Source organism: Methylobacterium sp. WL7 (genome assembly GCF_008040085.1).
Taxonomy (GTDB): Bacteria; Pseudomonadota; Alphaproteobacteria; order Rhizobiales; family Beijerinckiaceae; genus Methylobacterium; species Methylobacterium mesophilicum.
Genome location: NZ_VRVG01000020.1, coordinates 1 through 55,614, shown reverse-complemented (window position 1 = coordinate 55,614; position 55,614 = coordinate 1). Strand labels below are relative to the sequence as shown.

The 55,614-nt window shown below is 71.3% G+C and carries 51 protein-coding genes; 23 read left to right on the top strand and 28 right to left on the bottom strand.

Annotated features, from left to right (window positions below):
- Positions 1-3 precede the first annotated feature (3 nt).
- A complete protein-coding gene (locus tag FV233_RS08205) occupies positions 4-879 on the bottom strand; it encodes a branched-chain amino acid ABC transporter permease (protein WP_147897197.1) in 876 nt (291 codons plus the stop codon).
- Between the two features lie 24 nt (positions 880-903).
- Positions 904-2,163 (bottom strand): ABC transporter substrate-binding protein, encoded by a 1,260-nt coding sequence (locus FV233_RS08200; RefSeq protein WP_147897196.1) that lies wholly within the window; start codon positions 2,161-2,163, stop codon positions 904-906.
- Between the two features lie 325 nt (positions 2,164-2,488).
- On the opposite strand from FV233_RS08200, the gene FV233_RS08195 reads away from it, so the two are divergent.
- The 5 genes from FV233_RS08195 (at position 2,489) to FV233_RS08170 (ending at position 7,811) form a co-directional block, all read left to right on the top strand.
- Entirely contained in the window at positions 2,489-3,514 is a 1,026-nt protein-coding gene (locus FV233_RS08195; RefSeq protein ID WP_147897195.1) for a cyclase family protein, read from the top strand.
- 9 nt (positions 3,515-3,523) lie between these two features.
- Positions 3,524-4,474 carry a 3-hydroxyacyl-CoA dehydrogenase family protein gene (locus tag FV233_RS08190; protein WP_147897194.1) on the top strand — a complete coding sequence of 317 codons (951 nt, stop codon included), beginning with the start codon at positions 3,524-3,526 and terminating at the stop codon, positions 4,472-4,474.
- A complete protein-coding gene (locus FV233_RS08185; RefSeq protein ID WP_147897193.1) occupies positions 4,471-5,229 on the top strand; it encodes an SDR family oxidoreductase in 759 nt (252 codons plus the stop codon). Before FV233_RS08190 ends, FV233_RS08185 begins: the two co-directional genes overlap by 4 nt.
- Positions 5,230-5,562: 333 nt before the next feature.
- The gene (locus FV233_RS08175; RefSeq protein ID WP_147897191.1) at positions 5,563-6,447 is read left to right on the top strand and encodes a 3-keto-5-aminohexanoate cleavage protein; all 885 of its coding nucleotides are present in this window, start codon (positions 5,563-5,565) and stop codon (positions 6,445-6,447) included.
- Positions 6,448-6,581: 134 nt separating this feature from the next.
- Positions 6,582-7,811 carry an ABC transporter substrate-binding protein gene (locus tag FV233_RS08170; RefSeq protein WP_147897190.1) on the top strand — a complete coding sequence of 410 codons (1,230 nt, stop codon included), beginning with the start codon at positions 6,582-6,584 and terminating at the stop codon, positions 7,809-7,811.
- Positions 7,812-7,823: 12 nt separating this feature from the next.
- On the opposite strand, the gene FV233_RS08165 is transcribed toward FV233_RS08170, so the two are convergent.
- Complete coding sequence (locus FV233_RS08165) at positions 7,824-8,693, bottom strand: aldo/keto reductase family oxidoreductase (protein ID WP_147897189.1); 870 nt, start codon at positions 8,691-8,693, stop codon at positions 7,824-7,826.
- A gap of 92 nt (positions 8,694-8,785) precedes the next feature.
- Here FV233_RS08165 and FV233_RS08160 point away from each other — a divergent pair, with 92 nt between their 5' ends.
- Positions 8,786-9,715 (top strand): LysR family transcriptional regulator, encoded by a 930-nt coding sequence (locus FV233_RS08160; protein ID WP_147897188.1) that lies wholly within the window; start codon positions 8,786-8,788, stop codon positions 9,713-9,715.
- Here the strand turns inward: FV233_RS08160 and FV233_RS08155 are convergent.
- Together FV233_RS08155 and FV233_RS08150 are read right to left on the bottom strand one after the other, a co-directional pair.
- Positions 9,690-11,456, bottom strand: coding sequence for a methanol/ethanol family PQQ-dependent dehydrogenase (locus tag FV233_RS08155; protein ID WP_147857013.1), 1,767 nt, complete (start codon positions 11,454-11,456; stop codon positions 9,690-9,692). The genes FV233_RS08160 and FV233_RS08155 overlap by 26 nt on opposite strands.
- A gap of 132 nt (positions 11,457-11,588) precedes the next feature.
- Positions 11,589-12,185 carry a TIGR00730 family Rossman fold protein gene (locus FV233_RS08150; RefSeq protein WP_147897187.1) on the bottom strand — a complete coding sequence of 199 codons (597 nt, stop codon included), beginning with the start codon at positions 12,183-12,185 and terminating at the stop codon, positions 11,589-11,591.
- Positions 12,186-12,412: 227 nt separating this feature from the next.
- Between FV233_RS08150 and FV233_RS08145 the strand changes: the two genes are divergently transcribed.
- Positions 12,413-13,825 carry a LysM peptidoglycan-binding domain-containing protein gene (locus tag FV233_RS08145; protein WP_147897200.1) on the top strand — a complete coding sequence of 471 codons (1,413 nt, stop codon included), beginning with the start codon at positions 12,413-12,415 and terminating at the stop codon, positions 13,823-13,825.
- Positions 13,826-13,833: 8 nt separating this feature from the next.
- Here the strand turns inward: FV233_RS08145 and FV233_RS08140 are convergent, their stop codons facing one another.
- The gene (locus tag FV233_RS08140; protein WP_147897186.1) at positions 13,834-15,168 is read right to left on the bottom strand and encodes a PLP-dependent aminotransferase family protein; all 1,335 of its coding nucleotides are present in this window, start codon (positions 15,166-15,168) and stop codon (positions 13,834-13,836) included.
- Positions 15,169-15,271: 103 nt separating this feature from the next.
- Here FV233_RS08140 and FV233_RS08135 point away from each other — a divergent pair, with 103 nt between their 5' ends.
- The 5 genes from FV233_RS08135 (at position 15,272) to FV233_RS08115 (ending at position 20,200) form a co-directional block, all read left to right on the top strand.
- Positions 15,272-15,475, top strand: a complete 204-nt coding sequence (locus FV233_RS08135; RefSeq protein WP_147854995.1) for a DUF1127 domain-containing protein — start codon at positions 15,272-15,274, stop codon at positions 15,473-15,475.
- A gap of 98 nt (positions 15,476-15,573) precedes the next feature.
- Entirely contained in the window at positions 15,574-17,496 is a 1,923-nt protein-coding gene (locus tag FV233_RS08130) for an ABC transporter ATP-binding protein/permease (protein ID WP_147854996.1), read from the top strand.
- A gap of 112 nt (positions 17,497-17,608) precedes the next feature.
- Complete coding sequence (locus tag FV233_RS08125; protein ID WP_147897185.1) at positions 17,609-18,583, top strand: ABC transporter substrate-binding protein; 975 nt, start codon at positions 17,609-17,611, stop codon at positions 18,581-18,583.
- A gap of 4 nt (positions 18,584-18,587) precedes the next feature.
- Entirely contained in the window at positions 18,588-19,397 is an 810-nt protein-coding gene (locus FV233_RS08120) for an ABC transporter permease (RefSeq protein ID WP_147897184.1), read from the top strand.
- Positions 19,398-19,405: 8 nt separating this feature from the next.
- Complete coding sequence (locus FV233_RS08115) at positions 19,406-20,200, top strand: ABC transporter ATP-binding protein (protein ID WP_147897183.1); 795 nt, start codon at positions 19,406-19,408, stop codon at positions 20,198-20,200.
- Positions 20,201-20,227: 27 nt separating this feature from the next.
- Here the strand turns inward: FV233_RS08115 and FV233_RS08110 are convergent, their stop codons facing one another.
- Entirely contained in the window at positions 20,228-21,130 is a 903-nt protein-coding gene (locus FV233_RS08110; RefSeq protein WP_147897182.1) for an NAD(P)-dependent oxidoreductase, read from the bottom strand.
- A gap of 359 nt (positions 21,131-21,489) precedes the next feature.
- Between FV233_RS08110 and FV233_RS08105 the strand changes: the two genes are divergently transcribed.
- The 3 genes from FV233_RS08105 to mscL all read left to right on the top strand — a co-directional run bounded on the left by FV233_RS08105 (position 21,490) and on the right by mscL (position 23,544).
- The gene (locus tag FV233_RS08105) at positions 21,490-22,200 is read left to right on the top strand and encodes a phosphatidylserine decarboxylase (protein ID WP_147857019.1); all 711 of its coding nucleotides are present in this window, start codon (positions 21,490-21,492) and stop codon (positions 22,198-22,200) included.
- A 6-nt stretch (positions 22,201-22,206) separates the two neighbouring features.
- Complete coding sequence (locus tag FV233_RS08100; RefSeq protein WP_147897181.1) at positions 22,207-23,046, top strand: phosphatidylcholine/phosphatidylserine synthase; 840 nt, start codon at positions 22,207-22,209, stop codon at positions 23,044-23,046.
- A 69-nt stretch (positions 23,047-23,115) separates the two neighbouring features.
- Positions 23,116-23,544 (top strand): large conductance mechanosensitive channel protein MscL, encoded by a 429-nt coding sequence (gene mscL / locus FV233_RS08095; protein WP_147857017.1) that lies wholly within the window; start codon positions 23,116-23,118, stop codon positions 23,542-23,544.
- Between the two features lie 34 nt (positions 23,545-23,578).
- Here the strand turns inward: mscL and FV233_RS08090 are convergent, their stop codons facing one another.
- The 16 genes from FV233_RS08090 to FV233_RS08015 all read right to left on the bottom strand — a co-directional run bounded on the left by FV233_RS08090 (position 23,579) and on the right by FV233_RS08015 (position 38,445).
- Complete coding sequence (locus tag FV233_RS08090; protein WP_147897180.1) at positions 23,579-23,854, bottom strand: hypothetical protein; 276 nt, start codon at positions 23,852-23,854, stop codon at positions 23,579-23,581.
- 139 nt (positions 23,855-23,993) lie between these two features.
- Positions 23,994-24,407 (bottom strand): DUF1236 domain-containing protein, encoded by a 414-nt coding sequence (locus FV233_RS08085; RefSeq protein WP_147897179.1) that lies wholly within the window; start codon positions 24,405-24,407, stop codon positions 23,994-23,996.
- 125 nt (positions 24,408-24,532) lie between these two features.
- Positions 24,533-25,285, bottom strand: a complete 753-nt coding sequence (locus FV233_RS08080) for a NepR family anti-sigma factor (protein WP_147855899.1) — start codon at positions 25,283-25,285, stop codon at positions 24,533-24,535.
- A gap of 160 nt (positions 25,286-25,445) precedes the next feature.
- Positions 25,446-26,231: a class II glutamine amidotransferase gene (locus FV233_RS08075; RefSeq protein ID WP_147897178.1), complete on the bottom strand. Its 786-nt coding sequence runs from the start codon at positions 26,229-26,231 to the stop codon at positions 25,446-25,448.
- Positions 26,232-26,309: 78 nt separating this feature from the next.
- A complete protein-coding gene (locus tag FV233_RS08070; protein WP_147897177.1) occupies positions 26,310-26,618 on the bottom strand; it encodes a helix-turn-helix domain-containing protein in 309 nt (102 codons plus the stop codon).
- Between the two features lie 40 nt (positions 26,619-26,658).
- Positions 26,659-27,012, bottom strand: coding sequence for a type II toxin-antitoxin system RelE/ParE family toxin (locus FV233_RS08065; RefSeq protein WP_147897176.1), 354 nt, complete (start codon positions 27,010-27,012; stop codon positions 26,659-26,661).
- 53 nt (positions 27,013-27,065) lie between these two features.
- Positions 27,066-27,377 carry an oxidase gene (locus FV233_RS08060; protein WP_147897175.1) on the bottom strand — a complete coding sequence of 104 codons (312 nt, stop codon included), beginning with the start codon at positions 27,375-27,377 and terminating at the stop codon, positions 27,066-27,068.
- Position 27,378: 1 nt separating this feature from the next.
- The gene (locus tag FV233_RS08055) at positions 27,379-28,038 is read right to left on the bottom strand and encodes a cytochrome c oxidase subunit 3 (RefSeq protein WP_147897174.1); all 660 of its coding nucleotides are present in this window, start codon (positions 28,036-28,038) and stop codon (positions 27,379-27,381) included.
- Complete coding sequence (locus FV233_RS08050) at positions 28,035-29,711, bottom strand: cbb3-type cytochrome c oxidase subunit I (protein ID WP_147855895.1); 1,677 nt, start codon at positions 29,709-29,711, stop codon at positions 28,035-28,037. The genes FV233_RS08055 and FV233_RS08050 overlap by 4 nt, the downstream gene beginning before the upstream one ends.
- A gap of 19 nt (positions 29,712-29,730) precedes the next feature.
- Positions 29,731-30,705, bottom strand: a complete 975-nt coding sequence (gene coxB / locus FV233_RS08045) for a cytochrome c oxidase subunit II (RefSeq protein WP_147897173.1) — start codon at positions 30,703-30,705, stop codon at positions 29,731-29,733.
- Positions 30,706-30,710: 5 nt separating this feature from the next.
- A complete protein-coding gene (locus tag FV233_RS08040) occupies positions 30,711-31,205 on the bottom strand; it encodes a hypothetical protein (protein WP_147897172.1) in 495 nt (164 codons plus the stop codon).
- A complete protein-coding gene (locus FV233_RS08035; RefSeq protein WP_147897171.1) occupies positions 31,202-32,254 on the bottom strand; it encodes a hypothetical protein in 1,053 nt (350 codons plus the stop codon). Before FV233_RS08035 ends, FV233_RS08040 begins: the two co-directional genes overlap by 4 nt.
- Complete coding sequence (locus FV233_RS08030) at positions 32,251-32,787, bottom strand: cytochrome c (RefSeq protein WP_147897170.1); 537 nt, start codon at positions 32,785-32,787, stop codon at positions 32,251-32,253. The genes FV233_RS08035 and FV233_RS08030 overlap by 4 nt, the downstream gene beginning before the upstream one ends.
- Positions 32,784-34,799 (bottom strand): DUF3341 domain-containing protein, encoded by a 2,016-nt coding sequence (locus tag FV233_RS08025; RefSeq protein WP_147897169.1) that lies wholly within the window; start codon positions 34,797-34,799, stop codon positions 32,784-32,786. The genes FV233_RS08030 and FV233_RS08025 overlap by 4 nt, the downstream gene beginning before the upstream one ends.
- A gap of 2 nt (positions 34,800-34,801) precedes the next feature.
- Positions 34,802-37,789: a TAT-variant-translocated molybdopterin oxidoreductase gene (locus FV233_RS08020; RefSeq protein WP_147897168.1), complete on the bottom strand. Its 2,988-nt coding sequence runs from the start codon at positions 37,787-37,789 to the stop codon at positions 34,802-34,804.
- The gene (locus FV233_RS08015; protein WP_147897167.1) at positions 37,786-38,445 is read right to left on the bottom strand and encodes a cytochrome c3 family protein; all 660 of its coding nucleotides are present in this window, start codon (positions 38,443-38,445) and stop codon (positions 37,786-37,788) included. Before FV233_RS08015 ends, FV233_RS08020 begins: the two co-directional genes overlap by 4 nt.
- Before the next feature lie 372 nt (positions 38,446-38,817).
- On the opposite strand from FV233_RS08015, the gene FV233_RS30210 reads away from it, so the two are divergent.
- From FV233_RS30210 to FV233_RS07990, 3 genes are all read left to right on the top strand, one after another.
- Positions 38,818-41,415 carry an ABC transporter ATP-binding protein gene (locus tag FV233_RS30210; protein ID WP_187278074.1) on the top strand — a complete coding sequence of 866 codons (2,598 nt, stop codon included), beginning with the start codon at positions 38,818-38,820 and terminating at the stop codon, positions 41,413-41,415.
- Between the two features lie 110 nt (positions 41,416-41,525).
- On the top strand, positions 41,526-42,728 hold the full coding sequence (locus FV233_RS07995; protein WP_147897164.1) for a murein L,D-transpeptidase family protein: 1,203 nt from the start codon (positions 41,526-41,528) through the stop codon (positions 42,726-42,728).
- A gap of 205 nt (positions 42,729-42,933) precedes the next feature.
- Positions 42,934-43,875 carry an MBL fold metallo-hydrolase gene (locus tag FV233_RS07990; protein ID WP_147897163.1) on the top strand — a complete coding sequence of 314 codons (942 nt, stop codon included), beginning with the start codon at positions 42,934-42,936 and terminating at the stop codon, positions 43,873-43,875.
- 9 nt (positions 43,876-43,884) lie between these two features.
- On the opposite strand, the gene FV233_RS07985 is transcribed toward FV233_RS07990, so the two are convergent.
- Positions 43,885-44,082 carry a hypothetical protein gene (locus tag FV233_RS07985; protein ID WP_246689939.1) on the bottom strand — a complete coding sequence of 66 codons (198 nt, stop codon included), beginning with the start codon at positions 44,080-44,082 and terminating at the stop codon, positions 43,885-43,887.
- A 241-nt stretch (positions 44,083-44,323) separates the two neighbouring features.
- On the opposite strand from FV233_RS07985, the gene FV233_RS07980 reads away from it, so the two are divergent.
- Together FV233_RS07980 and FV233_RS07975 are read left to right on the top strand one after the other, a co-directional pair.
- Positions 44,324-45,511: a complex I NDUFA9 subunit family protein gene (locus tag FV233_RS07980; RefSeq protein WP_147897162.1), complete on the top strand. Its 1,188-nt coding sequence runs from the start codon at positions 44,324-44,326 to the stop codon at positions 45,509-45,511.
- Positions 45,512-45,759: 248 nt separating this feature from the next.
- A complete protein-coding gene (locus tag FV233_RS07975; protein WP_147897161.1) occupies positions 45,760-46,719 on the top strand; it encodes a GDP-mannose 4,6-dehydratase in 960 nt (319 codons plus the stop codon).
- Between the two features lie 7 nt (positions 46,720-46,726).
- Here the strand turns inward: FV233_RS07975 and FV233_RS07970 are convergent, their stop codons facing one another.
- From FV233_RS07970 to FV233_RS07955, 4 genes are read right to left on the bottom strand one after another with little or no spacing between them, the layout of a single operon-like run.
- A complete protein-coding gene (locus FV233_RS07970) occupies positions 46,727-47,929 on the bottom strand; it encodes a CaiB/BaiF CoA-transferase family protein (protein ID WP_147856769.1) in 1,203 nt (400 codons plus the stop codon).
- Positions 47,930-47,940: 11 nt separating this feature from the next.
- A complete protein-coding gene (locus FV233_RS07965; RefSeq protein WP_147897160.1) occupies positions 47,941-48,765 on the bottom strand; it encodes an IclR family transcriptional regulator in 825 nt (274 codons plus the stop codon).
- A complete protein-coding gene (locus tag FV233_RS07960; RefSeq protein ID WP_147897159.1) occupies positions 48,762-49,487 on the bottom strand; it encodes an enoyl-CoA hydratase-related protein in 726 nt (241 codons plus the stop codon). The genes FV233_RS07965 and FV233_RS07960 overlap by 4 nt, the downstream gene beginning before the upstream one ends.
- A complete protein-coding gene (locus FV233_RS07955) occupies positions 49,484-50,500 on the bottom strand; it encodes a nitronate monooxygenase family protein (RefSeq protein ID WP_147897158.1) in 1,017 nt (338 codons plus the stop codon). The genes FV233_RS07960 and FV233_RS07955 overlap by 4 nt, the downstream gene beginning before the upstream one ends.
- Positions 50,501-50,800: 300 nt before the next feature.
- Here FV233_RS07955 and FV233_RS07950 point away from each other — a divergent pair, with 300 nt between their 5' ends.
- From FV233_RS07950 to FV233_RS07940, 3 genes are all read left to right on the top strand, one after another.
- Positions 50,801-52,876: a 3-hydroxyacyl-CoA dehydrogenase NAD-binding domain-containing protein gene (locus tag FV233_RS07950; protein ID WP_147897157.1), complete on the top strand. Its 2,076-nt coding sequence runs from the start codon at positions 50,801-50,803 to the stop codon at positions 52,874-52,876.
- A gap of 322 nt (positions 52,877-53,198) precedes the next feature.
- A complete protein-coding gene (locus FV233_RS07945; protein WP_147897156.1) occupies positions 53,199-54,383 on the top strand; it encodes an acetyl-CoA C-acyltransferase in 1,185 nt (394 codons plus the stop codon).
- A 2-nt stretch (positions 54,384-54,385) separates the two neighbouring features.
- On the top strand, positions 54,386-55,582 hold the full coding sequence (locus tag FV233_RS07940; RefSeq protein WP_147897155.1) for an acyl-CoA dehydrogenase family protein: 1,197 nt from the start codon (positions 54,386-54,388) through the stop codon (positions 55,580-55,582).
- Positions 55,583-55,614 lie beyond the last annotated feature (32 nt).

The window sequence follows — 55,614 nt, the reverse complement described above, 5'->3', positions numbered from 1 at the left end:
CCATCACCGCCGCCCCAGCAGGCCCTGCGGGCGCAGGTACATGACGGCCACGAGCAGCAGCAGGGCCGGGATCACCCGGTAGGCCGGGGAGATCAGGTAGGCGGTGGCGGTCTCGAGATAGCCGACCACATAAGCCGCGATCAGCGAGCCGGTGACGCTGCCCAAGCCCCCCAGCACCACGATCGAGAAGGCGCTCGCGGTGAGCGGTCCCACCGAGTAGGACGACACCCCAAGGAACATCCCGAGCAGCACCCCGGCGATCCCGGCGAGGAGCCCGTAGATCGCCCAGACCGCGACGTAGATCCTGCCCATGTCGTGGCCGAGCAGCGTGACCCCGCGGGGGTTCATGGAGGCGGCGAGCAGGACCTTGCCGGCCCGCGCCTTGTTCACGAACAGCCACAGCAGGCCGATCACGATCCAGCAGATCACCGCGGTGAAGATCTCGTTCCTCGGGGTGCGCACCCCGGCGATCTCGATCACGCCCTCGACGATCGGCAGCACGGTCTTCGGGTTGTCGGTGAAGAAGTAGGCGACCAGCTCCTGGATCATGATGCCCCAGAGCAGGGTGCCGGTGAGGACGAAGATTTCTTTTTCTTCCCGGGGGATCGCCCTGCTGCGCTCGATCGGCGCGACGATGGCGAAGTAGGTCACCAGGGAAGCGGCCAGCCCGCACAGGATGCCGAGCCCGGCGCCCGCGTAGGAGCCGAGGCCGAACTGCGACGAGGCCGCCCAGGCCGCGACTGCGGCCATCACCATCAGCGCGCCGTGCGAGAGGTTGAGCACGCCGGAGACGCCGAAGATCAGGGTGAAGCCCATCGCGCCGAGCGCGTAGAGCGCCGAGATCGCGAAGCCGTCGACGAGGATCTGGAGCCCGATCATTGTTTTGGGATTCTCGCGTCGCGATTACTGGACCGCCGGCTTCACAGCGGGTGGCAGGATCAATGTCCCGTTGGCCACCTCCGTCGGCCAGATCGCGACCTGCTTGCCGCTCTGCCACTGGGCCAGCAGCCCGGTGACGAAGCCCCGCCCGTACTTGATCGAGTGGGTGAAGGTCTCGTCCTTGCCGTAGAACTGGATGCGCCCGACCGTGCCGAGCCAGTCGGTCTTCTCCAGGGCATCGACCAGCTTGTCGGCCTCGGTGGAGCCGGCGCGCTTCACCGCGTCCGCCGCGTAATGCATGGCGTCGTAGGCCATGTAGCCGGCATAGGACGGGGCGCCGCCGAAGCGCTTGATGTAAGCGTCCGTGAAGGCGTTCGTCTTCTCTGTCATCGCCACGCCGGGGACCGCGATGGCGTCGAACAGCACGCCCTGCGTGCCGCCGTTGGTGTTGGCCCAGAAGGTCGAGGAGGTCGCCTGGCCGCTGATGCCGGTCATGGCGATCGGCACCTGCTGGTTCTGCCACTGCACGGTGGGCTGCACGCCGACATGGGCGATGCCGGTGACGATCAGGTCAGGCTTGGCCGCCTCGATCTTGTTATAGATCGGGGTGAAGTCGCCCGTATCCGGCGAGAACCGGACGTGCTCCACCACCTTGAGCCCGGACTTGGGCAGGCATTCCTCGTAGGCCGCGTCCAGCGGACGGGTCCAGGCCGCGTCCTCGCTCATGATCGCGGCGGATTTCGCCTTGAGCAGCCCGACCAGCGCCTCCTTGGCCGAGTCGCAGACCGACTGCGCCAGGGCGTGCGAGGTCAGGTAGCCGTGGAAGGTGTAGCGGTTGCGCGCGTAGTCCTTGTGGACGGCGACGCTGATCTCGTTGGAGGCGGCCCCCGGCGTGATCATCGGGGTCTTGAGCCGGGCCGACCACGGCATCAGGGCCAGCACGACCTCGGAGATGTAGCTGGCGATGACGAGGTTGACCTTGTCCTCGCTGACCGCCCGCTGGAACGCGCGGACCGCGTCGGAGGCGGAACTCTTGTCGTCGTAGGTCACGACCTGGATCTGGCGCCCGTCGACCCCGCCCTGGGCGTTGATCACGTCGGCGGCGAGCTGGACCGCCTTCGGGATCGCGGCGCCGGCCACCGACTGCGCCTCGGCGATCACGCCGACCTTGAACGGGTCGGCCGCGCGGGCCTGTCCCGACAGGATCAGCCCCGCAGCGAGCAGCGCGGGCAGCGCGCGCCGAATCGGGGCACGCCGAGCGACGACGCGCACGGTCTCGGACATCGGCGATTCCTCATCCCAAGCGCCCGAATTTTTTATTCGCGGGGCTTGGGATGAACTGTATCCGCGCAAAACCAGAGCACAAGGCCCGCATCGGGACCGGGCGGTGACGTTTCGGCCCAGTCGTTTTCCGCCCGGGGTATCGACTCGCGCCGCACCGGCCTAGGCTCGTGGCGGCTCCGCGAAAAGCGGGCTCGACGGCCTCGAAGAAGGGCGACGGACAGGTGAGGAACGCACGCTCGGCCGCGGCCGGGGTTCGCCCCGGACCGCGGCCCCGGATTCCCGCGACGCGACACGTCCTGCGCCATCGGGCGAGGGGGCGGCGCTCATGAGCCTGCGCTGGACCCGGCGCCCGGAAGGCTCGACCTGGGGCGATTTCGGCCCCGACGACGAGCTCGGGCGCCTGAACCTCCTGACCCCCGAGAAGGTCCGCCAGGGCGTCGCCGAGGTCCGCGAGGGCCTGACCTTCTGCCTCAGCCTGCCGCTGGACCTGCCCGGCGGCAACGTCCTCAACCCGCGCCGCCACCCGCCGCAGATCACCCCGACCCGGCGGGCCAACGGCCGGCCGAACATGAACTTCCCGGTCTGCGAGGAGGTCGCGGGCGCCACCGACGTGATCTGCGACGACCGCGCGCTGATCCACCTGCAATACTCGACGCAGTGGGATTCTCTCGCCCATGTCGGCTCGCTGTTCGATGCGGACGGCACCGGCGCGGGCCCGACGTTCTACAACGGCTTCCGCGGCGGCCGGGACATTGTCGGCCCGAGCACGAACGAGGCGGCCGACCAGCCGTCCCGGGCGAAAAGGCTCGGGATCGAACGCCTGGCCGAAGTCGGCATGCAGGGCCGGGCCGTGATGATCGACCTGCGCGCCCATCTCGGCGACGCCAAGGCCAAGGTCGGCTACGACCGGCTCGCCGGGATCCTCGAGGCCGACGGCGTCGTGATCGAGCCCGGCGACATGGTCTGCCTGCACACCGGCTTCGCCGAGCGGCTGATCGCCATGGGCGGCACGCCCGATCCGAAGCAGGTCCACGACCTCTGCGCCGGCCTCGACGGCCGGGACCCGCGGCTCCTCGACTGGATCACGCGCTCGGGGCTCTGCGCGCTGATCGCCGACAACTACGCCGTGGAGGCCTACCCGGCCGGGGTGGGGCCGGCCTGCTGTGCGACGCTGCCGCTCCACGAGCACTGCCTGTTCAAGCTCGGGGTCAACCTCGGCGAGCTGTGGCACCTGACGCCGCTCGCGGACTGGCTGCGTGCGCACGGCCGCAACCGGTTCCTGCTGACGGCGCCGCCGCTGCGCCTGCCGGGGGCGGTCGGCTCGCCGACGACGCCGATCGCGACGGTCTGAGGGGACGGCATGATGGAGATTGCAATCGTCGGCGGCGGCCTGATGGGCCACGGCATCGCCCTGGTGCTGGCGCTACACGGCCACGGCGTCCGGATCACCGAAACCGATCCGGAGACCCGCGCCCGGGTGCCGGGTCTCATGGCCTCGGCGCTGGCGACCCTGCAGGAGGCCGGCGCCGCCCCGGACGGGTGGGATTCCGCGCGCCTCGCCCGGTCCGTCCGGGTCGAGGCGGACCTCGAACCGGCGGTCGCGGGCGCCGGCCTGGTCATCGAGGCGATCACCGAGAACCTGGAGGCCAAGCGGGCGCTGTTCGGGGAACTCGACCGGCTCTGCCCGGCGGACGCGATCCTGGCGAGCAACACCAGCTACCTCGACGTCTTCCCGCTGATCCCGCAGGCCCGGCAGGCGCGGGCGCTCGTGATGCACTGGTACACGCCGCCCTACATCGTCGACCTCGTCGACGTGGTCCCGGGTCCCGGCACGGATCCGGCTGTGATCGCGGCGATGCGCGACCTCGTAGTCGGCCTCGGCCAGGTGCCGATCGTGCTCAAGCGCTTCATCCCCGGCTACGTCGCCAACCGCATCCAGTCGGCGATCAGCGCCGAGGTGTTCCGGCTGCTGGACGAAGGCATCGCCGAGCCGCGCGACATCGACGACGCGATCATCCAAGGGCTCAGCTTACGCATCCCGATCCTCGGCCACCTCGCCAAGGCCGATTTCACCGGGCTGGACCTGACCCGGCGCGCCCTGGCGAACGGCAGCTACGCGCCGCCCCCGGCCCGGACCCGGTCGGAGACCTTGGATGCCCTCTGCGCCGAGGGCCGGACCGGGGTGATGGCGGGGCGCGGCTATTTCGACTGGGGCGGGCGCGCGCCCGCGGATCTGTTCCGCGCGCGCGACCGCAAGCTGCTGGCCTTGAAGAAGGCGATGGCCGGGATCGGCCGGATGGAGGGCACATGATCGGCGCGGACCTGTCCGGACGGCGCATCCTCGTCACCGGCGCCTCCTCTGGCATCGGGCTGGCGACGGTGACGCTGTTCGCCCGCAACGGCGCCAGCGTGGCCTTGAACCACCTGCCCGACGATCCCCGCGGCCCCGCGGAGGCCGAGCGTCTCGCCGCCGAAGGCCTGGCCGTGATGGCGCTGCCCGGGGACGTGTCCCAGCCCGGCGAGACCGAGGCGATGGTGGCGGCCGGGATCGCGGCGCTCGGCGGCCTCGACGTACTGGTCAACAATGCCGGGACCTCCGGCACCACCGCGCCGATCGCCTTCGAGGACCTCGACGCGATGACGGAAGAGTTTTGGGCCACGATCCTAGCGACCAACCTGATCGGCCCGTACCGCTGTTCGCGGGCCGCGGCGGCAAGTCTGAAAGAAAACCGGGGGGCGATCGTCAACACCGCCTCGGTGGCGGGACTCGGGCGGCGGGGCTCCTCGATCGCCTATTCGGCCAGCAAGGCCGGGCTGATCAACCTCACCCGCAGCCTCGCCCGGGCGCTGGCCCCGGACGTGCGCGTCAACGCCGTCGCCCCCGGCCTCGTCGCCACCCCGTGGACCGAGCCGTGGCCGGAGGCGCGCAAGGCCGCCACCGTGCAGCACACGATGCTGCGCCGCATGGCCCGGCCCGAGGACATCGCCGAGACGATTTTCTTCCTGGCCGCGGGCGCCGCCTACATCACCGGCGAGACGATCACGGTCGATGGCGGAGCGCTATAGCGGGGCTCAGAGCCCTATGCGGAGCGACGTCTACAGGTTCGGGGCGCAATCGCTCCTGGAGGCCTCGAGGCGCCCCCTCTCCCGTGCGGGAGAGGGTTGGGGTGAGGGATCAGGTCTTTCCGGAGAGGTCATATCCCTCACCCTGTCCCTCTCCCGCACGGGAGAGGGGACCCGCGCCCTTCACGGGCGACGGCATGAGTTCATTCGACGACGGAGGCCTGTGTATCCGGCAGCCCTTGCGGGGAGGGCGAAAGCGCCGCGTTTTCAAAAGCTTGCCGAAGAACCTGATGGGTCGGTCCACCTCCCGTCAGCATCAGGGCCAGGGAGAAAAAAATGTCGCGGACGACCGTCATCACCTGCGCCCTCACGGGCTCGTTCGACACGACGAAGAAGAACCCGGCGGTGCCGGTGAGCCCGAAGGCCATCGCGCGATCCGCCTTGGAGGCCGCCTCCGCCGGGGCCGCGGTGGTCCACATCCATGTCCGCGATCCCGAGACCGCCGCGCCCAGCATGGAGCTGGCCCATTACCGCGAAGTGGTCGAGCGGATCCGCGAGAAGAACGAGGCCGTGATCCTCAACCTCACCACCGGGGCCGGGGGCCGGTTCGTGCCCGGCGATCCCGACCCGTCTTTGGCCGGCCCCGGCACCACCTTCGCGTCGCCCGAGACCCGGACCCGGCACGTCGCGGCGCTACGCCCCGAGATCTGCACCCTCGACGTCGCCACGATGAACTTCGGCGAGCACCTGTTCCTCAACACCCCCGCGCATCTGCGGGCCATGGCGGCGCAGATCCGCCAGGCCGGGGTGAGGCCCGAGATCGAGGTGTTCGATCTCGGCCAGATCGAGCTGGCCCGGCACCTGATCGCCGAGAGGCACCTGGCGCGGCCGCCCCTGTTCCAGATCTGCCTCGGCATCCCCTGGGGCGCGCCCGCCACCGCCGAGGCGCTGGTGGCGATGCGAGCCCGGCTGCCCGAGGACGCGGTCTGGTCGGCCTTCGGCATCGGCCGGGAGGAGTTTCCGATCCTGGCGGTGGCCGCCGGGATGGGCGGCAACGTCCGGGTCGGGTTGGAGGACAACCTCTATCTGTCCCGGGGCGTGCTCGCGCCCAGCAACGCCGCCCTGGTGGAGAAGGCCGTCAGCCTGCTGGCCCATCTCGACCGCGAACCGGCCACGCCCGACGAGGCGCGGGCGATCTTCGGGCTGGCGCCGCGCGGGTGAGGGGAGGCCCTGACGGATCGCCCGCATCCTCTCACCGGCCGGTATCGGCTCCGATCCGGTCCGCCTAGACTGCATTCGGACGACATCCGAGCGGCGAACAACGCCGCCGCGATCAAAGAAACAGGGAGTGAGACATGACGGTCCGCCACCGCGTCGCGGCACTGACGGGGCTTCTGTGCGCGCTCGGGGCCGGGGCGGCACTCGCGGCCGACCTCGTGCCGGTGAAGATCGGCGTGCTGAACGACCGCTCGGGGGTCTACTTCGATTCCACCGGCGAGGGCGCGGTGGTGGCGGCCCGCATGGCGGTGGAGGATTTCAAGCCGGAGGCTCAGGGGCTGAAGGTCGAGGTCGTAGCCGCCGACCACCAGAACAAGCCCGATGTCGGCGCCTCGATCACCCGGCAATGGTACGACCGCGACGGGGTCGACGCGGTGTTCGACGTGCCGACCTCCTCGGTGGCGCTCGCGGTGGCGCAGATCACCAAGGAGAAGAACAAGGCCTTCATCAACTCGGGCGGCGGCACCGCCGACCTGACCGGCCCGGCCTGCACCCCCAACACCGTCCACTGGACCTACGACACCGCCGCGCTGGCCAACGGCACCGGCAAGGCGATGCTCAAGCGCGGCGGCAAGTCCTGGTACTTCATCACCGCCGACTACGCCTTCGGCCTCGCCCTGGAGCGCGACACCAAGGCGGTGGTGGTGGGTAACGGCGGCACGGTCGTGGGCGGCGTGCGCACCCCCTTCCCGAACCCCGATTTCTCCTCGTTCCTGCTCCAGGCGCAGGCCTCCGGCGCGCAGGTGATCGGCCTCGCTGATGCCGGCCTCGACGCGGCCAACGCGATCAAGCAGGCGCACGAATTCGGCATCCGCCAGGGCGGCCAGACGCTCGCCGCTCTGCTGATCGCCATCACCGACATCCATTCCCTCGGCCTCGAAGTCGCCCAGGGCCTCGAATTCACCGCCTCGTTCTACTGGGACCTCAACGACGGCACCCGGGCCTTCGCGGAACGGTTCGGCGCGCGCATGTCCGGCCGGAAGCCGACCTCGTACCAGGCCGGCGTCTACGCCAGCATGCTGCACTACCTGAAGGCCGTGGCGGCGCTGCGGTCGGCCAAGGACGGCGCCGCCGTGGTCGCCAAGATGAAGGAACTGCCCACCGACGATCCCCTGTTCGGCAAGGGCACGATCCGGCCGGACGGGCGCAAGATCCACCCGATGTACCTGTTCGAGGCCAAGGCGCCCTCCGAGTCGAAGGGCGAATGGGACCTCTACAAGGTGCTGGAGACGATCCCGGCCGAGCAGGCGTTCCGGCCGATGAGCGAGGGCGGCTGCCCGATGGTGGCCGGCCTCCAGGCCAAGTAGGCGTTCAGGCGGTCAGGCGGCCCCGATCCCGTTCAGCGTGGCCATCGCGTCCTCGGGCAGGCTCAGTGCGGCCGCCGCGAGGTTCTCGCGCAGGTGGCCGAGCGAGCCGGTGCCCGGGATCAACAGGATGTTGGGCGCCCGGCGCAACAGCCAGGCCAGCGCCACCTGCATGGGCGTCGCCCCGAGTTCGGCTGCGACCTCCGACAGGGCGGTGGATTGCAGCGGGCTGAAGCCGCCGAGCGGGAAGAACGGCACGTAGGCGGTGCCGGCCTCGGCCAGCGCGTCGATCAGGGCGTCGTCGGCCCGATGCGCGAGGTTGTACTGGTTCTGCACGCAGACGATCTCGGCGATCCGCCGGCCCTCGGCGACCTGCGCGTGCGTCGCGTTGCTCAGCCCGATCCGCCGGATCAGCCCCTGGCGCTGCAGCTCCGCCAGCACGGTGAGCGGCGCCTCGATCGATCCCTCCGCGGGGCCGTGGGCGTCGAACATCAGGCGCAGGTTGACCACGTCGAGGGCGTCGACGCCGAGATTGCGCAGGTTGTCGTGGATGGCCTGCGTGAGTTCCTCCGTCGAGAAGGCCGGGTTCCACGAAGCGTCCGGCCCGCGCTTGGCGCCGACCTTGGTCACGATCACCAGATCGTCGGGATAGGGATGGAGCGCCTCGCGGATGATCTGGTTGGTGACGTGCGGCCCGTAGAAGTCGCTGGTGTCGATGTGATCGACCCCCTCGGCCACAGCCTCGCGCAGCACCGCGACGGCCGCCCCGCGGTCTTTCGGCGGCCCGTAGACGCCCGGCCCGGCGAGTTGCATGGCCCCGTAGCCGAGGCGTTTCACGGTGCGGTCCCCGAGCGCGAACGTGCCGGCCTGCGCGATGTCGGTCATGGCGAATCTCCTGTGTGCGCCCCGGATGTAGACGGCACGGCCTGACCGGATAAGCGGTGATGTTCGGCACGGGCTGTGCGGGATCTCGAACGATGACGATGGATCTATCAGACCTGGCCGCCTTCGTGACCGTGGCGCGGGCCGGCGGCTTTCGCGAGGGCGCCCGCACCGGAAACGGCAGCGCGTCGAGCCTCAGCGAGGCGGTGCGCCGGCTCGAGGCGCGCCTCGGCGTGCGCCTCCTGAACCGGACCACCCGCAGCGTCGCGCCCACCGAGGCCGGCGCCCGCCTGCTGGAGCGGCTCGGCCCGGCGCTCGGAGAGGTCGAGGCCGCCCTCGACGTGGTGAACGGGTTCCGCGACCGGCCGGCCGGACCGCTCCGGCTCAACGTGCCGCTGAGCGCGGCACGCCTCGTCCTGCCCGCGATCGTGCCGCCCTTCCTGGCCGCCTATCCCGAGATCCGGCTCGAACTGGTCGTCGAGGACGGCTTCGTGGACGTGCTGGCGGCCGGCTGCGACGCCGGCATCCGCTACGACGAGCGGCTTGAGCAGGACATGATCGCGGTGCCGATCGGCCCGCGGCGGCAGCGTTTCGCCACGGCGGCGGCCCCGGCCTATCTCGACCGGCGCGGGCGCCCGCAGCATCCGCGCGACCTCCTGGCCCACGATTGCCTGCTGGGCCGGTTCCCGAGCGGCAGCCTGACGGCGCCGTGGGAGTTCGAGCGCGACGGGGAGATCGTCCGCGTGGATCCGTCCGGCCCGCTGATCGTGCGCGTCGGCGCCAGCGACCTCGCGGTCGCGGCGGCGGTGGCCGGAACCGGGATCATCCACCTGTTCGAGGATTGGCTGCGCCCCCAGCTCGACGGCGGCGCCCTGGAGCCGGTGCTGGAACCGTGGTGGCAGGTCTTCTCCGGCCCGTTCCTCTACTATCCCGGCCGCCGGCACCTGCCGGCGCCGCTGCGGGCGTTCGTGGACTTCGTCGGCACGGGTCCGCGCGGGCTCACTCCGGCAGGGCGAACACCGTGAGCTGGCCGCCGGGCGCGGTGTACCGCGACAGGGCCGCGTAGCCGCCGACTGCGCCCGAACCGTCCGCCGGGTCGGTCAGTCCGGCGGCCAGCCCGATGCCCGCCCAGCCGCCGATCCCGGACAGCACCGCCACGTATTGCCGGCCGTTGTGCTGGTAGGTGGTGACGTTGCCGACGATGCCGGACGGCGTCTTGAACCGGTACAGCTCGTGCCCGTCCCGGGCGTCGACCGCCTTCAGGTAACCTTCGAGCGTGCCGTAGAAGACGACGTTGCCGGCGGTGGCGAGCGCCCCGGACCAGACCGAGAACGGCTCCGGGATCGTCCAGGCGATTTTTCCCTTGGCCCCGTCCCAGGCGATGAACGCGCCGGTCCGGTCGGAGCCCTCGGGCGGGTGCAGGGTCAGCGTCGCGCCGACATAGGGCTGGCCCGGCGTGTAGCTCACCCGGAACGCCTCGTAATCCATGCACATGTGGTTGGTCGGCACGTAGAACAGCCGGGTGACCGGCGAGTAGGCCGCCGGCTGCTGGTTCTTGGCGCCGAGCGCCCCCGGGCAGATGTTCTTGGTGACCTCCTCCTCGTCGGCCTCGCCGGGCGCGTAGCGCTTGTCCACCACCGGCCGCCCGTAGCCCGGGGAGGCGCGGTCCAGGTCGATCCGGCTCGCCCAGTTGACGCTCGGGTCGAACTTGTCCGCCACCAGCACCGCGCCGGTCGCGCGGTCGAGGGTGTAGCCGAAGCCGTTACGGTCGAAATGGGTGAGCACCCGGCGCGGGCGTCCGTCGATCACCTGCTCGGTGAGGATCATCTCGTTGACGCCGTCGTAGTCCCACTGGTCGTGGGGCGTCATCTGGTAGACCCAGCGGGCGAGCCCGGTGTCGGGGTCGCGGGCGAAGATCGCCATGGTCCACCGGTTGTCGCCCGGGCGCTGGGCCGGGTTCCAGGTCGCCGGGTTGCCGGTGCCGTAATAGACGAGGTTCAGCGCCGGATCGTACGAGAACCACCCCCAGCTGCAGCCGCCGCCGATCTTCCACTGGTCGCCCTCCCAGCTCGTGAGCGAGGAATCCCGGCCGATCGGGCGGCCGAGTTCGGTGGTCTTGTCCGGATCGACCAGCATGTCGGCATCCGGCCCGGTGGCGTAGGCGCGCCAGAGGCGCCGGCCCGTGGCCTGATCGTACGCGGTGACGTGGCAGCGGGCGCCGTACTCGCCCCCGGCGATGCCGACGATGAGCTTGCCGTGCACCGGCAGGACCGTGGCGGTGTTGGTCTCGCCCCGGGCCGGGTCGCCGTTCTTCACCGACCACAGGACCCCGCCGCTCTCCGGGTCCAGGGCCACGACCGTGGTGTCGGCCAGCTGCAGGAACAGCCGCCCGTCCGCGTAGGCGAGGCCGCGCGAGACCGTGTCGCAGCACATCACCGCGATCACGCTCGCATCCTGGCGCGGGGCGTAGCGCCAGAGGATCCTGCCGTCGTGGTCGAGATCGAGTGCGTAGACCACGTTCGGGAACGGGGTGTGCACGAACATCCGGTTCCCGACCACGATCGGGGCGCCCTCGTGCCCGCGCAGCACGCCGGTGGAGAAGGTCCAGGCGACCTTCAGGCGCGAGACGTTGCCGGCGTCGATCCGGGCGAGGTCGGAATACCGGGTGTTGGCGTAATCGAGGGTCTGGAGGACCGGCGGCGCCTGCGCGGAGGCCGCGGCGGCGAGGCAGACGAGCGCCAGGGCCGCCAGGATCGGGACGCGCATGCTCGGACTCCGCCTGCCGCCGCCCCGTGCGGCGGCGCCGGCCTCATACACCGACCTGTCGCACCGACCTCACGGACGCCGGCGCGGCCAAGCGTCCGAGGGGACCGAGCAGCCAAGCGTCCGGGCCCGGCCTCACATCCGCTCTTTGACGATCTCCTCGGCCTGGGGGTCCGGCTCGTGGCCGGCCTCGCGCAGCAGCGGCACCACCGCGGCCGCGTCCCGGGCGACGGTGTAGCTGAGGTCCAGCCCCTCGCGGATGAAGCCGTGGCCGCGCATGTGCTCGAACAGGTCGAGCAGCGGCGCCCAGAAATCGGCCACCGAGACCAGCACGACCGGCTTCCGGTGCCGCCCGAGTTGCGCCCAGGTGAGTTGCTCGACCAGTTCCTCCAGGGTGCCGATGCCGCCCGGCAGGGTCACGAAGGCGTCCGAGCGCTCGAACATCAGACGCTTGCGGGTGTGCATGTCGGGCACAACCACGGTCTCCTGCACGGCGTCGAGCATGTGCTCGCGCGCCTGCAGGAAGTCCGGGATGATGCCGGTGACGTGGCCGCCCGCCGCCAGGGCGGCGCGCGCCACGGCGCCCATCAGCCCGACGTCGCCGCCGCCGTAGACCAGGCCCATCCCGGCCTGTGCGATCGCCGTGCCCAGGGTCTCCGCGGCCTCGCGAAACGCCGGGTCTCCGCCGAAGCCGGAGCCGCAATAGACACAGACAGTCCTCACCGGGGCCATCCGGCGCCCTCCATCACGCAACCGTTGCGAGCCGTCGAGAAAGACCCCCGCGCCCGGCGCTCCACGCGCCAAACTGCTGAATTCGCGTGGGATTCACCCGCCGGAGCGGCGGGACGGCTTGGTGTCGGGACCATGTACGGTATTATGGGCGCCGCAGTCGACGGTTTTTGAGCGGGCAGGTTGCCCATTCGCCGGGCGGCCGGACGAGCAGGGAGGCCTTTGTGGCGATGTCGAGACAGGTGCGGCGCAGTCTCGCCCTGGCGCTCGCCGGCCTCCTCGGCGGTCTCGGCCTCGTGCTGGTCCTGTTCGGCGGCGAGTCCCTGCGGCGGATGATCGGCCGGCACGATCCCGAGCCGCCCGCCGCCACCGCGCCGCAGGGCGGCCTGCGGAGCCTGGCCGACCCCGGGGCGACGGCCGAATCCGGCGCGCCGCCCATCGATTTCCGCGACGACACGTCGGGGGCGAGCAGGCCGGATGGTGCCAAGCCCGGCGACGTCAAGCCCGGCGACACCCGTTCGGACGCGCGCAACGCCGGCGATCCGGCACCGGGCCCGGCGCGCACGGCCGACCGGGCGGCGCCCGACGGCAAGCCGGCCGAGCCCGACGCCGCCGAGGTGCCGCGCTTCGATATCGTCCGGGTCGAGCCGAACGGCGACGCCGTGGTGGCCGGGCGCGGCGCGCCGGATGCCGTCATCGAGATGCTGGTCGACGGCAAGCCCGTGGCCCGGGCGACCGCCGACGCCAACGGCCAGTTCGCCCTGGTGCCGCCGGCGCTGCCGGCGGGCTCCAGCGCCCTGCGGTTGCGCATGACCACCAAGGGCGGCCACACCGCCGACTCGCGCCAGAGCGTGGCGGTGGACGTCGCCCCGGGCCGCGACCGCCAACCCCTGGTGGCGCTGACCGCCCCGGATGCCGCGACGGTGGTGCTGTCGCAGCCCGGCGCCCCCGGGCCGGCGGCACCGGCCGGGACCGAGGCGAAGGCCACGGCCGACGGCAAGGCGCCGGCCGCCAAGATCGTCAGCGTCGACGTGCAGGAGAGCGGCCGGCTGTTCGTGACCGCCACCGGGATTCCGGGCGCGAAGCTCCGGCTCTACCTCAACGACACGCTGATCGCCCCGGGTAGCGTCGGGCCGGACGGGCGGGCGAGCTTCACGATCGGCCGCGGGGTCAAGCCCGGCCAGTATCAGGTGCGGATCGACCAGATCGATCCCCGCACCGGCAAGGTCTCCACCCGCGCCGAGGTGCCGCTCGCGGTGCCCGAGCCGACCCGCGTCGCCGCCGGCGAAGGTGCCGGGCAGGATCGGCCGCAGGGTCCGTCCGCCCGGTCGGCCGCCTCCGCAGCCGGGCAGGGCGGGGTCCGTTCCCGGGACGACGGCGCCGGCCAGACCGAGACACCCTCCGCCCTCAGCCGGGATGCCGCTGGGGCGCGTAGCCCCGCCGGGGCCGGCGCGGTGTTCGTGCCCGAGATCACCACGGCAAAAATCACCCGGGGCGACAACCTCTGGCGGATCAGCCAGCGCACCTACGGCCGGGGCGAGCGCTATACCGTGATCTACGACGCCAACCAGGGCCAGATCCGCGACCCGGACCGGATCTACCCGGGCCAGATCTTCATCCTGCCGACCGACAAGCGGGGCTGACGCCCCCGTCACTCCACGATCTGGTCGTCCTCCGAGAGGGCCAGACGGCGCAGGGTCGTGAGCGCCTCGGACAGGTCCTCCGGCGACGGCGTCGCCAGGGCGAGGCGGACCGCGTTCGGCGCGTGGCCGGGATGCACCGCGAAGGCCGCGGCCGGCAGCAGCGCGATGCCCCGGCGCAACGCGGCGGCCGCGAAGGCTTCGGCCCGCCAGGTTTCGGGCAATGCGAGCCAGAGGTGATAGGCGCGGGGGTCGCCGACCACCGTGAGTCCTCCTAGTATCTCCCGGGCGAGGGTCTGGCGCGACGCCGCGTCCCGGCGCTTGGCCTCCGCGAGCGTCGCCGCCGAGCCGCCGGACATCCAGTGCATGCCGGCCGCGAGCGACAGCCCGAGCGCGGTCCAGGCGCCCTGTCGCACCGAGGCCGCGAGCCGGTCGGTCAGGTGCGGGGGCCCGGCGATCAGCCCGACGGTGAGGGCCGGCATCACCCGCTTCGACAGGCTGTCCACTAGGATCGTCCGGTCCGGCGCCAGGCTGGCGAGCGGCTGCGCGTCGGCGAGGAAGCCGTAGACTGCATCCTCGATGGCGGTGAGGCCGACCGTGTCGAGGATCCCGGCGAGGTCGGCCCGCCGCGCGGTGCCCATGGTCGCGCCGAGCGGGTTCTGCAGGGTCGGCTGGAGATAGACACCGCTCAACGGGGTCGCCCGATGGGCCTGGAGGAGCGCGTCGGGGCATACGCCCTCCGCATCCATGGCCAGCGGCACCAGGGTGATCCCGAGCCGGGCCGCGATGCCCCGCACCGCCGGATAGGTCAGCGGCTCGCAGCCGATCCGCTCCCCCGGCGCCGCCAGGGCCGCGAGGGCGGCGGCGAGCGCCTGCCGGCCGTTGCCGGTGAACAGGATGTCGGCGGCCCGGGGCGCGTAGCCGTCGCGGGCGAGGAAGTCGGCCGCGACTCTGCGGGCCCGGGGCGTCCCCGCGGGGCCGTACTGGCTGAACCCGATCTCGGCGCCCGCGCCCGCCAGGGCCGCCAGGGTCTCGGCCAGCACGACCTCCTGTTCCGGCAGGCGCGAATGGGTCCGCTGCAGGTCGATCGCCGCCGGGGGCGGCTCCGGCTGGAGCCGCACGGCCTGGCCGGGCTCGGAGCGGACGAAGGTGCCGCGTCCGACCTCGCCGGTCACGAGCCCGCGGCGGCCCAGTTCCGCGTAGACCCGGCTCGCCGTCGAGACAGCGATGCCCCGGGCATAGGCGAAGTCCCGCTGCGGCGGCAGCCGGTCGCCCGGGCGCAGGCGCCCCGAGGCGATCTCGCCGGCCACCGCGTCCGCGACGGTGCGATAATCCGAAGCCCGCATCATTGCTCCGAGTGCAATGTTTCGATTGATCCGAGATATCTATCGGTTCAATCCTGCGCCCGCAATCCCGGCCGGACTGCGTCCCGTCACCGGAACCTACGCCATGTCGATCGTCACCCTGCCGTCCGCGGCCACGCCTGCGCGCTCCGCGAGCCGGTCCGCCGTCCCATCCCTGCTGGGTCTCTGGCTCCAGCGCATCCGGACCCGGAGGTTGCTCGCCGCCCTGCATCCGGACCAGCTGCGGGATGCCGGCATCGAACCCTGGCACCTGCGCCGCGAAATCCGGAAGCCGTTCTGGAGAGGATGACCGGCCCTGCGGCGGCTGCGGGTGCCCGGTCCGTTCCACGGACCTATATGCGGGTGGAAGATCCTTCCTCCCGCCGTTCCTCCTGCATCGAATCCCGCATGACCGACGACACCGTGCCCCCGGCCGGGTCCGCACACCCGGCCGAGCGCCCCGGGCTGCTCGCCACCTATCGGCGCCTCTGGCCGCACCTGTGGCCGCACGGCCGGCCCGACCTGCAGCGCAGGGTGTTCCTGGCGTTCGGGCTGCTGCTCGCGGCCAAGCTCGTGACCATGGTGACCCCGTTCACCTTCAAGTGGATCACCGACGCGCTGGTAGCCGCGATCGGTGGGAAGGACGCGCCGCTGCCCACGGGCCTGTTCGCGGCCCCGATGCTGCTCATCGCCCTCTACGGTGTGTCGCGGATCGCCATGTCGGCGCTGACCCAGGTGCGCGACGGGCTGTTCGCCAAGGTGGCGATGCACGCGGTGCGCCGCCTGGCGCTCCGGACTTTCGAGCACATGCACCGCCTGTCCCTGCGCTTCCACCTGGAGCGCAAGACCGGCGGTCTCACCCGGGTGCTCGAGCGCGGCCGCGCCGGCATCGAGGAATTGTCGCGCCTGATGGTGCTGACTTTGGTGCCGACCATCGTCGAGTTCGCGCTGGTGCTCGGCGTCCTCGCCTACGAGTTCGACTGGCGCTACGCGCTGGTGGCGTTCCTCACGGTCGGGGCCTACCTGGCCTTCACCTATAAGGCGACCGAGTGGCGGATCGCCATCCGCCGCCGGATGAACGCCTCGGATACCGACGCGAACACCAAGGCGGTCGACTCGCTGCTCAACTACGAGACGGTGAAGTATTTCGGCGCGGAGGCCCGCGAAGCCGCCCGCTACGACGTGTCGATGGCGAAATACGAAAAGGCCTCGACCCAGACCTACGTGTCGCTGGCCGTGCTTAATGCCGGCCAGGCGGTGATCTTCACCATCGGGATGACGATCGTGATGTGGCTCGCGGCCCGGGACATCCTGGCCGGGCGCACGACGATCGGCGGCTTCGTGCTGGCCAACACCCTGCTGGTGCAGTTGTCGATGCCCCTGAACTTCATGGGCATGATCTACCGCGAGATCAAACAGGCGCTGATCGACATCGACGACATGTTCCGCATCCTCGGGCAGAACCCCGAGATTGCCGACCGGCCCGGCGCCGCGCCGCTGAGCGTGGCGGGCGGCACGGTGCGGTTCGAGGACGTGCGCTTCGCCTACACGCCGGAGCGGCCGATCCTGCGCGGCGTCTCGTTCGAGATCCAGGCCGGCCAGACGGTGGCCGTGGTCGGCCCCTCGGGGGCGGGCAAGTCGACACTGTCGCGGCTGCTGTTCCGGTTCTACGAGCCGTCGGCCGGCCGGATCAGCATCGACGGTCAGGACATCGCCGCGGTGACCCAGGAATCGCTGCGCGCGGCGATCGGCATGGTCCCGCAGGACACGGTGCTGTTCAACGACACGATCGGCTACAACATCCGCTACGGTCGCTCGGACGCCACCGATGCGGAGTTGCGCGAGGCGGCCCAGCTCGCCCAGATCGACCGCTTCGTCTCCGGCCTGCCGGAGGGTTACGACACGCCGGTCGGCGAGCGCGGCCTGAAGCTGTCGGGCGGCGAGAAGCAGCGGGTCGCCATCGCGCGGACCATCCTTAAGGCCCCGCCGATCCTGGTGCTCGACGAGGCGACCTCGGCGCTGGATTCCTTCACCGAGGCCGAGATCCAGTCGGCGCTCGACCGGGTCAGCCGCGGGCGCACCACCCTGGTGATCGCCCACCGGCTGTCCACGGTGGTCAATGCCGACGCGATCCTGGTGCTCGACCACGGCCGCATCGCCGAGCGCGGCACCCATGCCGAATTGCTGGAGGCCGGCGGCATCTACGCGGCGCTCTGGGACCGCCAGCGCGAGGCCGACGCGGCGCTCGAAGTGCTTCAGCGCGCCGACACCCCGGTCCTGCCGATCCGGGCCGGGCGCGGGGCCGTGCCGGCGACGGAACCGGCGGAGTAGTCACGCGGGGGCGGATTACTTCTCCGGCTGTATTCGTTATACTGCGCTAAACGGCCCATCACGAAGGCCGCGCTGCGAATCGGCTTAGGCCGTCCGGTCGGGGGAGACATCGATGTTGAAGGGCCTGATCGCGGCCGGCGCCATGCTGGTCGCCCTCGGCGGCACCGTTCGGGCGGAGGATGTCGTCCGGCTCGGCAACCTGAAATTCGCCCATTACGGCGCCATCTCCTACATGAAGGAGATCGCCCCGAAATACGGCCTGAAGATCGACGAGCGCCAGTTCGCCAAGGGCGCCGACATCTACCCGGCCATGGCCGTGGACCAGATCGACATCGCGGCTTCCGGGGGCGACGGCGCGGTGGCCGCCCGCGGCAACGGCGTGAAGCTGGTGGTGGTCGCGGGCTTCGCCGACGGCGGCGTGCGCATCCTCAAGCGGCCGGACCTGCCGGCCAAGAGCGCGGCCGACCTGAAGGGCCTCAAGGTCGCCACCGTCCGCGGCGGCACGCAGGACCTGATGCTGCTGGCCGAGCTCGACAAGCACGGGCTGACCTGGTCCGAGCGTCCCGGCAAGGACGTTCAGCTGACCTACTTCAACAACTACGCCGACCTGAACCAGGCGCTCGGGCAGAAATACGTCGACGTGATCTGCCAGTCGGAGCCGCAATCGACCCAGGCGATCAGCGCCGGCTGGGGCGTCGAGCTGGTCAAGCCCTACGACACCCCAATCGGCAAGCCGGTGCGGCCCCTGGTGATGACCGAGAAGATGTACACCGAGCGGCCGGAGGTGGCCGCCAAGGTGCTGCGCCTGTTCGTGGCCGCCACCAAGGCCTTCATCGACGACCCGGCACTCGCCGAGAAATACGTCCGCGAACAGGTGTTCAAGGGCCAGCTGACCAGCCAGGACTTTCGCGATGGCATGGCCAACGCGAGCTACACCTACGCCATGCCGGCGGGGCACATGCAGGTCACCACCGACTACATGGTCAAGTACGGGCTGGGTAAGATGCAGAACCCGCCCAAGAGCGATGCCGAGTGGGTCAAGCTCGATCTGCTCGACAAGGCCAAGGCCGACCTGAAGGTCGAGTGATCCGATGGCCCTGCGCGACCTTCGCGGCGTCCTGGTTCCGGTCGCGCTGCTGATCCTGTGGGAGTTGGCGAGTCGCACCGGCCTCGTCTCGGCCGTGGTGCTGCCGCCGCCGAGCGCGGTGGCGGTGAAATGGTGGTCCGGCCTGCTGCCGGCCCTGCCGTACGATCCCGGCCAGGAGAGCTACCTGTCCTGGCTGTTCTCCGGCGAGATGCCGCACGACGCGGTCTCCAGTCTGTCCCGGGTCGTCTCCGGCTTCCTGATCGGGGCCGGGCTCGCCGTGCCGGTCGGCCTGGTGCTCGGCACCAACGACAGGCTCTACGCCCTGTTCAACCCGCTGCTCCAGGTGCTGCGCCCGATCCCGCCGATCGCCTACATCCCGCTCGCCATCGTGTGGTTCGGGCTCGGCAACCCGCCGGCCCTGTTCCTGATCGCGCTCGGGACCTTCTTCCCGGTCCTGGTCAACACCATCGCGGGGGTGCGTCAGGTCGACTCGATCTACATCCGCGCCGCCCGCAACCTCGGCGCCGGCTCCTGGACGATGTTCCGCCGGGTGATCCTGCCGGCCGCGAGCCCGTTCGTGCTCGCCGGCATGCGCATCGGCATCGGCACCGCCTTCATCGTGGTGATCGTGGCCGAGATGATCGCGGTCTCGGACGGGCTCGGCTACCGGATCCTCGAGGCTCGGGAATACATGTGGTCGGACAAGATCATCGGCGGCATGCTGACGATCGGCATCCTCGGCCTGATCATCGACGGGGCGATGAGCCGCCTCAACGATCACCTGCTGCGCTGGCACCGCGGCCTGGAGCGGTAACCCGGACGATGTCGGCAGAGATCGTGGTCGCGAACGCCGTCAAGGTGTTCGGCAGCAGCGCTTCGGGCGTCGCCGCCCTTCAGGACATCTCGGCAACGGTGCCGGAGGGCCAGTTCCTGTGTTTGCTCGGGCCCTCGGGCTGCGGCAAGTCCACCCTGCTCAACGCGATGGCGGGCTTCAGCCCGCTCACCTCGGGCACGATCACGGTGGGTGGCAGGCCGGTGGTCGAACCTGGCCCGGACCGGGGCATGGTGTTCCAGGAATACGCCCTGTTCCCGTGGATGAGCGTCGAGGACAACGTCCGCTTCGGCCTCGACATCAAGGGCGTGCCCCGCGCCCAGGCTGCCGAGACGGTCGACCGCATCACCGCGACGCTCGGCCTGTCGGATTTCCGCACCCGCTACCCGAAGGACCTGTCGGGTGGGATGCGCCAGCGCGTGGCCATCGCCCGCATCCTCGCCCTCGACCCGCCGGTTATGCTGATGGACGAGCCGTTCGGGGCCCTGGACGCCCTGACGCGGCGCACCCTGCAGGACGAACTGCTCCGGATCTGGGCCGATTCGCGCAAGACGATCGTGTTCGTGACCCACTCGATCGAGGAGGCGATCTACCTGGCCGACCGGATCCTGGTGATGACCTACCGGCCCGGGCGCATCAAGCGCGACGTCACCGTGCCGATCCCCCGGCCCCGGGACCCGGCGAGCGCCGACTTCAACGCCATCAAGCGCGAGCTGGGCCAGCTCGTGATGGAGGAGCAGGCGCGCTTCACCGACGCGGAGCTGCACGCGCCGGCGGTGGATTGAGGTTTCTTCGGATCGCAGCCGCGGCGCTTACCCGCCGGACCGGACCTTCACCCCGAGCAGCGCCTCGAACGGCAGCACCATCGCGCCCTTGTCGCGGTCGCCGTGGCCCTGGCGCAGGGCGGTCTGGTAGGTCGCGGTGGCGGCGGCCGTGACCGGCATGGGATAGCCGCCCTCGGCCGAGATCGCCGCGGCCGCGACGAGGTCCTTGTAGGCCGCGCCCATCGGGTAGCCCTCGTCGAAGCGGCCCTGGAGGATGCGCGGCACGAAGTATTGCGCCGCGTAGCTCCGGCTGGTGCCGGTGGTGACCACCTGGGCGATCTGCTCCGGATCGAGCCCCATGGCCACCGCCATCGGCAGCACCTCGGCCAGCGCCGCGATATTGATGTCGTAGAGCACGTTGTTGATCGTCTTGGTGAGCTGGCCGGAGCCCGCCGGCCCCATATGCAGGACGCTGGTGCCGATCCGCTCCAGCAGCGGCCGGACCGCCGCGACGCTCTCCGGGTCGCCGCCGCACATCACCGTGAGCGTCCCGGCCTCTGCGCCCGCCGGCGCCCCCGAGACCGGGGCATCGACGAAACGCCGCCCGGTCGCCGCCACGGCGCGCCCGATGGCGAGCGCCTTGGCGTGCGCGATGGTGCTGAGATCCACCACGATCGCCCCCGGCGCTAGCCGCTCGGCGAGACGATCCTCGCCGAACAGGGCCGCCTCGACCACGTCGCCGTTCGGCAGGCACAGGAACAGCACCTCGGCCCCCTCGAACGCGGCGGGATCCGCCGTCGCGACGAGGCCCGGCGCGTCGAGCCCGGCGAGACGTGCCGGGTCGGCATCCACCGCCACGACGGTCTCGGAGTCGGACGGGCGCTTGGCCGCGAGGTTGCGGGCGATCGGGTGGCCCATGGCGCCGAGGCCGAGGATGGCGAGCTTCTGCACCGGACGGCTTCCTCCATTGCGGCCGCGGACGGACCGGCGGCGCGATCTGGGGCGGCCGCGCTCGGCTCGCGCCGTCGTCGCGAGCGCGGCCTGCCCATCATGGGGGACCTGTATCAGAGGTGCCGGCAGAAGGTGCAATCGCGGATGCCGTACAGCCATAGCCGGCGCCAGGGTCCCCGTGGCATCCCGCGTCCCTCGGGGTTGGGTTACCGGGCCCCGGCGCGGCAGGCGGGTGGGGACGATGACGCATGTCTGATAGAGAGGCGGAAAGCCCCGACACGTTGACGCCGGCCCGGCGGGCTGCCATCCGCGCGTCCGACATGTCCGCCCGCCCGCGGCGCCGTTGAGTCCGGAACACGATGACAGACCTGATCGAGACGATCCGTCGGACGCTCGTGCCGATCCACAAGGAGGGCTATCCCTTCATCCTGATCGGCATCGTGCTCACGGTGCTGGCCGGCTATTTCTCGCAGTTCTTCGGCTGGATCTTCCTGATCCTCACCCTCTGGGTCTGCTACTTCTTCCGCGACCCGGAGCGGATCACCCCGGTGGAAGACGGGCTCGTGGTCTCGCCCGCGGACGGGCGCGTCAACCTGATCGCCACCGTGCTGCCGCCGCCCGAGCTCGACCTGCCGCAGGTGCCCACCTTGCGGGTCTCGGTGTTCATGAACGTGTTCGACTGCCACGTGAACCGGGTGCCGGTCTCGGGGCGAATCGGCCAGATCCACTACACGCCCGGCCTGTTCCTCAACGCCGAACTCGACAAGGCTAGCGACGACAACGAGCGCAACGGGATGGTGATCGAGACCAGCCATGCCGGGCAGGCCAAGCGCGTCGGCGTGGTCCAGATCGCCGGCCTGGTGGCGCGGCGGATCGTCGGGTTCGTCTCGGCCGGCGACGTGCTGTCGGTGGGCGAGCGGTTCGGCCTGATCCGGTTCGGCTCCCGGGTGGACGTCTACCTGCCGGCGGGCGCCACCGTGCTGGTCGGGCTCGGCCAGAAGGCTGTGGCCGGCGAGACGGTGCTGGCCGACCTCGGCGGCGGCCCCGGGCGGCAGTTCAAGCGGATCTAGACGGCCATGGACGACCTGTTCCCGCCCTTCGCGCCGGATCCGAACGAGCCGCGCCCGCGCCGGTTCAAGCCGGTGCCGTTCCGGATGATCGCGCCCAACATGATCACCCTGATGGCGCTCTGCCTCGGGTTGACGGCGATCCGGCTGGCCTTCGAAGGCAAGTTCGAGCCCGCCGTCATCGCCGTGGTGGCGGCCGGCGTGCTCGACGGCATCGACGGGCGGGTGGCGCGGCTGCTCAAGGGCACCTCGCGCTTCGGGGCCGAACTCGATTCGCTGGCCGACTTCGTGAATTTCGGCTGCGCGCCGGCGCTGATCCTCTACGGCTTCGCGCTGTTCCACCTGAAATCCGCCGGCTGGATCGTGGCGCTGATCTTCGCAATCGCCATGGCGCTGCGGCTCGCCCGCTTCAACGCCATGCTGGACGACCCGAACCGGCCGGAATGGAAGAAGGACTTCTTCGTCGGCATGCCGGCCCCTGCGGGCGCGCTGACCGCGATGCTGCCGCTCTACCTGCACTTCCTCGGCTTCAGCGCAGAGGGCTGGATCGCCTCGGCGATCCTGATCTACGTGCTCGCCATCGCCCTGCTGGTGGTGTCCACGGTCCCGACCTTCTCGGGCAAGACCATGGGCAAGCGGGTGCCGCGCAGCCTCGTCCTGCCGATCTTTTTGCTCGGCGTCGCGGCGTTCGGCATCCTGATCAGCTACCCGTTCGAGGCCCTGGTGGCGGTGAGCGGCGGCTACTTGCTGACCATCCCGGTGGTCGCCGCACAGTACCGCCGTCGCGCCAAGGCCGAGGCGGCCACCGCGGTCGACGACCCGGCCGGGCCTGCGATCACCGGGGGATAGGCGGGAGCCGCGCTGGCTTTCCAGGCGATCTTCCGTAGTCTTGACCCCGGAATCGGTGGGGGACGGCGCATGCTCGAGGAATTCAAGACATTCGCCCTGCGCGGGAACGTCGTCGATCTCGCGGTCGGCGTGATCATCGGCGCGGCCTTCGGATCGATCGTCAATTCCGCCGTGCAGGACCTGTTCATGCCGGCGATCGGGGCGATCACGGGCGGGCTCGATTTCTCGAACTACTACATCCCGCTCTCATCGAAGGTGCAGGCCGGGCTGCCCTACGTGGACGCCAAGAAGCAAGGCGCCGTCTTGGGTTACGGCCAGTTCCTGACGTTGACCATCAACTTCATGATCGTGGCCTTCGTGCTGTTCCTAGTGATCCGGGCCATGAACAAGCTGCAGAACGCCGAGGCCAAGAAGCCCGAGGCTGTGGCCGAAGTCCCGGCGGACGTGAAGCTCCTGTCGGAGATCCGCGATCTGCTGGCCGAGAAGCCGCGGGTCTGACGCGGCATCGCGTTTCAGACCGGGGGCTTACCGTTCAAGCCTGAGGCTTGTCGGCGTCGTCTGGCTTCACGCCCAGGGCGTCGAGGATCTGGTCGAGAGCCTGGCCGACCGCCTCGGTACCCTCCTCATGGGTCTTCAGCCGGGTCTCGAGCCGGCGGATCTGCGGCTCGAACGCGTCCGGAACCGGATCGTCCCCGAGGAAGCGGGGCTTGTCGGTCCCGACCGGCAGGACGCCGCGCAATTGCTGGCCGAGGTGATCGCGCACCGGTTCCGGCAGCGTCGCGCCGGGGTCGCCTGGATCCTGGCTCATGGTCGCCTCATGGTTCACGTGGCGGATCAACGGCTTCGCTGGAGAACCGTTGCGCCTCCGGCATCCTGCGGATCGAAGACGGGCCCCGGAGCGGGTCGCTCCGGGGCCCGGTGGGCCGGCACGGGACCGGCCCGTGCGATCAGTCGATGACCTCGACGATCCGGTGGCCGCGATCGACCAGCACCGGACGGTCGTTCACGACGGTGTAGCGGTAGCCCGGCTGCACGCGGTACTCGTTCGGGACGTCGTAGTAGGTGACGCCCGAGGACGGCAGGGTCGAGCCGACGGCGACGCGGCCGTCGTAATCGTACGAGCGGACGTTGCGCTCGCGGACGTAGCTGCGGAAGCGCGGCGCCATGTCGACGCCGAGGATGCCGCCCACCGTGCCGGTGGCCGCACCGACGGCACCGCCGACGATCCCGCCGATCGGGCCGGCCGCGTCGTTGCCGGCGGCGGCGCCGCGCTCGGCACCCGGGATGGTGCCCTGGGCCTGGGCGGCCAGCGGCAGCGACAGGGCGAGGGCCGAGGCTGCGATAAGGGTCTTGAAGGTCATACGGGACATCTCCGTTCCGTGGCGTTCCGCCGCAGCGAGGCGACGAAGCTCGGGCCGGTAACGCCCGATCCCCGGATTCGGATGCATCTTTTTTCGCGACGGCGGCGGGCCGCCCGGCGCGATTCCTACGCGTCCTTGGGCATCGCCGACTGGATGAACCGGTCGGAGCCGAGATCCTCCTCGTCGTAGCCCAGCAGCTCCGCCAGGCGGCCGCGGGCACGGCTGACCCGGCTCTTCACGGTGCCGACCTTGCAGCCCATGATCGTGGCGGCCTCCTCGTAGGAGACGCCCTCGGCCCCCACCAGCACCAGCGCCTCACGCTGGTCCGGCGGTAGCTTGGCCAGGGCCGACTGCAGGTCCTCGACGTCGAGCCGGTCGCCCTGGTGCGGGGCCGTGGCCAGCCGCGCCGCGTAGGAGCCGTCCTGGTCCTCGACCTCGCGGACCCGCTTGCGGTGATCCGAATAGAAGATATTGCGCAGGATGGTGAACAACCACGCGTTGAGGTTGGTCCCCGGCTGGAACCGGGCGCGGTGCTGCCAGCCCTTGAGCAGGGTATCCTGGACGAGGTCGTCGGAGCGGGCGGGGTTCGAGGTCAGCGACAGCGCGAAGGCGCGCAGGGACGGGACGGCCGCGAGCAGGCCGTTGCGGAACTCCGGCTCGATCGCCTCGCCGCGGGCGCGCAGCGCCTCCTCCAGCTTCTCGATCAGGTCGGCGAAGCGGGAGGGCAGCACCTCCTCGCCGATCCGCTCGTAGACGGTGCGCAGGTGCTCGCCGAGATGCGTGCGGATGTTCGGGGCGAGATTCGGGCGGCCATCCCGAAGCGCATCCCGAAGCCCGTCCTCATGGGACAGGGCGGTGTCGGTGTCGTCGCGGGTCATGCGTATCGCGCTCGTCAGCTTATCGTGGCTCGACCTGCGGTCCGGGGCGGTCGAGGCGGATCGCTTGCCGGCCGAACTCCCCTGAAGCCCGGCCGATGCGCTCCTGTTACGGTCGTTCTAGCGCATCGGGGGGCGGCATGCACCCTCGCTCAAGTCGGACTTAAGAGGCTCCTGCCGGCCTCAACAGGCGGATCGCCCCGTCCCGCAGGGTGAGGACGTCGCCGCGGGCGAGGTCGGTCCAGCGTTCGTCCCGGGTCAGCGCCTGGGTGGCAATCACCGTGACCACGTCGCTCTCCGAGGTCTCCTGCGCGAAATTCACCTGCCAATCCTCGTCGATCAGGGTGGCGGTGCCGAACGGGGCGCGCCGGGTGAGGTAGCACAGGCGCTTGCCGCAATGGGCGTAGAGGGTGCGGCTGTCGGTCAGCAGCATGTTGAACACGCCCATGGCGTGCAGCTCGCCCGCGAGGTCCGCGACGGCGCGGTCCAGGGTGGCGGGACGGGGCAGGGCCCGGAACCGCGCCTGGAGGCGGCCGAGCATCCAGCAGAAGGCGTGCTCGCTGTCCGTCGAGCCGATCGGCATGAACCCGCCGAGCGGCAGACGCTTCACGCCCTTGAGTTGGCCGTTATGCGCGAAGGTCCACCGGCGGCCCCACAATTCCCGGGCGAACGGATGGGTGTTCTCCAGGCTGACCCGGCCGCGGTTGGCCTTGCGCACGTGGGCGACGACGATGCGGCTCTTGATCGGCATGTCGCGCAGCAGCCGGGCCAGCTGCGAGCGCGAGCTCGGCTCCGGCTCGTGGAAGCTGCGGCAGGTCCGCCCGTCGTAGAAGCTGATACCCCAGCCGTCGGCATGGGGCCCGGTTTCGCCGCCGCGCCGGGCCAACCCGGCGAACGAGAAGCGGATGTCGGTCGGCACGTTGGCGCTCATGCCGAGCAGTTCGCACATGATCTCCGACTTTCCACCCGAACCGCATCCGCGGGTCAGCGGATTTAGAGACGTTCGATCTTCGCGACAACCGACGTTTCAGTCGCTCTTCTGCGCATGCTCTAAAGCCCGCAGCACCGCGGCGGAGTCATGGCGGATCACGGTCAGATAGGCCAGCGTCGCGGCATCCGGCCGCGTGCGGCCCTGTTCAAGGTCGCGAATGGTCCCGATCGGAAAGCCGAAGCGGGCCGCGAATTCGGCCTGCGTGAAACCGAGCTCCCGCCGCACGACCTTCACGTCGAGCGCCTGGGGACTGTGGACGCGATAGGTCCCCGGCTGGGCTTCGCCGCGGGCGATGGCGAGAGCCTGCTGCGCGGCCTCGACCAGCCCTTCACCGAACGCGGTCATCTCTCGCCTCTCGATACACATCGCATCCACCATGTGTGGATCACCCGTGCCTGTGCAAACCCGCGCGATACACTTCGACCAGGTCCGTCAGCGCCGCTCTGACGGCATGCCGCTCGGCATGGCTGATATCGACGTGCTGCCCCTTCGAAACCAGACGAAGCAAGAACACAGGCAGGTCATCAACAACGTAGAACGTAATGACCCTATAGCCTCCAGACTTGCCCCTGCCCCGGCCGCCGATCCTGACCTTTCGGGCCCCGCCGGTCTCCGGAATGAGATCTCCCGCGCTCGGATCTGCTGCGATCACATCGATGATCGCCTCCATCTCGCTGTCCGAGACGCCAGCAAATTTCGCGTCAGCGAGAAATTTCGGCGTCAGGACGACCGTGTGCATGAGTCTCGACGGTAAGGATCAGCCGTCGAGAAGCAAGATGGAGCCTCCAACCTTCACCGCGCCAGGTAATCCGTCAGCGTCATGCCGACCATGATGGCGACCCAGAAGAAGCCGATCCCCGAGAACAGGCGGATCAGCGGCGGCTCGTGGATCACCTCCATGGAGACCAGAAGGATCAGCGCCACCATCACGGCGACGACCAGGAGTTCGACGATCCAGACCTGGGCGAAGGGCAGGGTGGCGCCCAGGGTGACGTTGACCGCGAGCAGGGCCAGCAGCGCCAGGAAGGTCAGCACCGGCGTGCGCAGCCGGCGCCGGAGCAGGGCGCGGTCGTCGGCGCTCAAGGTGGCGAGGGGATTGCGCATCCTACCGGTTGACCACGTAGAGGATCGGGAAGGCCAGGATCCAGACCAGGTCGATGAAGTGCCAGTACAGGCCGTAGACCTCGATCCAGTTCTGGTGGCGGGACAGGAAGCCGGCCTTGGCAGCCATCCAGGTCATGCCGAGCAGGAGCGCGATGCCGGTGAACAGGTGGGCCGCGTGCAGGATCGTGGCGACGTAGTAGAGGTTCACGAACAGCCGCGCGGGCGGCGTCTCGGCCAGCGCGAAGGGCCGGCTGCCGAGGAACGGCATCATGTGCTCGGCCCAGTCGGCGTAATACTCGTAGCCCTTGAGCACCAGGAACAGGCCGCCCAGCGCCGCGGTGGCCAGCATCGCCCGGACCATGGCGCGCTGCCAGCCGATCCGCGAGAATTCGATCGCCATCGACATGGTCAAGCTGGAGCAGATCAGCACTACGGTGTTGGTGGCGCCGATCCAGAACTTGAGGTGCTTGGCCGCCGCGACGGTCGCCTCGGGGTGCTGGATCCGGACGATCAGCGCCACGAGGAACAGGGCCGAGAACAGTAAGAGTTCGGTGATCAGCCAGGCCCAGATGCCCAGCGTCGCGGCGGCGCGCTGCTGGGCCACCGTCTCGAAATGTCCGGCGCGGGCGACCCCGACGCCGTCTGCCAGCCCTTCGCTCATCCGTGCTGGTCCTGGGCTTCCTGGGCCTGAATCGGGTAATCGTAGGGGATGCGCGGCACCGCCGGCGGCGACAGGAAGTTGTGCTTCGGCGGCGGCGAACCGGTCTCCCATTCGAGCCCCTTGGCGTTCCAGGGGTTGGCGGGCGCCTTGCGGCCGAACCACAGGGAATAGACCAGGTAGAGCATCGGGAAGATGTAGCCGGCGGCCAGGATCGTGGCGCCGGCCGAGGACAGCACGTTGAGGAGCTGGAACTCGACCGGGTAGGTCGCGTAGCGCCGGGGCATCCCGAGATAGCCGAGGATGAACTGCGGGAAGAAGGTCACGTTGAAGCCGATGAAGATCAGCATCGCCGAGACCCGGCCCCAGGGCTCGCTGTACATCCGCCCGGTGAATTTCGGCCACCAGAAGTGCAGGCCGCCCAGGAAGGCCAGCACCGTGCCGCCGACCATGATGTAGTGGAAATGCGCGACCACGAAGTAGGTCGCGTGGATGTGCTGGTTGATCGCGAGCGTGGCGAGGTAGAGCCCGGTGAGGCCGCCGAGCACGAACAGGCCGATATAGCCCATGGCGTAGAGCATCGGCGTATCGAGCCGCAGGCTCCCCTTATGGATCGTCGCGGTCCAGTTGTAGACCTTGACGGCCGACGGCACCGCCACCGCGAACGACAGGGCCGAGAACACCAGCGAGGCCAGGTCGCTCTGGCCGTTGACGAACATGTGGTGCCCCCAGACGAAGAAGGTCACCGAGGCCAGACCGATCGACGCGTAGGCGACGAACCGGTAGCCGAACAGCTTCTTCTGCGCGAAGGCCGGGACGATCTCCGAGATCACCCCCATGCCGGGCAGGACCATGATGTACACGGCCGGGTGCGAGTAGAACCAGAACAGGTGCTGGAACAGCACCGGGTCGCCGCCATAGGCCGGGTCGAACACGCCGATGTGGAAGCCCCGCTCCATGATCAGCAGGATCAGCGCGGTCGTGATCACCGGCGTGGCGAGCAAAAAAATCAGGCTGGTGGCGTAGTGGGCCCAGACGAAGATCGGCAGCTTGAACCACGTCATGCCGGGCGCCCGCATGGTGTGGATGGTGACCACGAAGTTGAGCCCGGTGAGGATCGACGAGAAGCCCACGATGGTCACGCCGATCAGGGCCGGCAGCACCCAGGTGTTCGAGAAGGCGGTGGAGAGCGGCGCGTAGAAGGTCCAGCCGGTATCGACGCCGCCGAGCACCAGCGAGACCAGGGTGAAGAACGCCCCGGCCATGAACACGTACCAGCTCGTCAGGTTCAGCTTGGGGAACGCCAGGTCCTTCGCCCCGATCATGAGGGGGATCAGGAAGTTGCCGAAGGTCGCCGGGATCGACGGGATCAGGAAGAACCACACCATCACGACTCCGTGGATGGTGAAGGCCTTGTTGTAGGTGTCGTTGGTCATGATCGCGCCGTTGGGCACGATCAGCGCCAGCCGGACCACGCCGGCCGCGACCGCCCCGATCACGAAGAAGCCGGTGATCGAGGTCAGGTACAGGATCGCGATGCGCTTGTGGTCGGTGGTGAGGAACCACGAGCGCAGCGTCGAATCCGCGTGAAGGTAGTCGGCCTTGCGCCCGATTGTGGCCTCCGGCGCGTGCGGCTCGCGGCGGGCCGTGCCGCCGACGCTGCCCGATGCGCTCATGGTGTCGCCCTCGTCGCCGTCATGGAGTGGCCTGCGCGGCCTTGCCGGAGGCCGGCGCCGTGTAGGATTTGAGAAAATCAATGAGCGTCCCGAGTTCGTCCTCCGGGATCCGGCCGGCGAAGCTCGGCATCACCTGCTTGTAGCCCTCGGCGAGCCGGTCGCCGTTCGGGTTCAGGATCTTTTCGCGCAGCCAGGCGTCGTCGGCCGCCACCGTGCGGCCGTCGGCGAGCTTCACTTGGCTGCCGTGGAGGCCGGCCAGGCTCGGGGCCTTCACGGCGGAGCCGGGATCGTGGCAGCCGGCGCAACCATAGGCCTCGTAGAGGGTGCGGCCGGCCGCGACCTTGCCCTGCTGCGCGCCGGCATGGGTCAGCCAGTCTTGGTAGTCGCCGGGATTCATGAAGCTGATCTCGCCGCCCATCACCGAATGGTCGGTGCCGCAATATTCCGAGCAGTAGAGGTGATAGGTGCCGATCTTGTCGGCCTTGAACCACAGGTCGGTGTAGCGGTCGGGGAGCGCCGCCACCTGCAAGCGCAGGGCCGGCAGGTAGAGGGCGTGGATCACGTCCTGGCTGATGATGCGCAGGCGGATCGGCTGCCCGATCGGCACGTGCAGGTCGTTGATCTCGGCCTGACCGGTGGGATGCTGGAACTTCCACATCCATTGCCGGCCGATCGCCTCGATCACCATGGCGTCCGGCGGGGCGTTCTTCGAGGCGATGAACACCCGGGCGCCCCAGACGAAGAAGATCAGCGTCAGCAGGAACGGGATCAGCATCCAGCTGATCTCGATGAGGTTGGAGCGGATGCCGGAGGGGCTGCGATCCGCCTCCGAACCCTCGCGGTAGCGCAGGGCGAAATAGGTGATCGCCACGAAGACCGGCACGGTCAGCAGCAGGGTCAGGACCGTGAAGGCCAGGATGAGCAGGTCCGTCTCGGTCGCGGTGCCGGAGACCGCGGCGGGCCAAAGTTCCAGGGCTGCGTGGTTCGGCGTCATCCTGCCTACCGTTCCGGCGCGTCGAGGGAGCGGCCGACGACGAGGTCCATCGCCCGATCGACCGGAATGCGGGCGCGGGTGCGGGCCGGATCGCTGTAGCCGTAGCCGGAGAGCCGCGCCTCGGCCGCGGCCCGCTGATGGTCGAGGTCGGCGTAGGGATCCGCCTGGAGGTTCGGCGGCGGCGGCGTCAGCGGCGCGGTCTGCTGCTTCGTCAGCGTCGGCAGGGCCCGCCGCTGGCTCGCGCTGAACGCGCCCATCATCCAGACCATGGTGCCGATCACGCTCAGGACGGACAGCGCCAGGCCCGCCATCACCAGCGCGGTGTTGCGGACCTTGACGTCCCGGGTCTCATAGCCGGGATCGTCGGGGTCGCGCGGGGCGTTGGCCGGCTTGCCCGGCGCGATGGCGCTCCCCGGGCGAGCGCCGAGCAGGCCGCTGCCGCGCAGGGTCAACCCGGCCAGGATCGCCGGGATCAGGCCGGGACCGGGACGCGGGCTCACGACGTCCTCCCGGCGCGCCGGGCGCCCGGCGCCGGGCGCCCGCGCAACAGCGGATGGAGCGCGGCGGCGAGGCAGGCCACCGCCAGGGCCGCGAACCCGTCCGCCGGACGGAGCACGAACCGGTCGCGCAGGGCCGGGGTGACCAGCCAGAACATCTCGAGGGCGTGCACCGCGAGCGCCGCGCCGGCCAGGACCCGGGTGGTCGGGCGGCCCGGCCGCAGGGTCGCGAGCCCGGCCAGCACCCCCACGGCCCCGGCGCCGATCGACAGCCCGCGCCCGAGGCTGCCGCCCCGGGCGAAGTACCAGGCGACCTCCGGGGGCAGGTTGGCGGACCAGACGATCAGGAACTGCACGAAGTGCATGAACGCCCAGAGCCCGAGCAGCACCGCCAGGGGAACCAGCCGGCCGCGCCCGGGCGCCGTCCGGCCGCGGCCCACCGGCTCCGGCTCCTCCCAGGCGAGCAGGATCGCGGCCGCGAAGGCCAGCCCGCTCCAGGCGGTCATCACCAGCAGACCCAGCAGGGTCGAATCGAGCCGCGGGTCGAGGGAGGCGATCACGTCGGTGGTGAACAGCGTGCCGACCACCGCGTGGAGGCCCACCGCCGGCACGGTGCGGCCCTCGCCCGGCTCGTCGAAGGGCCGCGCGAACCGGATCGACAGCCAGGTCCAGGCGGCGAGATACGCGATCACCCGGGCCACGAAGAACGGCGTGGTGAACCAGTAAGCCGCCAGCGGGGTGCGGGGCGCCGCCCCGACCCACGGGTAGAGCACCGGCGCCGCGGCGAGCAGGGGCAGCCCCAGCAGCGCGGCCACCGGCATCAGCGCCATGAGCCGGCGCAGGCCCGCCAGCATCTCGATCCCGCCGCGTTCGCGCACGCGCTTGCCGAAGCGTTCGGCCACGATCGTCACCGGCAGGGCGCCGACCGGCAGCGCCAGCAGGACGAGCCAGGCCGCCAGGTAGGAGGACGCCGCGCCGCGCCAGCCGCCCGCGAGCCAGCAGGCGGCGAGCAGGCCGAGCCCGAGGAGGCCGATCAGTACGGGCCGGCTCATCGGGTCGCCTCCAGGCGGGCCCGGTCGTCCGGGGGCAGGCTCGCCACCACGGCGTCCTGGCTGAGCTGGAGCGCCCGGACATAGGCGACGATCGCCCAGCGGTCGGCCGACGGGATCATCTGGGCCATGCCGAACATCGCGCGCCGGCCGTTGCCGATGACGCCGTAGATCTCGGCGGCCGGGGCCCGGCGGAGCGGCTCGGCGGTGAGGTCGCCGGCCGGCGGGAAGCCGCGGGCCACGATCATGCCGCCGCCGCGCCCGTCCTGGCCGTGGCAGGGCGTGCAGAACACCCCGTAGCGCTCCCGGCCCCGGTCGATCAGGTCCCGGCCGATCGTCTGCGGCTGCGGCGCCTCGCGGGCCGGATCGACCCGCGGCACGGTCCCGGGCACCGGCTGGCGCATGGTGATCTGCCGGGGGAAGAACGGGTTCCGGTCCCAGGTCTTGGCCCGGGCCTGGTCGTCCATGTTGGCCTCGCCGCAGGCCGAGAGACCCGGCAGCGCCGCGACCAGGAGGAGGCTGGCGGCGCGCCTCATCGCGGGATCCTGCGGATCTCGAGGGGGCGCCCGGCCTCGGCCGCCAGGCCCGCGAGCCGGCGCTCGAACCGGCCCGCGTCGAAGCGGTCGTCGCGCGCCTCCGCGGAGAGGAAGAACCGGTCGTCCGAGGCGCGCAGGAAGCCCGGGATGTTGAAGGCCGGATGGTTCAGCCGCGGCAGGCGGTTGAGCACCAGCAGGGCGAGGTGGATCGCGATGCAGCCGGTCATCATCGCGAAGGAGATGCTCGGCACCACGAAGGACGGCCAGGACAGGCGCGGGCGCCCGCCGATCAGGAACACGTAGTCGTAGGCCGTGGCGTAGACGCAGAGCGCGTAGAAGCCCGCGCCGCCGAGCAGCGCGCCGGCGAGCGCGTAGGGGAGGATCGAGCGCCCCTCCAGGCCGAGGGAGCGCAGGGTCCGGGGCATCGGCACCGGTCCGTGCCCGTCGAGATGGACTTGGTCCGGGGGGCTGATCCCGGACACGGCCTGGAGCGCGGCGGCGAGGTCGGCCTGGCTGGCGAAGGTGGCGGACACGCCCCAGAGCGGCGCCGGACCCGGATCCTCCTCCGGGCGGGGGGCGGCGTGCGAGGCGGCCTCCCGGGCGGCGGCCTGGGTGCCCGGGGCGCGGGCCAGGGCGAGGCGGCGGCTCTCGATGATCGAGACGGCCGGCAGGTAGCGCAGGAACAGCAGCAGCAGGGTCAGGAACAGGCCGAGCGAGCCCGCGAAGGTGGCCACGCCCCAGGGATCCACCCCGTAGGGCAGCCGCGAGGACGGCAGGAAGTCCTGGGTCAGGGTGACGACCAGCACCATGACGTGGTCGGCGTAGGCGCCGGCCGCCACCAGGAGCCCGACCGCGGCGAGCGCGAGCGGCGCCGTGCGGGCCCGGGCCGACCACAGCGCCTGGGCGGGCAGGACCAGCAGGAGGATCGCCGTCCAGGAGACCAGCGCGTGGTCGCCGGTCATGCGCCGCACCAGCACGGCCCGCGCCTCCGGGTCGCCGTTGAGGAACGTGTCGAAATACTCGGCCGCGTAGCAATAGGCGCTGGCGCAGCCGAGGCCGAGCAGCAGGCGGCCGAGGACGTCGAGGTGGCGCACGCTCACCAGGGCGTCGAGGCCGTAGACGACGCGGATCAGCACCACGATCGCCGCCGTCATGCCGACGCCGGAATAGACCGCGTTCACCAGGAAGCTCACCGGCAGCAGCGTGCTGTGCCAGCCCGGCATCAGCGAGCCCGCCAGCATCACCGAGGCGCCGGTCTGGACCGAGACCACCAGCAGCACGCCGAGCAGCGCCACCGTCCGGTAGGCCTGGACCCAGATCTGCCAATGGGCCGCGGACCCGCGCCACCCGGAGGCGACGATGCCGTAGACCTGGGCGCGCAGCAGGGCGAGCCGGCGGGTCGGCGCCTTCGCGTCGGCCTGGCGCATCGCCTCCCCGAAGGCGCGGTCGCGCAGGGTGGCGAGGTCGGGCAGCAGACCGATGAACCAGAGGCTGACGCAGATCACCAGGAAGGCCACGATGTCGATCGCGTCCCACAGGAGCGGCGAGCGGAACTGCGGCCACAGGTCGTAGGTGTTGGGGTAGGGCAGGTTCCAGAAGAAGAACCACGGCCGGCCGAGATGGATGATCGGATAGAGTCCGGCCGCCGCGGTGGCGAGCAGCGCCAGGGTCTCGGCGATGCGGTTCACCGCCCCGCGCCACTCGGCCCCGAGCAGCAGCAGCACCGCCGAGACCAGCAGGCTGCCGGAGGCGACGCCGATCCACCAATCGTAGCTGGCGATGTCCAGCGCCCAGACGACGGCGTTGTTGTTGGCCCAGATCCCGGGCCCCGCGTAGAGCAGGTAGCCGAGGGTGAAGCCGAAGACGCCGAGCAGCGCCACGGCCCCCGCGAAGGCGATCCACCAGCGCCGGTTGCGCGGATGCGTCAGGGGAATCGCGGTGACCGCGCCGCCGATGCCCTGGAGGGTTTCCTCCGGCCGGATCAGCGGACCACTTACGAGCGCGCCGGCCATGCTCAGCCCTCCCGTCCGGCCGGATCGGACGCGGGCGCCAGTCCGGCGAGATAGGTGGTGCGCGGGCGCGTGTTGAGGTGGCCGAGCAGCGCGTATTCCCGCGTGTCCTTGCGGGCGGCCGAGACCTGGCTTCCCGGGTCGGCGACGTTGCCGAAGGTGATCGCCCGGGTCGGGCAGGCGCCCTGGCAGGCGGTCTCGACGGCGCCGTCCGGGATCGGCGCGTGGGCGTCCTTGGCCGAGGTGATCCGGGCGGCCGTGATGCGCTGGATGCAGTAGGTGCACTTCTCCATGACGCCGCGGGCCCGGACCGTGACCTCGGGGTTGCGCTGCTGCTGCTGCACCGGGGTCATGCCGCCGGTGTAGTCCAGGTAGTTGAAGCGGCGGACCTTGTACGGGCAGTAGCTCTGGCAGGTCCGGGTCCCGACGCAGCGGTTGTAGACCTGCAAGTTCAGGCCCTCGCTGTCGTGCAGGGTCGCCTCGACGGGGCAGCCGACCTCGCAGGGCGCCTGCTCGCAATGCATGCACGGCACCGGCTGGAATTGCGTCGTCGGCGCATCGAGCCCGCCCGCGTAGTAGCGGTCCACCCGCAGCCAACCCATCCAGCGGCCGAGTTCGACCTCGGTGCGCCCGACCACCGGGATGTTGTTCTCCGCCTGGCAGGCGGTGACGCAGGCGTTGCAGCCGGTGCAGGCGTCGAGGTCGATCGCCATGCCCCATTGCGCCGCGACCCAGCGGTCCTGGTTCTCCGGCGGCGGGTAGAACGAGGCCGGCGCCGGCGCGCCCTTGGGATCGCCCACCGGCGCGGCACCGACCGCCTGGACGCGGACGATGTCCTGCCCCTCCATCGTGCCGAGATGCTGGGTGGTCGCCGGCATCCGGCGCCGTCCGGTCTTCGTCAGCCGCGCGCCGGACAGCCGCCACGGCGTCCCGGTCGGGCGCAGGGCGGCGGCATCGTAGCCGAGGCCGCTGGACAGGTGGTCGGGCACGCTGCGGCCGTAGCCGAGGCTCAGCGTCACGGTGTCGGCGGCCTGGCCGGGCTGGATCCAGGCGGCGCCCTCGACGGCGCGCCCCTCCGCCTCGACCCGCACGATGTCGCCGGTGGCGATGCCCTCCCGCTCGGCCAGATGCGGGCTGAGCGCGATGACGTTCTCCCAGACGACCTTGGTGAGCGGCTTCGGCAGCTCCTGCAGCCAGGCGAGGTCGGCGTGGGTGCCGTCCCAGACCGTGGGATCCGGGCGGAATACCACCTCGATCCCGGGTTCGGCAGAGGATCGGGCGGGGGGCCGGGCAGAGGGCTGAGGACCGCCGCCCTCCTGCGTGAGCGCGACATCCTCGGCCGCAGCCGCGCTGTCGGGCCAGAAGCCCCGGCGCAGGGCATCGGAGAAGCGCGCCTCGAACGCCGCCGGGTCCTCGCCCTCGGTCCGCCAGCGCCCCTTGAGCAGGGCGAGCGCGTCGGCGCCTTCCTCGCCACCGCGTCCGTCGGTGAGGAACGCCAGCATGTCCTGGAGGGTGCGGCCGTTGTAGAGCGGCGCCACCGTCGGCTGGATCAGCCCGACCGTGCCGTCGAGGGAGCGGACGTCACCCCAGCTCTCAAGCGGATGGGCGGCGGGCAGGTGCCAGTCGGCATGCGCACCGGTCTCGTCGTAGTAGAGCCCGGCATGGATCTTGAGCGGCACGCGCTCCATCCGGGCGGCGAAGTCGAGGGCGCCCGGGGCGTCGTAGACCGGGTTGGCGCCGAGCACGATCAGGGCCTTGACGGCGCCGCGCTCCATCGCCTCCGCCAGGTCCACCAGCGTCCCGGCACCCTGTTCGGCCACGGGCATCGTGTGCCGCAGGGTCGCCCCGGTATTGCCGAGCGCGCCGTTGAGGCGGTGGACCAGGGCGTGCAGGTCCGGGCTCGCGGTCAGCCCGGCCGTGACGATGCCGGCGCCGCGCGCCTCGGTGAGGGCCTTGGCGGCGCGCCTCGTCCAGCGGGACACCGGATCGTCGCCGGCCGGCGCCCCAGCGCCTGCAGCGACCGCCAAAAGATCCCGCGCCAGGTCTTCGAGGCGTCCGGCCGGGACGGGGACGCCGTGATCCGCCTTTGCGCTGGTGAGGGTCGGGGTCGGGGCGGCGGCGTGGAGGGTCAGCAGGCGGCCCTCGGCGTAGGCGGCGCGACGGGCCGCGCTCCACCGCCCCGACAGGCCGACCTGGCCTGGGCCGAGGTCGAGGAAGTCGCCGTCCAGGGACACGATGGTGCGCGCCCGATCGAAATCGGGCCGCGTCTCCAGCGGCCGGCCGTAGGCCCGGCGGGCACCCTCGTAGATCGCGTCGCGGCCGGCGCCGGCGCCGACATACCAGCGCAGCTCCGGGTAGGCGGCCCGCATCCGGGCGATCTGCGCCGCGACGGTGGGCGAGGTCACCGGCCCGGTCAGCAGCGCCACGCCCGCACCGCCGGCCTCGCGCCAGGCCGGAATCTGCGCCTGCAGGGCCGTGCGGAACGCCGCCCAGGAACTTGGGCGGCCGAGGTGCTGCACCGCCTGCGAGCGGAACGGGTCGTAGAGGCCGAGCACCGAGGCCTGGGCCAGCACGTCGGTGCCGCCGCGGCTCCAGGGGTGATCGGGATTGCCCTCGATCTTCAGCGGCCGGCCGTTGCGGGTGGTGACCAGGATCCCGTTGCCGAACCCGTCGAACACCGCCGAGGAGGCGTAGGAGAGGTCCGTGCCCGGCACGATCCGCTCGGGCTGGTTGACGTAGGGCACCTCGTAATCGCGCCCGCCCTCCGCGCCGCAGGCCGTGAGGCCGCCGAGCGCGAAGGACGCCGCCATCAGCTTGAGGAAGCCGCGCCGCTCCGGGGCGGCGGCGAGCCGGGCGGCCGAGGGGAACTCGGCCGCGAGGTAGTCGCGGAATTCCGGACTGTCGGCGACGGCGTCGAGGCTGCGCCAGAAGCGCGGGCCGTCGCCGCCGGCGAGTTTCTGGCGCAGGGCCGCGATGTCGGATCCGCTGGTCATCGGTGGCAGATCCCGCACTGGGTGAGCCGCGCACCGCCGCGGATATGGTACTCGGCCACCAGCTTCGGCCCCAGCGTCGCCTGGTCGGCCGGCGGCGTCCAGGTCATGTTCCAGACCTGGTCGGGCGTGCGGACGTACTTCTCCGGCGCCCGGTGGCAATCGAGGCAGAACTGCATCTCGAAGGCGTTCGCCCGGTAGGTCATCTGCATCGACGTCACGTCGCCGTGGCAGGTCGAGCAGCCGATGCCCTTCGTCACATGCACCGAGTGGTTGTAGTAGACGTATTGCGGCAGCTTGTTCAGCCGCACCCATTCCAGCGGCTTGTCCTGCGCGTAGCTGTCGCGCACCGGCTTGAGCATCGTCGAACCGGTCCAGATCTGCGAGTGGCAGGTCATGCAGGTATGGGTCGGCGGGATGCCGGCGGTGGCCTCCTTGTCGACGGTGGTGTGGCAGTACCGGCACTCGATGCCGAGCTCGCCGGAATGGTGCTTGTGGCTGAAGGGCAGGGGCTGGGCCGGCGCGATGCCGACGCCCGTGACGTAGTTCGAGCGCACGATCCCGGCCGCCAGCACCGGCAGGCCGACCAGGCAGGCCACCCCGGTCATCAGGGCGAGCCGGTAGGTCGCATCCGCGCCGGGGGTGAAAAGCTGCGCCATCAGGCGCTCCCGCACAGGGGGCGGATGCTCCCGCGCGATGCGCAGCGAAGCCCGCCGGGCAGGCTGGTCCGGTCGCCGGGCTCGATCTGCTCACCCCCTCGCCGCAAGCGTCGCCCCACCGTTGATCCCGGGTTGAAGTGTGCGGTGCACCGGTCCGTCCGCGCAATGCGACCAAAGCGGCCGGCCCTCGCCGAGGAACCTAGAGCTTTTCCAGACGGGGGCTAGAACATGGATCACCATGCCGGTCGCCCGCCGCGCCCGGCCCTCGACACTTCCCGCCGGCGGCGCGAAGGCCTATGCGCTGCCTGACCCGTCGGGCGCGGCGGCCCCATTGCCCGTCGCCGCCCCACCCCGGACCTGCCTCGGACCCCTATGGATTCCGACCCCATCGTCCTGACCTGGCGCGCGGCGCGGCGCCTGCACACCACAGCGGCCGCCCTCGCGGTCGGGGTCGGCGCCCCGCTCTGCGCGCTCGCCCTGCTGTGTCTGCGCGATCTCGTCGCGGTGCTGCCGCGCGACGAGGCGCCGACGCTGCCGTTCCTGCGGCTCGCCCTGTCGCTGCCCGGCCGCGACGTCGTGCTGGCGCACGGCTTCCCAATGCGCCCGGCGGAGCTGGAGCTCGCCGCCTTCCTGTGCATCGCCGCCTGCGCGCTGGCGCTCGCCGGAATCGGCTGGATCGTGGCGCGCCTGTGCTTCAAGGCGCAGAACCGGGCCGCGGACGCCGTGCGGGAGAGCGTCCTGCAGGCGATCCTCGACGCGCCGGCCGGAGCCCGGGACGAGGCCCGCAGCCTCGCCCGCCTGGTCGGCGAGGTTCTGGGACGGGGCGACCGGCTGCTCGCCGCCGGCATCGTCCTGCCGGCAATGACGCTCGCCGCGCTGCTCCTGGCCCTCGGCTTCGCGGCGCTCGCCGCACCGCGCCTGATCCCGGCTGCGGCGGTCGGCCTGGCGGCGATCGGGCTCGCCTACGGGCTGGTCCTGGATCGCGCCCGGGACCGGCAGGACCTGCGCCTGCGTTCCAGCGCCCGGGCCGAAGCGAACCTGAACGACCTGGTCCGCCGGCTGCCGGCCGTCCGCGTCCACGGGGCCGCCGCCCTCGAACGGACGCGCATCGCGGCCCGGGTCGCGGCGACCCGCGCCAAGGTGGCCCGGGCCGAGGCGCGGCTGGCCTACGCGCGGGCCCCCGCGCTGGCCCTGGCGGTGATCCTCCCGGCCATCGCCATCGGCACCGCCCTGTGGCGCTCCGCGGAGACCGGCGGCCCGCCGGCGGCGCCGGTCGATCCGGCCGCCCTGCTCGCGGCCACCGGGGCGTTCGGCCTCGCCGGCTGGCTCGCCGGCATCTGCGCCCGGCTCTGGACGGTGCGCAAATCCGTCCGGCCGCGCTTCCGCGACCTCGCCCGCATCATCGCCCTGCTCCAGGGCCGGCAGGCCCGGGCGCCCCGGCCGGGGCTCGCCCCGCAGCCGCTGCCCCGGTCCGGGATCCTGGCGACCCAAGGCGTCGGCGCCTTCGACGCGGCGACCGGCGAACGCCTGACCGGCGTCGACGTCGCCGTCACCATGCCGGGCCACGTGGCGATCACCGGCAGCCGGGGCAGCGGCGCCCGGGTGCTGGCGGCCGTGCTGGCCGGTCAGGTCGAGCCGACGGCGGGCGCAGTCACCTACGCGGGCTCCGACCTGCGCGGCTTCGATGCCGCGGAGCGCGCCCGGCGCATCGCCTTCGCGGCCGGGGAGGCGATCCTGATCGAGGGCTCGCTCCGGCAGAACCTGCTCTACGGCACCGAGCCGGCCAACGCCCCCGACGACATCGGGCTGATCGGGATCAGCCGGCTCGCCGGGCTCGACGGCTTCGTCTACGCCCGCGGCCTGACCGGCCGCCTCGACCCGGCGAGCCAGCCCCGGCTGGCGGCGGCGATCGTCGCGGCCCGCCGGACCATGCGGGCGGCCCTGGCCGCCAAGGGGGCCGAGCGCCTGGTCGAGCCGTTCGACCCGGCCCGCTACAACCATCAGGCGAGCATCGGCGAGAACATCCTGTTCGGCGAGCCGGTGGGCGGGGCCTTCGCGCCCCTGCGGTTCGCCCGCCATCCGTACCTGCGGGCGGTGCTGGAGGCCGAGGAGCTGGTGCGACCGCTCACCGAGATCGGCCTGTCGGTGGCGCGCAGCACCGTGGAGATCTTCGCGGATCTGCCCAACGACCATTCGCTGTTCGACAATTATTCGCTGTTCCAGGCCTCGGAGCGCGGCTACTTCGAAGATCTGGTGGTCCGCCTGCCCAATGCCGCGAGCCTGCGCCGCGGATCGGCCGGCCAGCGCGACCGCACCCGGCTGATCGGCCTGGCTTTGCGCTACAGCGAGTCCCGCCACCGCTTCGGGCTGATCGACACCGCGTTCGAGCGGCGGCTGGTCCAGGCGCGCCGCTCCTTCGCCCGGATGCTGCCGCCCCACCTCGCCGGCGCCGTCGAGTTCCACGATCCCGGCCGGGTCAATCCGGCCGCCAGCCTGGAGGAGAACCTGCTGTTCGGCCGGATCAGCCTCGGCGAGGCCAACGCGGAGCCCCGGGTGCGGGCGCTGGTGCAGCGCGTGCTCGCCGACGAGGGCCTCGAAGCCTCGGTCTACGGGCTCGGCCTGGACAGCAAGGTCGAGATCCAGCCCAGCACCGGCGCGCTGGCCGACGGCGCGATCAACGCCCGGGAGCGCGTCGCGATCGAGCTGGGGCGCTGCCTCGCCCGCGAGCCCGACATCCTGGTGGTCGCGGTGGCACCCGACGAGCGCAAGGTCGAGGGCGTGCGCGAGCGCCTCGCCCGGCTTCGGCAGGCCCGGGCCGGGCGCGGCTTCATCGTCTGCCTGCCCGAATCGGGGGTGCCCGACGGGATCGCGCCGTTCGACGCGGTGATCGCGGTGGAGAACAGCGCCGTGGTCGCCCCGCCGGCCATCGAGGCCGCGGGCGCCGTCGGCGCGGAGCCGGCCCTGGCGTGACCGGCGGCCGTCACGGGCGCGACGGCCTCACGACGGCCGCAATGCCGGGTCAGCCTCCCAGGACCGTGCACGGCCGCGTTCCCGTCCGGCCGATGCGGCGCGGACGGTTCATGCCCCTTCCGATACCGAGATCCTTCTCCGCCGGCCTCGTGCTGCTGACCGTCTGCGGTTCCGTCACGGCGCAGGCCGGGAAGGCCGACGCGCCGATCCCGGCCGCGACGCTCGCCCTGATGGCGCAGAAAGGCACCAGTGCCGCCGCCCCGGTGCTGTTCCGGGCCTACAAGAAGGAATCCGAGATCGAGGTCTGGAAGAAGGGCCCGTCCGGGTACGTCCACATCAAGACCTTCCCGATCTGCCGCTGGTCCGGACAGCTCGGGCCCAAGCGCAAGAGCGGCGACCGGCAGACCCCGGAGGGGTTCTATGCGGTGCCCCGGCGCCAGATGAATCCGAACTCGCACTATTACCTGTCCTTCGACGTCGGCTATCCCAACGCCTACGACCGCGCCCATGGCGGCACCGGCTCGGCCGTGATGGTGCACGGCATCTGCTCGTCGATGGGCTGCTTCGCCATGACCGACGGCACGGTCGGGGAGATCTACGCCATCGCCCGCGAGGCCCTGAACGGCGGGCAGGCGGCGTTCCAGTTCCAATCCTACCCGTTCCGGATGAGTGCCGAGAACATGGCCCGCCACCGCGCCGACCCGAACATCGGGTTCTGGCGCGAACTCAAGGCCGGCTCGGACCGGTTCGAGGCGAGCAAGGAGGAGCTGCAGGTCTCGGTCGTCGCCGGCCGCTACGCCTTCGCGCCGTCCCGGGACCCCGCGCGGGAAGCCGCGGTCGCGACCCACCGCGCCATCGAGGAGGCCCGGATGGCGGCGCTCGCCGAATCCGGCGAGCCGGCCGTGCGCACGACCTACTCCGACGGCGGCCAGCACGCCTTCTGGGCAGCCTACACCGCCCGGGGCGGCGCGGTCGGCGACATCAGCCGCCCCGAGGCGCTGGCCTTCGCCGGCCAGGAGGTGGTGGTGGTGCCGGGTCACCGGGCGCCGCGGCCGGTGCCGGAGTCCGTCTGGGCCGCCTGGGCCGCGCCCGATTCCGCGCTCGCGCTGCGGCGGATGGCGGGCTTCGTTCCGGTCTACGAGCGGGCGCCGGACCCGTTCGGGGCGCTGGCGGGCCGGCTCCCGGTGCGCTACGGCGACGGCCTGCCCGCGCTGCTGGCAGCAGCCTTGAGCGGAACCCCGGGCGCATTCGGCGGGGCACCGATTCCCGGCAGCGTCAACGCCGGGCTTGTCGCCTCCGCCGAGCGATTCTAAGGGTACCGGAGGGCCGGGACGCGGCCCGTCCGTGTGCGCGGCCGCACATCACGACGGCCTGCGACCCCCCAATTCATTGTAAGGCAGGGGATGAGCGGTACTCCTGTCCCGTCGGCCTGCCGTAATCAGCGCTACCTTCCCGGAACGGCGACGGGGTTTCGATCGTAACGGATTGGGACCGACTGTCCGCAGATTCGTGATCGCCATGTCCAAGTGTTCCGAGCCGACTATCCGTGCGGCCGACGAGGGCCTCGTCCTCCGATTCTGGGGCGTTCGTGGCTCGACGCCGGTCAGCGGTCCGCAATACGCCGAATTCGGCGGCAGCACGCCGTGCCTCGAGGTGCGCTGCGGCGAGCGGATGTTCGTGGTCGATGCCGGCTCCGGCATCTACAACCTCGGCCAGGGCCACCGCACCGATCTCCCCCGGGAAGTCGACCTCCTGTTCAGTCACCTGCACCTCGACCACACGGCGGGCCTTCCGTTCTTCAAGCCGGCGGTCCTCGACTGCGACCGGGTGATCAACACCTATTGCGGCAACCTCGGCGGCGAATCGGCCGGCCCGACGCTCGACCGCCTGTTCGCGCCGCCGCTGTTCCCGGTTACGCTCGACAGGCTGTGCTGCACGTTCAACCATCACGGCTTCGAGGCCGGGCAGTCCCTGACCTTCCCGGACGGCGCCCGGGTCGACACGATCCTGCTGAACCACCCGCAGGGCTCGGTGGGCTACCGCTTCGAGCATGGCGGCCGGCGCCTGTGCCTGATCAGCGACATCGAGCACAGCGATCCCTGGCCAGATCCCGAGCTGGCCCGGTTCGTCGAAGGCGCCGACCTGATGGTCTACGACGGCATGTTCACGGACGGCGAGTATCCGACCTGCCGCGGCTGGGGCCACTCCACCTGGCAGAAGGGCGTCGAGCTGGCCCGGACGGCCGGGGTCAAGGCGCTGGCGATCATCCACCTGCATCCGGCCCATTCGGATACGGCGCTGCGCGACATGGAAGCGGACCTCAAGGCGGAGATGCCCACCGCCTTCATCGCCCGCGAGAGCCAGAGCATCACGGTCGGCGCGCCGCGTTCGGTGAGCCGGGGCGCCGACGGGCGAGCGGCGGTGGCGCGGGAGATCCGCCGCCGGATCAAGGTCGCCTGACCCCGCCGGTCAGACCGAGCGCCGGCCCCGCGTCCGGCTGAACCGGCGATAGGCGAACAGGACGAACAGCGCGACGCCGATGGTCAGGATGCTCCAGCCGTAATTGGTGACGAGCTGGGCATCGATCGGGTGGCCGATCAGGCCCAGCGCGACGAGCAGTCCGAAGACGGCGATCACCGCCGAGACGAGCATCCCTAGAATCATCATGGTCCCCGGCGCGTCCCGGCCGGCGCACGGCCCGGCGAAGTCGTCCGTGGAAATGCGCGGGCGCGGTGCCCGTTCCCGGTCGCATCCGGCGCCGGGACGCGGTAATCGCGCCGCGACGCGCATGGGCGGCTCCCAAGGCGCCGAACTTAGGCTAAGTAGGCCCGCATGACGGCGCCCCGGGGCGCGCGAGGAGCCCGAGACCACGGCGATGACCGGCCCACAGAACACGCCTCAGGACAGCATGCCCGCATCCACCGCCGCAACGGGCCCCCTGCGCCCGCAATCCCAGCTCGTGACGATCTTCGGCGGCTCCGGCTTCCTGGGCCGCCATGTTGTGCGGGCGCTCGCCAAGCGCGGCTACCGGATCCGCGTCGCGGTGCGCCGGCCGGACCTGGCGCTGTTCCTGCAGCCGCTGGGCAAGGTCAACCAGATCGTGGCCGTCCAGGCCAACCTACGCTACCCCGAATCGGTCGCCCGCGCGGCCGAGCGTTCGGACGTGGTGATCAACCTCGTCGGCATCCTGCAGGAGACCGGCTCACAGAGTTTCGCGCGCCTGCAGGTCGAGGGCGCGTCCGAGATCGCCCGCGCCGCCGCCCGGCAGGGCGCCCGGATGATCCACGTCTCGGCGATCGGGGCGGATCCGAACTCGCCGTCGCACTACGCCCGGACCAAGGCGGAGGGCGAGGCCCGGGTCTTCGCCGCCTGCCCGGACGCAGTGGTGTTCCGGCCCTCCCTGGTCTTCGGGCCGGGCGACAGCTTCTTCAACCGATTCGCCGGGCTGGCCCGGGCGCTGCCGGTGCTGCCGCTGGCGGGCGGGCAGTCGCGCTTCCAGCCGGTCTTCGTCGGTGACGTCGCCGAGGCGATCGCCCGGGCCGTCGACGGCGTCGTGCCGGGCGGCAAGGTCTACGAACTCGGCGGCCCCGAGGTCGCGACGCTGGAGCACCTCGTCCGCTACATGCTGAAGACGATCCAGCGGAAGCGTGCGGTGGTGGACCTCCCGCTGCCGGTGGCCAAGCTCCAGGCCCGGTTCCTGGAGGTCGCCGACACCCTGACCTTCGGCCTGCTGCCCGACAGCCTGAAGCTCACCCGCGACCAGGTGATCCTGCTCCAGAACGACAACGTCGTGTCCGAGGCTGCCAAGGCCGAGGGCCGGACCATCGAGGCGCTCGGGATCACCCCGACCGCCGCCGAGGCGGTGGTGCCGGGCTATCTCTGGCCGTTCCGCAAGGCCGGCCAGTTCGCCACCGACCGGGACGAGGAATACCTGGCCGAGGTGCCGGACTCGATCGCACCGACGCCCATGGGGCCCGGCTCCCAGCACAGGCCGCAGACCGCATCCGGCCCGGCGATCGGCGCCGATGCCGGCAGCTCCCCGGGAAGCGCCCAGAGCCGCATGGGCACCCGCTGGGGCACCCGGACGATGAGCTGAGGAGCCGGGGTTTCAAAAGGTCTTCGACCTTTTGCGGGTCCAGGGCGGAGCCCTGGGTCGAGCGAAGCTCGATGCCATCGGGGCTCCGCCCCGATACCCCGCCAAAGGGTCTCCGGCCCGTTGGAAACCCATTCCCTTGCCGGTGAGGGCGTTTATATCCCCGCGTTCTCCTGAAAGGAGGCAACGCCTGACCTCGTCCGGGACCACACGATGATCGTCACCCCGTGGAACGGATCGGCAGGCTTGGCGTGAGACGCATCCTCGTCACCGGCGCGGCGGGCTTCGTCGGCGGCCATGTCCTGCCGCTCCTGACCGGATCGGGCGCCCGGGTGGTCGGGATCGGCCGCGGGGCGTCGCCGAGCCTGCCGGAGGGCGTCACCTACGAGCGCATCGACCTATTGGACGAGGCGGCACTCAGCGCCTTCGTGGCCCGCTTCCGGCCGACCGAGATTCTCCACTTGGCCGGCCTCGCCTCGGTGGGCCAGTCCGCGACCGGGCCGGGGCAGACCTGGCGGGTGAACGTCAACGGCCTGATGAACCTCGTGGCGGCCGTCGAGGCGGTGCCGGGCTGCACGCTGTTCTTCGTCAGCTCGGGCGAAGTCTACGGCGGCGCCTTCCTGGCCGGCCACGCGCTGTCCGAGGCGGCCGAGCCCCTGCCGCGCAACACCTACGCCCGGTCGAAATGGGTCGGCGAGCAGCTGCTGCGCGATCTGCTACCCCGGATCGGCGTGAAGCTCGTGGTGCTGCGGCCGTTCAACCATATCGGCCCGGGCCAGGACGAGCGCTTCGTGGTGGCCTCCTTCGCCGGGCAGATCGCCCGGATCGAGGCCGGCCGCGCGGCGCCGCTCCTCGAGGTCGGCAACCTGTCCTCGTACCGCGATTTCCTCGACGTGGCCGACGTCGCGGGCGCCTATGCCGACCTGATCGGCCGGTCCGAATCCCTGGCGGACGGGAGCGTGTTCAACATCAGTTCCGGCGTGCCCCGCACGATCGCCAGCGTGCTCGACGGCCTGCGCGCCCGCGCCCGGGTGCCGTTCGAGATCCGGATCGCTCCCGAGCGGGTGCGCCCGAACGAGATCCCGCTGGCGGCGGGCGATTCCACCCGCCTGCACGACGCCACCGGCTGGCAACCGCGGGTCGCCTGGGACGACGCCCTGACCCGGGTGCTCGACGATGCCCGCGCCCGGCTGGGCGCCGTCGAGGGCTGAAGGCGCGCTACCGGACCACGCCCTTCGCCACCAGCGCGTCCCGCGCCTCCGCCGAAACCTCCAGTCGCTCGGCCAGGATTTCTTGGCTCGAATCCCCGAGGCCCGGCGGCATGCGGCGCACCGGCAGCCGGCGCCCGTCGAGCCGGTAGGGCGGGGCGATCACGTGGGCGTTGTCGGCCCCCTCGACCACCAGACCGGCCTCCCGGGCGCGCGGGCAGGTCAGCGCCTCGCGCAGGCCCATCACCTCGCCGCAGGGGATGCCCGCCGCGCGCAGGCGCGCGATCAGCGGCGCACGCTCCCATTTGGCGAGTTCGGCATCCAGAATCGGGATGAACGCGGCGCGGTTCTTCGAGCGGTCGAGGTTGGTTGCAAAGCGCGGGTCGGCGCACAGGTCCGGCCGCTCCAGCACCTGCTCGCAGAACCGGCGGTACTGGGCGTTGTTACCCACCGTGATCACCACCGGGCCGTCGCCGGCCTCGAACACCCCGTAGGGCACGATCGACGGGTGGGCGTTGCCATAACGCGGCGGATCGATGCCCCGGGCCAGCGCCTCCAGGCCGTAATAGGAGGTCAGCGCCACGCCGCAATCGAACAGGGCGAGGTCGATCGCCTTGCCGCGCCCGGTGCGCTCGCGCTGGAACAGAGCCGCCAGCACGGCCTGGGCCGCGTATTGCCCGGTGAACAGGTCCACCGCCGCGACCCCGAACTTCAGGGGCGGCCCGCCCGCCTCGCCGTTCAGCGCCATCACGCCGGATTCGCCCTGCACCACGAGGTCGTAGCCGGGCCGTCCGGCCTCCGAGCCGTCGGAGCTGTAGCCGGCGATCGAGCAGTAGATCAGCCCGGAATTCTCGGCCGAAAGCGCCGCGTAGCCGAGGCCGAGCTTCTCGGCCCCGCCGGTCTTGAAGTTCTGGACCAGCACGTCGCTCTCGCGGGCCAGCGCCTTGACGATCGCCAGCCCGTCGGGCGTCGCGAGATCGACGCCGATCGAGCGCTTGTTGCGGTTCACGCTGTCGAAATACGAGGTGTTGCCGGGACTGGTCGCCACGCCCCAGTCCCGCGTGTCGTCGCCGCGCTCCGGATGCTCGACCTTGATCACGTCGGCGCCGAGATCGCCGAGAACCTGCGCGCACCACGGCCCCGCAAGGACCCGGGACAGGTCGAGGACGCGGATCCCGGCGAGCGGGAGATCGTGGGACGGATCGGTTTCCATGGAACGGGTCCTCAAGCTCCCATCACGCCGTCGAGGCCGCGCACCGCCGCGACGAGCTTCGGCCGCACCACATCCATCAGGAACCGGGCATCGGTGATGATCGTCGGAGCGCCGCAATTGACCGACATGGCCGGCAGGCCGCCGCCGGGGTGAAACCCCACCGCGATCGCGCAGACCGTCTCCTGCCATTCGCCGAACGAAGTGCAGCAGCCGAGCTCGCGGTGCTCCGCCACGGCCCGGTCGAGGCCGGCCCGCAGGGCGGGCCAGGCCACCGGGTCCAGGGCCTTCAGGTCCTCGTAGAGGCTCGCGCGCTCGCGCTCGGGGCAGACCGCCACGTAAGCCCGGCCCATGGCGCTGCGGGCCAGCGAGATCCGCGAGCCGGTGTCGAGGTTCAGCGAGATCGCGGCGGGACCGCGCTGGCAATCGACGTAGCGCATGCTCAGCCGGTCGCGCACCCCGAGCCCCACCGAGGCGTTCGCGGCCTCGGCCACCGCCCGCAGGGCCGGCCGGGCGATGCCGCGCACATCGAGGCCGCCCAGCGCCGCCGAACTCAGCGCGATCGTCGCATGGCCCAGCCGGTATCGGCCGGTCTCGGCGGTGTGGTGCAGGTAGCCGAGCTTGGTCAGCGTGTAGGTCAGGCGCGACACGGTCGAGCGCGGCAGGCCGCACGCCGCCGCGAGATCGTGGTTGGCCAGGCTGGTCCGGCCCGGGCCGAAGCAGGCGAGCACCGCGAGGCCCCGGGCCAGCGCCGTGACGAAGTGGCGATCCTCCTTGGCTCCGTCGCCTGCCGGCGCCGCATCGGGATCGGCCAGCAGGTCCTGATCGGCGGTCCTCATCGGCGCAGGAACGCCGCGAAGGCCGCCTGCGCCTCCGGGCCCCGACGAAGCGCGTGAAACACCTCCGCCTCCTCGGCCAGCGTGCGGGCGACGCTGTCGTCCTGGCCCCGGCGCAGGGCCCGCTTGGTCGCCGCGATCGAGGCCGGGGGCAGGGCCGCCAGGGCGCGGGCGCGGCCGAGCGCAACCTCCAGGGCCGTGCCCTCCGGGACGGCGGCGTTGATGAGGCCGGCCGCCACCGCCTCCGCCGCGCCGAAGGGCTCGCCGAGCATCAGGAGTTCGGCCCCCCGCTTGGTGCCGGCGATGAGCGGCAGCAGGTAGCTCGACCCGCCCTCGGGACTGAGCCCGAGCGCCGTGAACGGCAGGCGGAAGCGGGCGCCGTCCCCGGCATAGGCGAGGTCGCAATGCAGCAGCAGCGTCGTGCCGATGCCGACCGCGTGCCCCTCCACCGCCGCGACGACGGGGTTCGGGCAGCCGCGCAGGGCCTTCAGGAAGGTCAGGCCCGGGCTGTCGCCGTCGGTCTCGACATCCTGGAAGTCCCTGAGGTCGTTGCCGGCCGTGAAGCAGCCGCCCGCCCCGGTGAGCACCACGGCGCGCACGGTCTCGTCGGCGAAGGCGGCGGCGAGGCCCGCATAGGTCGCCCGGTCGAGCGCGTTGCGGCGCTCCGGCCGGTCGATGGTGACCAGCCGGATCCCGGGCTCTGGATCGGCGACGCGGAGGCTCATGGAACGGCCTCGCCGGCATAGCCCGCGGCGACGCCCCCGAGCCCGGCCCGGGCGGCGGTGTATTCCCGGACGAGCCGGGCCACGAGGTCGGCGGTGGCCGGGGCGTCCGCGATGGTGCCGACCCCCTGCCCGGCGCCCCAGACGTCTCGCCACACCTTCGCGCTGGCGCTACCGAAGTTCATCGCGGTCTTGTCGCGCACCGGCAAGGCCTCGGGGTCGAGCCCGGCGGCGCGGATGCTGGGGGTCAGGTAGTTGCCCGGCACGCCGGTGAAGTAGGGGGTGTACAGGATGTCGGCGGCGGCGCTGCCGGCGATCATGTCCTTATAGCCGGACGCGGCGTTCGCCTCCCGGGTCGCGATGAAGCGGGTGCCCATGTAGGCGAGGTCGGCGCCCATGGCCTGGGCGGCCAGGATCGCCGAGCCGGTGGTGATCGCCCCCGACAGGATCAGCGGCCCGTCGTAGAAGCGGCGGATCTCGCCGACGAGGGCGAAGGGGCTCAGCGTGCCGGCATGGCCCCCGGCGCCGGCGCAGACCAGGATCAGCCCGTCGACCCCGGCCTCCAGGGCCTTCTCGGCATGGCGGACCGTGGTGACGTCGTGGAACACCACGCCGCCATAGGCGTGGACCGGGCGGATCACCGCGTCCGGGGCCCGCAGCGACGTGATGATGATCGGCACCCGATGCCGGACGCAGGCCTCGACATCCTGCGCCAGCCGGTCGTTCGACGCGTGGACGATCTGGTTGACCGCGAAGGGCGCGATCTTGCGGGCGGGATCCTTCGCGCGCTCTTCAGCGAGGGTCCGCGTGATCGTCGAAAGCCATTCGTCGAGTAACGCGGCGGGCCGGGCGTTGAGCGCGGGGAACGCGCCGACCACCCCGGCGAGGCATTGCGCGATCACGAGTTCCGGTCCCGAGACGATGAACATCGGGGCGCAGATCACCGGCAGGGCGAGGCGGCCGCGCAGGATCTCGGGCAGGCGGCTAGCCGGGCCCTGTTCGAACCCGTCGCTCATCGGAGGCTGCCGGGCTGTTGGCCGATACCGCGCACGGCGATCCTCCCTGATCGATCGGGCGGCCCGGCCCGTGGAACCCGGCTGGGCGGGCCAGGGTCGGAATCGTGCCCGGGGCGGGTCTGAATGGCATGGCGTCCGGCACCGGTCAAACCATCCAGCCGGGCGGCGTCTGCAATGCGGAACGGCGCGACGCAAGCTGCCGGCAATGGCACCGCGTTCTTGACGAGTAGGGGATCGCGGATCAACATCCCGCCAAATTGCAAACGATCATTCTGCAATGCAGAACAAGGAAGCGACGCTTTGGTTCGTTACGAGGTCGATGGCGGCGTGGCCGTGCTCACGCTGGCCAACCCGCCGGTCAACGCGCTCGGCGCCGCGCTGCGGGCTGCCCTCGATGCCGCCCTGGCCCGGGCGGAGGCGGACGATTCGGTGCGCGCCGTCGTGCTGGCGGCCGAGGGCAAGGTGTTCGTCGGCGGGGCCGACATCTCGGAATTCGGCAAGCCGCCCCAGGCGCCGAGCCTGCCCGACGTGCTGGTGCGGCTCGATGCCGGCCGGAAGCCGGTGGTGGCGGCGATCGGCGGCGCGGCGCTCGGCGGCGGGCTGGAGCTGGCGATGGCCTGCCACGGCCGGATCGCGGCGCCGGCGGCCAAGCTCGGCCTGCCGGAGATCAAGCTCGGGATCATCCCGGGGGCCGGCGGAACGCAGCGTCTGCCACGCCTGATCGGGCCGGACGCCGCCTTCACCATGATGCTCACCGGCACGCCGGTCTCGGCCGAGACGGCCGCGGGGCTGGGCATCGTCGACGCCGTGGTGCTGGGCGACCTCGTGCCGGCGGCCCGCACCCGGGCTCTGGAACTGGCCGATTCCGGCGCCCTGCCGCGGGTGCGCGACCGGGCGGACAGGCTGACCCCGGAGGCAAGGCAGAGTTTCGAGTCGCTGGCCGAGGAGGCGGTGAAGCGCGATCCGCAGGCGACCAACGTCCGCGCCCTGGTCCGGGCCGTGCGGGCCGGCCTGGACCCGGACGCGTTCGACGCGGCGGTCGCCGTGGAGCGGGACGAGTTCCGCACGCTGGTGGAGGATCCGCGCTCCAAGGCCCTGCGCTACGCCTTCTTCGCCGAGCGCGAGGCGGCCCGGGTGCCGGGCCTGTCGAAGGACACGCCGCGCCGCGCCATCGAGACGGCCGCGGTGATCGGCGCCGGCACCATGGGCGGCGGCATCGCGATGTGCTTCGCCAATGCCGGCATCCCGGTCACCGTGATCGAGACCGAGGCCGGCGCCCTGGAGCGCGGCCTGGACCGGGTGAAGGGCCTCTATGCCGGCTCGGCCAAGCGCGGCTCGATCACCGAGGCCCAGCGCGACGCGCGGGTCGGCCGGATCACCGGGGCGATCGGCCTGGAGAACGCCGGACAGGCCGACATCGTGATCGAGGCGGCCTTCGAGGACATGGCGGTCAAGCGCGAGATCTTCTCCAAACTCGACGGCATCGCCAAGCCGGGGGCGATCCTGGCAAGCAACACCTCCTATCTCGATGTCGACGCCATCGCGGCGGTGACCGGCCGGCCGCAGGACGTGCTGGGGCTGCATTTCTTCAGCCCGGCCAACGTCATGCGCCTCGTCGAGGTGGTCCGGGCCGGGAAGACCGCGCCCGATGTGCTCGCCACCGCGCTGGATCTGGCCAAGCGCCTCAACAAGCTGCCGGTGACGGTGGGCGTCTGCTTCGGCTTCGTCGGCAACCGCATCCTGGAGCGCCGCAGCCGCGCCGCCGAGCGCCTGCTGCTCGAAGGCGCGTTGCCGCACGAGGTCGACGCCGCGGTGACCGCCTTCGGCTTCCGGATGGGCCCCTTTGCCATGAGCGACCTCGCCGGCCTCGATATCGGCTGGCGCTCCCGCAAGGATTTCGGCGGCCGGGCCCCGGTCGCCGACGCGCTGGCCGAGATGGGCCGGTTCGGCCAGAAGACCGGCCGCGGTTTTTTTGTTTATTCGGACGGCGCCCGGACGGGCACGCACGATCCCGAAGTGGAAGCGCTCATCGAGAAGACCGCCGCCGAGCACGGCATCACCCGCCGGAGCTTCACGCCGGACGAGATCATTGCCCGGCTGATGTACCCGATGGTCAACGAGGGCGCCCGGATCCTCGAAGAGGGGATCGCCGCGCGGCCCGGCGACATCGATACGATCTGGATCAACGGCTACAACTGGCCGGCCTGGCGCGGCGGCCCGATGCACTGGGCCGACACGGTCGGGCTCAAGACTGTCGCTGAGGCACTGACGCGCTTCGCCCGGGAGACCGGCGACGACAGCCAGGAGCCGGCGCCGCTGCTGCGCAAGCTGGCGGATGAAGGTGGACGCTTCGCCGCTTGGAAGGCGACGGCCTGATGGCCTGCCGGCCCGAACGGGCTTCGTCCCGGTTTCGAGAGGTCCGATGCGTCGGGGCGTTGCCCCGACACCCCACCAAAGGGCGTGACGCCCTTTGGGATCCCCAACCCGTCTGCATCAGGCGCCGTCGCTCCTGCAGCCCGCACCGCGCCCCCTCTCCCGTGCGGGAGAGGGTTGGGGTGAGGGGACAGGTCTTTCCGGAGAAGTCGCACCCCTCACCCTGTCCCTCTCCCGCACGGGAGAGGGGACCCACGCCACATCCGGCTGATGCTGCGCCAGCATCCGACCTGCACATCCGTTCGGAACCCCAGAGGAGCCCGGCATGACCGACGCGGTGATCGTCTCGACCGCCCGCACGCCGATCGGCAAGGCCCATCGCGGCGCGCTGAACCTCACCCGCGGCGCCGACCTCGCGGCCCACGCGATCCGGGGCGCCCTGGACCGGGCCCGGCTCGAGCTGGATGCGATCGAGGAGGTGGTCCTGGGCTGCGGCTATCCGGAGAACGCCACCGGCGGCAACGTCGCCCGCCACGCCGCCCTGGTGGCGGGGATCCCGGTGGAGTCGGCCGGCGTCACGGTCTCGCGCTTCTGCGCCTCGGGCCTGGAGGCGATCGCCAGCGCGGCCCGCCGGATCATCCTCGACGGCGTTCCGGTGGCCGTGGCCGGCGGGGTCGAGTCGATCAGCCTGGTGCAGCCGAAGGTGCAGCGGGAGCTGACCCGCAACGCCTGGCTGGAGGCGCACCTGCCGGCGATCTACATGCCGATGATCGAGACCGCCGACATCGTGGCCGAGCGCTACGGCATCTCCCGGGAGGCGCAGGACGCCTTCGCGGCGGAGAGCCAGCGCCGCACCGCCGCCGCGCAGGCGCTGGGGCTGTTCGACGACGAGATCGTCCCGATCAGCGCCGTGATGGCGGTGACAGACAAGGCCACCGGTGAGACCCGGGAGGTCGAGACGCGACTCGCCAAGGACGAGGGCAACCGGCCCGACACGACGCTCGAAGGCTTGGCGAAGCTCAAGCCCGTGCGCGGGGAGGGCGCTTTCATCACGGCGGGCAATGCCAGCCAGCTCTCGGACGGGGCCGCCGCCAGCGTGCTGATGTCGGCCGAGGAGGCCGCCCGGCGCGGCCTCACGCCGCTCGGCACCTTCCGGGGCTTCGCCTCGGCCGGCTGCGGGCCGGACGAGATGGGCATCGGCCCGGTCTTCGCGGTGCCGCGCCTGCTGGAGCGGCAGGGACTCACGGTCGCCGACATCGACCTGTGGGAGCTGAACGAGGCCTTCGCGTCCCAGTCGGTCTATTGCCGGGACAGGCTCGGGATCGATCCGGACAAGGTCAACGTCAACGGCGGCGCCATCGCGGTCGGCCACCCGTTCGGCATGTCGGGGGCGCGGCTCGTGGGCCACGCCCTGCTGGAGGGCCGCCGCCGCGGGGCGCGCTACGCCGTGGTGACCATGTGCGTGGCCGGCGGCCAGGGCTGCGCCGGCCTGTTCGAGATCGGAGGCTGACGATGGATCTGCGCTTTACGCCGGACGAAATCGCGTTCCGCGACGAGGTCCGCAGCTTCTGCCGGACGGAGATCCCGGCTGACATACGAAAGAAGGTGTCGGAGGGGCGCAGCCTCGCCAAGGAGGACATCGTCGCCAGCCAGCGGATCCTCAACGCCAAGGGCTGGGCGGTGCCGCACTGGCCGCAGGAATGGGGCGGCCGGGATTGGACCCCGATCCAGCGCTACATCTACACCGAGGAGCTGTTCCAGGCGGCGGTGCCGCTGCCGCAGCAATTCAACTGCTACATGTTCGGCCCCGTGCTCGCGACCTTCGGCCGGCAGGACCAAAAGGAACGCTTCCTGCCGCGCGCGGCCAATCTCGACGATTGGTGGTGCCAGGGTTTCTCCGAGCCCGGCGCCGGCTCCGACCTCGCCTCCTTGAAGACCAAGGCGGTGCGCGACGGCGACCACTACGTCGTGGACGGTCAGAAGACCTGGACGACGCTGGGCCAGCACGCCGACTGGATTTTTTGTCTCGTGCGCACCGACTTCGAGGCGAAGAAGCAGCGCGGCATCTCCTTCCTGCTAATCGATATGAAGACCCCCGGCATCACCGTGCGGCCGATCCTCACCTTGGAAGGCCGCCACGAGGTTAACGAGGTGTTTTTCGACTCGGTGCGGGTGCCGGTCGAGAACCTCGTGGGCGAGGAGAACCGGGGCTGGGACTACGCAAAATTCCTGCTCGCCAACGAGCGCACCGGCATCGCCCGGATCGGCCTCACCAAGGAGCGGATTGCCCGGATCAAGCGCCTCGCCAAGGAGATGCCGGCGGGCTCCGGGACCATGTGGGACGACCGCGACTTCCGCGGCCGGGTGGCGGAGGTCGAGGTCGAGCTGAAGGCGCTGGAGATCACCCAGATGCGGGTGGCGGCCAAGCAGGGCCGGGCGGATTCGGTCGAGCCCGACCCCGCCTCCTCGCTCCTCAAGATCCGCGGTTCGCAGCTCCAGCAGGCGGCGACGGAGTTGCTGGTCGAGCTCGCCGGCCCGTTCGCCCTGGCGGCGCCGTCACGCGGGGCCGGAGCCAACAACTTGCCCGGCGGCTTCGACTGGGTCGATGCGGCGGCGCCGAGCTACTTCAACAACCGCAAGGTCTCGATCTACGGCGGCTCGAACGAGATCCAGCACAACGTCATCGCCAAGGGGATCTTGGGGTTGTGAGGGCAGCCGGGCCGCCCCCGCCGATCCCACCC

Coding starts and splice junctions, on each gene's coding strand:
- FV233_RS08205 (WP_147897197.1), bottom strand. CDS start 879: ATGATCGGGCTCCAGATCCTCGTCGACGGCTTCGCGATCTCGGCGCTC.
- FV233_RS08200 (WP_147897196.1), bottom strand. CDS start 2,163: ATGTCCGAGACCGTGCGCGTCGTCGCTCGGCGTGCCCCGATTCGGCGC.
- FV233_RS08195 (WP_147897195.1), top strand. CDS start 2,489: ATGAGCCTGCGCTGGACCCGGCGCCCGGAAGGCTCGACCTGGGGCGAT.
- FV233_RS08190 (WP_147897194.1), top strand. CDS start 3,524: ATGATGGAGATTGCAATCGTCGGCGGCGGCCTGATGGGCCACGGCATC.
- FV233_RS08185 (WP_147897193.1), top strand. CDS start 4,471: ATGATCGGCGCGGACCTGTCCGGACGGCGCATCCTCGTCACCGGCGCC.
- FV233_RS08175 (WP_147897191.1), top strand. CDS start 5,563: ATGTCGCGGACGACCGTCATCACCTGCGCCCTCACGGGCTCGTTCGAC.
- FV233_RS08170 (WP_147897190.1), top strand. CDS start 6,582: ATGACGGTCCGCCACCGCGTCGCGGCACTGACGGGGCTTCTGTGCGCG.
- FV233_RS08165 (WP_147897189.1), bottom strand. CDS start 8,693: ATGACCGACATCGCGCAGGCCGGCACGTTCGCGCTCGGGGACCGCACC.
- FV233_RS08160 (WP_147897188.1), top strand. CDS start 8,786: ATGACGATGGATCTATCAGACCTGGCCGCCTTCGTGACCGTGGCGCGG.
- FV233_RS08155 (WP_147857013.1), bottom strand. CDS start 11,456: ATGCGCGTCCCGATCCTGGCGGCCCTGGCGCTCGTCTGCCTCGCCGCC.
- FV233_RS08150 (WP_147897187.1), bottom strand. CDS start 12,185: ATGGCCCCGGTGAGGACTGTCTGTGTCTATTGCGGCTCCGGCTTCGGC.
- FV233_RS08145 (WP_147897200.1), top strand. CDS start 12,413: ATGTCGAGACAGGTGCGGCGCAGTCTCGCCCTGGCGCTCGCCGGCCTC.
- FV233_RS08140 (WP_147897186.1), bottom strand. CDS start 15,168: ATGCGGGCTTCGGATTATCGCACCGTCGCGGACGCGGTGGCCGGCGAG.
- FV233_RS08135 (WP_147854995.1), top strand. CDS start 15,272: ATGTCGATCGTCACCCTGCCGTCCGCGGCCACGCCTGCGCGCTCCGCG.
- FV233_RS08130 (WP_147854996.1), top strand. CDS start 15,574: ATGACCGACGACACCGTGCCCCCGGCCGGGTCCGCACACCCGGCCGAG.
- FV233_RS08125 (WP_147897185.1), top strand. CDS start 17,609: ATGTTGAAGGGCCTGATCGCGGCCGGCGCCATGCTGGTCGCCCTCGGC.
- FV233_RS08120 (WP_147897184.1), top strand. CDS start 18,588: ATGGCCCTGCGCGACCTTCGCGGCGTCCTGGTTCCGGTCGCGCTGCTG.
- FV233_RS08115 (WP_147897183.1), top strand. CDS start 19,406: ATGTCGGCAGAGATCGTGGTCGCGAACGCCGTCAAGGTGTTCGGCAGC.
- FV233_RS08105 (WP_147857019.1), top strand. CDS start 21,490: ATGACAGACCTGATCGAGACGATCCGTCGGACGCTCGTGCCGATCCAC.
- FV233_RS08100 (WP_147897181.1), top strand. CDS start 22,207: ATGGACGACCTGTTCCCGCCCTTCGCGCCGGATCCGAACGAGCCGCGC.
- mscL (WP_147857017.1), top strand. CDS start 23,116: ATGCTCGAGGAATTCAAGACATTCGCCCTGCGCGGGAACGTCGTCGAT.
- FV233_RS08090 (WP_147897180.1), bottom strand. CDS start 23,854: ATGAGCCAGGATCCAGGCGACCCCGGCGCGACGCTGCCGGAACCGGTG.
- FV233_RS08085 (WP_147897179.1), bottom strand. CDS start 24,407: ATGACCTTCAAGACCCTTATCGCAGCCTCGGCCCTCGCCCTGTCGCTG.
- FV233_RS08080 (WP_147855899.1), bottom strand. CDS start 25,285: ATGACCCGCGACGACACCGACACCGCCCTGTCCCATGAGGACGGGCTT.
- FV233_RS08075 (WP_147897178.1), bottom strand. CDS start 26,231: ATGTGCGAACTGCTCGGCATGAGCGCCAACGTGCCGACCGACATCCGC.
- FV233_RS08070 (WP_147897177.1), bottom strand. CDS start 26,618: ATGACCGCGTTCGGTGAAGGGCTGGTCGAGGCCGCGCAGCAGGCTCTC.
- FV233_RS08065 (WP_147897176.1), bottom strand. CDS start 27,012: ATGCACACGGTCGTCCTGACGCCGAAATTTCTCGCTGACGCGAAATTT.
- FV233_RS08060 (WP_147897175.1), bottom strand. CDS start 27,377: ATGCGCAATCCCCTCGCCACCTTGAGCGCCGACGACCGCGCCCTGCTC.
- FV233_RS08055 (WP_147897174.1), bottom strand. CDS start 28,038: ATGAGCGAAGGGCTGGCAGACGGCGTCGGGGTCGCCCGCGCCGGACAT.
- FV233_RS08050 (WP_147855895.1), bottom strand. CDS start 29,711: ATGAGCGCATCGGGCAGCGTCGGCGGCACGGCCCGCCGCGAGCCGCAC.
- coxB (WP_147897173.1), bottom strand. CDS start 30,705: ATGACGCCGAACCACGCAGCCCTGGAACTTTGGCCCGCCGCGGTCTCC.
- FV233_RS08035 (WP_147897171.1), bottom strand. CDS start 32,254: ATGAGCCGGCCCGTACTGATCGGCCTCCTCGGGCTCGGCCTGCTCGCC.
- FV233_RS08030 (WP_147897170.1), bottom strand. CDS start 32,787: ATGAGGCGCGCCGCCAGCCTCCTCCTGGTCGCGGCGCTGCCGGGTCTC.
- FV233_RS08025 (WP_147897169.1), bottom strand. CDS start 34,799: ATGGCCGGCGCGCTCGTAAGTGGTCCGCTGATCCGGCCGGAGGAAACC.
- FV233_RS08020 (WP_147897168.1), bottom strand. CDS start 37,789: ATGACCAGCGGATCCGACATCGCGGCCCTGCGCCAGAAACTCGCCGGC.
- FV233_RS08015 (WP_147897167.1), bottom strand. CDS start 38,445: ATGGCGCAGCTTTTCACCCCCGGCGCGGATGCGACCTACCGGCTCGCC.
- FV233_RS30210 (WP_187278074.1), top strand. CDS start 38,818: ATGGATTCCGACCCCATCGTCCTGACCTGGCGCGCGGCGCGGCGCCTG.
- FV233_RS07995 (WP_147897164.1), top strand. CDS start 41,526: ATGCCCCTTCCGATACCGAGATCCTTCTCCGCCGGCCTCGTGCTGCTG.
- FV233_RS07990 (WP_147897163.1), top strand. CDS start 42,934: ATGTCCAAGTGTTCCGAGCCGACTATCCGTGCGGCCGACGAGGGCCTC.
- FV233_RS07985 (WP_246689939.1), bottom strand. CDS start 44,082: ATGATGATTCTAGGGATGCTCGTCTCGGCGGTGATCGCCGTCTTCGGA.
- FV233_RS07980 (WP_147897162.1), top strand. CDS start 44,324: ATGCCCGCATCCACCGCCGCAACGGGCCCCCTGCGCCCGCAATCCCAG.
- FV233_RS07970 (WP_147856769.1), bottom strand. CDS start 47,929: ATGGAAACCGATCCGTCCCACGATCTCCCGCTCGCCGGGATCCGCGTC.
- FV233_RS07965 (WP_147897160.1), bottom strand. CDS start 48,765: ATGAGGACCGCCGATCAGGACCTGCTGGCCGATCCCGATGCGGCGCCG.
- FV233_RS07960 (WP_147897159.1), bottom strand. CDS start 49,487: ATGAGCCTCCGCGTCGCCGATCCAGAGCCCGGGATCCGGCTGGTCACC.
- FV233_RS07955 (WP_147897158.1), bottom strand. CDS start 50,500: ATGAGCGACGGGTTCGAACAGGGCCCGGCTAGCCGCCTGCCCGAGATC.
- FV233_RS07945 (WP_147897156.1), top strand. CDS start 53,199: ATGACCGACGCGGTGATCGTCTCGACCGCCCGCACGCCGATCGGCAAG.
- FV233_RS07940 (WP_147897155.1), top strand. CDS start 54,386: ATGGATCTGCGCTTTACGCCGGACGAAATCGCGTTCCGCGACGAGGTC.